Annotated in this window: 56 protein-coding genes (1 of these 56 only partly in view); 26 read left to right on the top strand and 30 right to left on the bottom strand. The window is 64.6% G+C overall.

Translation table 11 applies throughout. The features are described 5' to 3' along the window. Nucleotides 1-30: 30 nt before the first annotated feature. The 4 genes from holA to D3876_RS05275 all read right to left on the bottom strand — a co-directional run bounded on the left by holA (nt 31) and on the right by D3876_RS05275 (nt 4,719). Complete coding sequence (holA, locus tag D3876_RS05290; protein ID WP_119760111.1) at nt 31-1,065, bottom strand: DNA polymerase III subunit delta; 1,035 nt, start codon at nt 1,063-1,065, stop codon at nt 31-33. After that, complete coding sequence (lptE, locus tag D3876_RS05285) at nt 1,062-1,601, bottom strand: LPS assembly lipoprotein LptE (RefSeq protein WP_238475250.1); 540 nt, start codon at nt 1,599-1,601, stop codon at nt 1,062-1,064. Before lptE ends, holA begins: the two co-directional genes overlap by 4 nt. A gap of 119 nt (nt 1,602-1,720) precedes the next feature. Further along, the gene (gene leuS / locus D3876_RS05280; protein WP_119760107.1) at nt 1,721-4,228 is read right to left on the bottom strand and encodes a leucine--tRNA ligase; all 2,508 of its coding nucleotides are present in this window, start codon (nt 4,226-4,228) and stop codon (nt 1,721-1,723) included. Nucleotides 4,229-4,242: 14 nt separating this feature from the next. Continuing rightward, nucleotides 4,243-4,719, bottom strand: a complete 477-nt coding sequence (locus D3876_RS05275; protein WP_182911881.1) for a DUF3576 domain-containing protein — start codon at nt 4,717-4,719, stop codon at nt 4,243-4,245. A gap of 200 nt (nt 4,720-4,919) precedes the next feature. Here D3876_RS05275 and D3876_RS05270 point away from each other — a divergent pair, with 200 nt between their 5' ends. Continuing rightward, the gene (locus tag D3876_RS05270; RefSeq protein ID WP_119760106.1) at nt 4,920-5,648 is read left to right on the top strand and encodes a porin; all 729 of its coding nucleotides are present in this window, start codon (nt 4,920-4,922) and stop codon (nt 5,646-5,648) included. Between the two features lie 73 nt (nt 5,649-5,721). On the opposite strand, the gene D3876_RS05265 is transcribed toward D3876_RS05270, so the two are convergent. Then, nucleotides 5,722-6,225 (bottom strand): thiamine phosphate synthase, encoded by a 504-nt coding sequence (locus tag D3876_RS05265; protein WP_238475249.1) that lies wholly within the window; start codon nt 6,223-6,225, stop codon nt 5,722-5,724. A gap of 52 nt (nt 6,226-6,277) precedes the next feature. Between D3876_RS05265 and D3876_RS05260 the strand changes: the two genes are divergently transcribed. After that, on the top strand, nt 6,278-6,955 hold the full coding sequence (locus tag D3876_RS05260; RefSeq protein ID WP_119760104.1) for a YggS family pyridoxal phosphate-dependent enzyme: 678 nt from the start codon (nt 6,278-6,280) through the stop codon (nt 6,953-6,955). Between the two features lie 47 nt (nt 6,956-7,002). Continuing rightward, nucleotides 7,003-7,659: an HAD family hydrolase gene (locus tag D3876_RS05255; protein ID WP_119761069.1), complete on the top strand. Its 657-nt coding sequence runs from the start codon at nt 7,003-7,005 to the stop codon at nt 7,657-7,659. 124 nt (nt 7,660-7,783) lie between these two features. Here the strand turns inward: D3876_RS05255 and ribA are convergent, their stop codons facing one another. The 6 genes from ribA to D3876_RS05225 all read right to left on the bottom strand — a co-directional run bounded on the left by ribA (nt 7,784) and on the right by D3876_RS05225 (nt 13,747). Further along, on the bottom strand, nt 7,784-8,845 hold the full coding sequence (ribA, locus tag D3876_RS05250) for a GTP cyclohydrolase II (RefSeq protein WP_119760103.1): 1,062 nt from the start codon (nt 8,843-8,845) through the stop codon (nt 7,784-7,786). Then, nucleotides 8,842-9,636, bottom strand: coding sequence for an exodeoxyribonuclease III (locus tag D3876_RS05245; RefSeq protein WP_119760101.1), 795 nt, complete (start codon nt 9,634-9,636; stop codon nt 8,842-8,844). The genes ribA and D3876_RS05245 overlap by 4 nt, the downstream gene beginning before the upstream one ends. A 317-nt stretch (nt 9,637-9,953) precedes the next feature. Next, nucleotides 9,954-10,580, bottom strand: a complete 627-nt coding sequence (locus D3876_RS05240) for a LolA family protein (protein WP_119760099.1) — start codon at nt 10,578-10,580, stop codon at nt 9,954-9,956. 81 nt (nt 10,581-10,661) lie between these two features. Next, nucleotides 10,662-11,081, bottom strand: coding sequence for a retropepsin-like aspartic protease (locus D3876_RS05235; RefSeq protein WP_119760098.1), 420 nt, complete (start codon nt 11,079-11,081; stop codon nt 10,662-10,664). Next, on the bottom strand, nt 11,068-11,319 hold the full coding sequence (locus D3876_RS05230) for a hypothetical protein (protein ID WP_119760096.1): 252 nt from the start codon (nt 11,317-11,319) through the stop codon (nt 11,068-11,070). The genes D3876_RS05235 and D3876_RS05230 overlap by 14 nt, the downstream gene beginning before the upstream one ends. Nucleotides 11,320-11,419: 100 nt before the next feature. Next, a complete protein-coding gene (locus tag D3876_RS05225; RefSeq protein WP_119760094.1) occupies nt 11,420-13,747 on the bottom strand; it encodes an FtsK/SpoIIIE family DNA translocase in 2,328 nt (775 codons plus the stop codon). A 155-nt stretch (nt 13,748-13,902) separates the two neighbouring features. On the opposite strand from D3876_RS05225, the gene D3876_RS05220 reads away from it, so the two are divergent. The 8 genes from D3876_RS05220 to D3876_RS05185 all read left to right on the top strand — a co-directional run bounded on the left by D3876_RS05220 (nt 13,903) and on the right by D3876_RS05185 (nt 20,150). Continuing rightward, on the top strand, nt 13,903-15,126 hold the full coding sequence (locus D3876_RS05220) for an FAD-dependent monooxygenase (RefSeq protein WP_119760092.1): 1,224 nt from the start codon (nt 13,903-13,905) through the stop codon (nt 15,124-15,126). Nucleotides 15,127-15,201: 75 nt separating this feature from the next. Next, entirely contained in the window at nt 15,202-16,071 is an 870-nt protein-coding gene (locus D3876_RS05215) for a 3-hydroxybutyryl-CoA dehydrogenase (protein ID WP_119760090.1), read from the top strand. 212 nt (nt 16,072-16,283) lie between these two features. Further along, nucleotides 16,284-16,961: a queuosine precursor transporter gene (locus D3876_RS05210; RefSeq protein ID WP_119760089.1), complete on the top strand. Its 678-nt coding sequence runs from the start codon at nt 16,284-16,286 to the stop codon at nt 16,959-16,961. A 3-nt stretch (nt 16,962-16,964) separates the two neighbouring features. After that, nucleotides 16,965-17,861: an acetylglutamate kinase gene (gene argB / locus D3876_RS05205; protein ID WP_238475248.1), complete on the top strand. Its 897-nt coding sequence runs from the start codon at nt 16,965-16,967 to the stop codon at nt 17,859-17,861. A gap of 103 nt (nt 17,862-17,964) precedes the next feature. Beyond that, on the top strand, nt 17,965-18,255 hold the full coding sequence (locus D3876_RS05200) for a YggT family protein (RefSeq protein WP_119760087.1): 291 nt from the start codon (nt 17,965-17,967) through the stop codon (nt 18,253-18,255). Beyond that, nucleotides 18,256-18,558 carry a DUF167 domain-containing protein gene (locus D3876_RS05195; protein ID WP_119760086.1) on the top strand — a complete coding sequence of 101 codons (303 nt, stop codon included), beginning with the start codon at nt 18,256-18,258 and terminating at the stop codon, nt 18,556-18,558. Next, nucleotides 18,555-19,445 carry a bifunctional methylenetetrahydrofolate dehydrogenase/methenyltetrahydrofolate cyclohydrolase FolD gene (gene folD / locus D3876_RS05190; RefSeq protein ID WP_119760084.1) on the top strand — a complete coding sequence of 297 codons (891 nt, stop codon included), beginning with the start codon at nt 18,555-18,557 and terminating at the stop codon, nt 19,443-19,445. Before D3876_RS05195 ends, folD begins: the two co-directional genes overlap by 4 nt. An 84-nt stretch (nt 19,446-19,529) precedes the next feature. Then, on the top strand, nt 19,530-20,150 hold the full coding sequence (locus tag D3876_RS05185) for a MarC family protein (RefSeq protein WP_119760082.1): 621 nt from the start codon (nt 19,530-19,532) through the stop codon (nt 20,148-20,150). A 137-nt stretch (nt 20,151-20,287) separates the two neighbouring features. Here D3876_RS05185 and D3876_RS05180 read toward each other — a convergent pair whose 3' ends face one another. Further along, on the bottom strand, nt 20,288-22,081 hold the full coding sequence (locus tag D3876_RS05180; protein WP_238475247.1) for an AcrB/AcrD/AcrF family protein: 1,794 nt from the start codon (nt 22,079-22,081) through the stop codon (nt 20,288-20,290). 110 nt (nt 22,082-22,191) lie between these two features. Here D3876_RS05180 and D3876_RS05175 point away from each other — a divergent pair, with 110 nt between their 5' ends. The 4 genes from D3876_RS05175 to D3876_RS05160 all read left to right on the top strand — a co-directional run bounded on the left by D3876_RS05175 (nt 22,192) and on the right by D3876_RS05160 (nt 25,370). Then, nucleotides 22,192-22,890 (top strand): class I SAM-dependent methyltransferase, encoded by a 699-nt coding sequence (locus tag D3876_RS05175; RefSeq protein ID WP_119761065.1) that lies wholly within the window; start codon nt 22,192-22,194, stop codon nt 22,888-22,890. Nucleotides 22,891-22,893: 3 nt separating this feature from the next. Further along, complete coding sequence (locus D3876_RS05170) at nt 22,894-24,111, top strand: glycosyltransferase family 87 protein (protein ID WP_119760080.1); 1,218 nt, start codon at nt 22,894-22,896, stop codon at nt 24,109-24,111. Next, complete coding sequence (locus D3876_RS05165; protein ID WP_119760079.1) at nt 24,108-24,509, top strand: GtrA family protein; 402 nt, start codon at nt 24,108-24,110, stop codon at nt 24,507-24,509. Before D3876_RS05170 ends, D3876_RS05165 begins: the two co-directional genes overlap by 4 nt. A 123-nt stretch (nt 24,510-24,632) precedes the next feature. Then, nucleotides 24,633-25,370, top strand: coding sequence for a class I SAM-dependent methyltransferase (locus D3876_RS05160; protein WP_119760077.1), 738 nt, complete (start codon nt 24,633-24,635; stop codon nt 25,368-25,370). On the opposite strand, the gene D3876_RS05155 is transcribed toward D3876_RS05160, so the two are convergent. From D3876_RS05155 to D3876_RS05145, 3 genes are all read right to left on the bottom strand, one after another. Further along, the gene (locus D3876_RS05155) at nt 25,295-26,326 is read right to left on the bottom strand and encodes a glycosyltransferase family 2 protein (protein WP_119760075.1); all 1,032 of its coding nucleotides are present in this window, start codon (nt 26,324-26,326) and stop codon (nt 25,295-25,297) included. The two genes, D3876_RS05160 and D3876_RS05155, sit on opposite strands and share 76 nt — an antisense overlap. Then, nucleotides 26,323-27,795, bottom strand: a complete 1,473-nt coding sequence (locus tag D3876_RS05150) for a hypothetical protein (protein WP_182911880.1) — start codon at nt 27,793-27,795, stop codon at nt 26,323-26,325. The genes D3876_RS05155 and D3876_RS05150 overlap by 4 nt, the downstream gene beginning before the upstream one ends. Nucleotides 27,796-27,898: 103 nt before the next feature. Beyond that, nucleotides 27,899-29,116, bottom strand: a complete 1,218-nt coding sequence (locus D3876_RS05145; protein WP_119760072.1) for an argininosuccinate synthase — start codon at nt 29,114-29,116, stop codon at nt 27,899-27,901. Nucleotides 29,117-29,226: 110 nt separating this feature from the next. On the opposite strand from D3876_RS05145, the gene D3876_RS05140 reads away from it, so the two are divergent. Then, nucleotides 29,227-29,646, top strand: coding sequence for a DUF1801 domain-containing protein (locus tag D3876_RS05140; protein ID WP_119760071.1), 420 nt, complete (start codon nt 29,227-29,229; stop codon nt 29,644-29,646). A 107-nt stretch (nt 29,647-29,753) separates the two neighbouring features. Next, nucleotides 29,754-30,116: an EF-hand domain-containing protein gene (locus tag D3876_RS05135; protein WP_119760069.1), complete on the top strand. Its 363-nt coding sequence runs from the start codon at nt 29,754-29,756 to the stop codon at nt 30,114-30,116. Nucleotides 30,117-30,160: 44 nt separating this feature from the next. Here the strand turns inward: D3876_RS05135 and D3876_RS05130 are convergent, their stop codons facing one another. Beyond that, nucleotides 30,161-30,760: a TetR/AcrR family transcriptional regulator gene (locus D3876_RS05130; RefSeq protein ID WP_119760067.1), complete on the bottom strand. Its 600-nt coding sequence runs from the start codon at nt 30,758-30,760 to the stop codon at nt 30,161-30,163. 71 nt (nt 30,761-30,831) lie between these two features. Here D3876_RS05130 and bdcA point away from each other — a divergent pair, with 71 nt between their 5' ends. Then, nucleotides 30,832-31,545, top strand: a complete 714-nt coding sequence (bdcA, locus tag D3876_RS05125) for an SDR family oxidoreductase (protein WP_119760066.1) — start codon at nt 30,832-30,834, stop codon at nt 31,543-31,545. A gap of 6 nt (nt 31,546-31,551) precedes the next feature. Here the strand turns inward: bdcA and D3876_RS05120 are convergent, their stop codons facing one another. From D3876_RS05120 to D3876_RS05085, 8 genes are all read right to left on the bottom strand, one after another. Beyond that, complete coding sequence (locus D3876_RS05120; protein ID WP_119760064.1) at nt 31,552-32,784, bottom strand: SAM-dependent methyltransferase; 1,233 nt, start codon at nt 32,782-32,784, stop codon at nt 31,552-31,554. 63 nt (nt 32,785-32,847) lie between these two features. Next, a complete protein-coding gene (locus D3876_RS05115) occupies nt 32,848-33,612 on the bottom strand; it encodes a molybdopterin-dependent oxidoreductase (RefSeq protein WP_119760062.1) in 765 nt (254 codons plus the stop codon). Beyond that, complete coding sequence (locus tag D3876_RS05110) at nt 33,609-34,424, bottom strand: cytochrome b/b6 domain-containing protein (RefSeq protein WP_119761063.1); 816 nt, start codon at nt 34,422-34,424, stop codon at nt 33,609-33,611. Before D3876_RS05110 ends, D3876_RS05115 begins: the two co-directional genes overlap by 4 nt. A 118-nt stretch (nt 34,425-34,542) precedes the next feature. After that, complete coding sequence (locus D3876_RS05105; RefSeq protein ID WP_119760061.1) at nt 34,543-34,995, bottom strand: hypothetical protein; 453 nt, start codon at nt 34,993-34,995, stop codon at nt 34,543-34,545. A 194-nt stretch (nt 34,996-35,189) separates the two neighbouring features. After that, nucleotides 35,190-35,957: a sulfite exporter TauE/SafE family protein gene (locus tag D3876_RS05100; RefSeq protein WP_238475246.1), complete on the bottom strand. Its 768-nt coding sequence runs from the start codon at nt 35,955-35,957 to the stop codon at nt 35,190-35,192. Next, nucleotides 35,950-37,134, bottom strand: coding sequence for a dual-specificity RNA methyltransferase RlmN (gene rlmN, locus D3876_RS05095; RefSeq protein ID WP_238475245.1), 1,185 nt, complete (start codon nt 37,132-37,134; stop codon nt 35,950-35,952). Before rlmN ends, D3876_RS05100 begins: the two co-directional genes overlap by 8 nt. A gap of 57 nt (nt 37,135-37,191) precedes the next feature. Continuing rightward, the gene (locus D3876_RS05090; RefSeq protein ID WP_119760057.1) at nt 37,192-37,680 is read right to left on the bottom strand and encodes an invasion associated locus B family protein; all 489 of its coding nucleotides are present in this window, start codon (nt 37,678-37,680) and stop codon (nt 37,192-37,194) included. Further along, nucleotides 37,677-38,312, bottom strand: coding sequence for a histidine phosphatase family protein (locus tag D3876_RS05085; protein ID WP_119760056.1), 636 nt, complete (start codon nt 38,310-38,312; stop codon nt 37,677-37,679). The genes D3876_RS05090 and D3876_RS05085 overlap by 4 nt, the downstream gene beginning before the upstream one ends. A gap of 137 nt (nt 38,313-38,449) precedes the next feature. Here D3876_RS05085 and D3876_RS05080 point away from each other — a divergent pair, with 137 nt between their 5' ends. Both D3876_RS05080 and dnaN read left to right on the top strand, forming a co-directional pair. After that, nucleotides 38,450-39,019 carry a porin family protein gene (locus D3876_RS05080; RefSeq protein ID WP_119760054.1) on the top strand — a complete coding sequence of 190 codons (570 nt, stop codon included), beginning with the start codon at nt 38,450-38,452 and terminating at the stop codon, nt 39,017-39,019. Nucleotides 39,020-39,265: 246 nt separating this feature from the next. Continuing rightward, complete coding sequence (gene dnaN, locus D3876_RS05075; RefSeq protein ID WP_119760053.1) at nt 39,266-40,378, top strand: DNA polymerase III subunit beta; 1,113 nt, start codon at nt 39,266-39,268, stop codon at nt 40,376-40,378. Between the two features lie 19 nt (nt 40,379-40,397). Here the strand turns inward: dnaN and D3876_RS05070 are convergent, their stop codons facing one another. Further along, nucleotides 40,398-40,925, bottom strand: coding sequence for a hypothetical protein (locus D3876_RS05070; protein WP_119760051.1), 528 nt, complete (start codon nt 40,923-40,925; stop codon nt 40,398-40,400). 117 nt (nt 40,926-41,042) lie between these two features. On the opposite strand from D3876_RS05070, the gene recF reads away from it, so the two are divergent. The 6 genes from recF (at nt 41,043) to groL (ending at nt 49,130) form a co-directional block, all read left to right on the top strand. Continuing rightward, nucleotides 41,043-42,110: a DNA replication/repair protein RecF gene (gene recF / locus D3876_RS05065; protein ID WP_119760050.1), complete on the top strand. Its 1,068-nt coding sequence runs from the start codon at nt 41,043-41,045 to the stop codon at nt 42,108-42,110. A gap of 70 nt (nt 42,111-42,180) precedes the next feature. Continuing rightward, a complete protein-coding gene (gene gyrB, locus D3876_RS05060; RefSeq protein ID WP_119760048.1) occupies nt 42,181-44,676 on the top strand; it encodes a DNA topoisomerase (ATP-hydrolyzing) subunit B in 2,496 nt (831 codons plus the stop codon). 192 nt (nt 44,677-44,868) lie between these two features. Beyond that, complete coding sequence (locus tag D3876_RS05055; RefSeq protein WP_119760047.1) at nt 44,869-46,239, top strand: APC family permease; 1,371 nt, start codon at nt 44,869-44,871, stop codon at nt 46,237-46,239. Then, nucleotides 46,236-46,985 carry a protein-L-isoaspartate(D-aspartate) O-methyltransferase gene (locus D3876_RS05050; RefSeq protein WP_119760045.1) on the top strand — a complete coding sequence of 250 codons (750 nt, stop codon included), beginning with the start codon at nt 46,236-46,238 and terminating at the stop codon, nt 46,983-46,985. The genes D3876_RS05055 and D3876_RS05050 overlap by 4 nt, the downstream gene beginning before the upstream one ends. A gap of 138 nt (nt 46,986-47,123) precedes the next feature. Beyond that, a complete protein-coding gene (locus D3876_RS05045; protein WP_119760043.1) occupies nt 47,124-47,411 on the top strand; it encodes a co-chaperone GroES in 288 nt (95 codons plus the stop codon). A 75-nt stretch (nt 47,412-47,486) separates the two neighbouring features. Continuing rightward, nucleotides 47,487-49,130, top strand: coding sequence for a chaperonin GroEL (gene groL / locus D3876_RS05040; RefSeq protein ID WP_119760042.1), 1,644 nt, complete (start codon nt 47,487-47,489; stop codon nt 49,128-49,130). A gap of 41 nt (nt 49,131-49,171) precedes the next feature. Here groL and D3876_RS05035 read toward each other — a convergent pair whose 3' ends face one another. The 5 genes from D3876_RS05035 to D3876_RS05015 form a co-directional block, all read right to left on the bottom strand. Further along, nucleotides 49,172-50,248, bottom strand: a complete 1,077-nt coding sequence (locus D3876_RS05035; protein WP_119760040.1) for a lipocalin-like domain-containing protein — start codon at nt 50,246-50,248, stop codon at nt 49,172-49,174. After that, a complete protein-coding gene (locus tag D3876_RS05030) occupies nt 50,248-52,806 on the bottom strand; it encodes an FtsX-like permease family protein (RefSeq protein WP_119760039.1) in 2,559 nt (852 codons plus the stop codon). Before D3876_RS05030 ends, D3876_RS05035 begins: the two co-directional genes overlap by 1 nt. Continuing rightward, nucleotides 52,799-53,476, bottom strand: coding sequence for an ABC transporter ATP-binding protein (locus tag D3876_RS05025; RefSeq protein WP_119760037.1), 678 nt, complete (start codon nt 53,474-53,476; stop codon nt 52,799-52,801). The genes D3876_RS05030 and D3876_RS05025 overlap by 8 nt, the downstream gene beginning before the upstream one ends. Nucleotides 53,477-53,616: 140 nt before the next feature. Then, nucleotides 53,617-54,657 carry a DUF2332 domain-containing protein gene (locus D3876_RS05020; RefSeq protein ID WP_119760035.1) on the bottom strand — a complete coding sequence of 347 codons (1,041 nt, stop codon included), beginning with the start codon at nt 54,655-54,657 and terminating at the stop codon, nt 53,617-53,619. Between the two features lie 74 nt (nt 54,658-54,731). Beyond that, nucleotides 54,732-55,470: the 3' portion of a methyl-accepting chemotaxis protein gene (locus D3876_RS05015; RefSeq protein WP_119760033.1), read on the bottom strand. 1,112 nt of this gene lie beyond the right edge of the window; the window shows 739 of its 1,851 coding nt (coding positions 1,113-1,851); its start codon lies off the right edge, out of view — the gene reads right to left on this strand; its stop codon occupies nt 54,732-54,734.

Below are 55,470 nucleotides of genomic sequence, written 5' to 3'. Positions count from 1 at the left end.
GAGATAAGGCGATAGCGGACCTTGGAGCTCTCACCGGGCGCGCGCCGCGGCCCTGCTGATCGCGATGAACTCCGCCTCCACCGCCACCGGACCAACCGTCCCCGACGCCTTTACCGCGCGTTCGGCGTCGAGCAGCCGGGTGATGGCGGTGGAGAGGCGGTCGCCGCGCCACAGGCCGATCTGGCGCTGCACCGTCGCTTTTTCCTTCCAGAACACCGCCTTACCCGCGCCTGACGCCATGACGGCGTCGATGCTGCTGCCCTGATCTACGTCGCTGCGGAGTTGGGCGAGGAGGAGGGCGCGCTTGAGCACCGCGCGGATTAGCGGGATGCCTTCGATGCCAACCGCGGCGAGGCGGGCGAGCTCGCCGCCGACGCGATCGGGGCTGCCGCCCATCACCGCGTCCACGAGCCGGCCCATATCGCCTTCATCGGCATCGGCGCCGAGCGCGTCGATCGCGGCATGGTCGAGTTCGGCGGGACGATCGGGCGCGGCGTCGAGATAGAGCGCGAACTTCCGGATTTCCTGCGCCAGGATCGCGCGATCGCCGGCTGCGGCGGCCGCCAGGCGCCTGGCGACGTCGTTGGAGGCGAGGCGCAGCCCCGCATCGCGCGCCATTGCGGCGGCAAGCCGATCGGCGTCCTGGCCCTCGGGCGCATAGCTCGCAAAGGCGAGGATCGCCTGCTGGTCTAGCGCATATTTGAGGAACGCGCCCGTCGCGCGCAGCGTGCCTGCGACCGCGACGACGGGATTGCCCGCCCGTGCTGCCTCGACCAGCGCCTGGACCGCAGGCAGCGCATCATCGGCATTGGCGAGAGTCAGCCGGATATAGCGCGCCCCGCCGAACAGCGAAATCGACGCGGCTTCGTCGGCAAGTCGCGCGGGATCGCCTTTGAGTGTGGCGGAATCGAGCTCGATCCGCTCGGCATCGGGGCCCATGGCGCGCTCGAGACGTTCGGCGAGCGCGCGCGAGCCCGATTCGTCGGGGCCGTGGAGCAGATAGAGACGAACATCGGGGGAGGGCGCGTCGAGCGCACGCTCGATCTGGCCCTTATTGGCCTTCACGGCGTTCCCGCGGGCGGCGAATCCCCGGAATTCTGCGCATAGAGCGCGAGCCGCGTGACGATCTGGTCGGCGATAACCTGCGACAGATTCTCGAGCGCGGTATTCTCGGCGGCGATCGTCGCATATTCGGAACTGACGATGTCGATGCCCGCATCCGAACCCGCGGTCGCGTCGAGCACCACGGTGCCCTTGCCGGCTTCGACCAGGCGGTAACGCGCGCGCAAGGTGCGGCGCTCGCGCGTCACGGTATCGTCGCGGCGAACGCCGAAGCCTGTGATCTGGTCGTCGAGCTCGATCTCGAGACGGTAGGTGGCGGCTCCTTGCGGCATCGCGCCGAGCCGGTCGGTCACGGCGTTGCGCACCAGCCAGCCGGCCTTGCCCGGAATCGCCGCAACTTCGATCTGGCCGAGTGATTGCGCCACCGCACCCTTTGACCCGCCGCCATAGAGCGGGCGCAGGCCGCATCCCGAAAGGGCGAGCGAGGCCGTGACGACGGTGAGGAGCGTGGTCGTTCTATGCGAGGCTCTCGCCCGCACCGTTTGCCCTGAGCTTGTCGAAGGGCCTTCCTTCCTTCCCGCAATTCGACAGAAGGAAAGGGCTTCGACAAGCTCAGCCCAAACGGGCTTTAAGAAACGAGACAGGGCGGTGGCGCGCTTCATGCCACCAGATTGACCAGACGGTCGGGAACCACAATCACTTTCTTGGGGGCGGCCCCGTCGAGCTGGCGCAGGACATTGGGCGCGGCCAGGGCCAGCTTTTCGAGCTCCTCGCGCGGCGTGCCTTTGGCGACCATCAGCGTGTCGCGCAGCTTGCCGTTGATCTGCACCGCGATCGTCACCTCGTCATCGACGAGCAATGCGGGATCGACGTCGGGCCAGGCGGCGTCGGCGACGAGTCCGTCCTCGCCCAGCCTCGCCCAGCCTTCCTCGGCGAGGTGCGGCACCATCGGCGCGACAAGCCGGAGGACCGTGCGGATCGCGGTCGCGCGCGATGCGGAGGGCTTCGCCTTCTCGATCGCGTTGGCCAATTCGTAGAGCTTGGCGACGGCCTTGTTGAAGCCGAGATCCTCGATGTCCTCGGCAACGCCTGCGATGGTCTTGTGGAGCTTGCGGTCCAGATCCTTGTCTTCGCCTTGAGCATCTTCGAGCCCGTCGATCAGGCGCCACAGCCGGTTGACGAAGCGCCAAGCGCCCTCGATCCCCGCTTCGGACCAGGGCAGGTCGCGCTCGGGCGGGCTGTCCGACAGCATGAACCAGCGCACCGCGTCGGCGCCGTACTGGTCGACGATCGGGCCCGGATCCACGGTGTTCTTCTTGGACTTGGACATTTTCTCGACGCGTCCGCGCTGGACGGGCTCTCCGCTCGCGATCGCGACGATCTGGCCGTCGCGCGCTTCGACCTCCTGCGGCGACAGCCAGTTGCCGTCGGGCGCCTTGTAGGTTTCGTGAGTCACCATGCCTTGGGTGAACAGCCCGGTGAAGGGTTCGGCCACGTCGATCTTGCCGATCTTCTTCAGCGCCCGCGTCCAGAAGCGCGCATAGAGCAGGTGCAGGATCGCGTGCTCTACGCCGCCGATATACTGGCCTACGGGCAGCCAGCTCTCGGCGACCGCTCTGTCGAAGGGCTTGTCGTCGGGCTGGCTCGCGAAGCGGATGAAATACCAGCTTGAATCGACGAAGGTGTCGAGCGTGTCAGTTTCGCGCCGCGACGCTTTTGCGCATTTGGGGCAGTCGACATGCTTCCATGTCGGGTGCCGGTCGAGCGGATTGCCGGGAATGTCGAAGCTCACGTCCTCGGGCAGCTTCACGGGAAGCTGGCTCTTGGGGACGGGCACGACGCCGCAATCGTCGCAGTGGATGAAGGGGATCGGCGTGCCCCAGTAACGCTGGCGCGAAACGCCCCAGTCGCGCAGCCGCCAGACGGTCGTGCCCTTGCCCCAGCCTTCGTGCTGCGCGCGCGCGATCACCGCCTGCTTGGCGGCCTCGATCTCCATTCCGTTGAGGAAATGCGAATGGACGAGCCTGCCCGGCCCGACATAGGCTTCGCCGCCCACGGGCTCGTTCTCATGACCCTCGGGTGCGACGACGCGATTGACGGGAAGCCCATATTTGCGCGCGAAGTCGAGGTCGCGCTGGTCGTGCGCGGGGCAGCCAAAGATCGCGCCCGTGCCGTAGTCCATGAGCACGAAATTGGCGACGTAGAGCGGCAGGTGCCAGTTGGGATCGAAGGGATGCTGGACGCGCAGGCCGGTGTCGAAGCCCTTCTTTTCCGCGGTCTCGATATCGGCCGCGGCGGTGCCGCTCTGCTGGCATTCGGCAATGAATGCCTGCAGATCGGGGCTGTTCTTCGCCAGCTCCTGTGCGATCGGGTGATCGGCGGCGATTGCGGTGAAGCTTGCCCCGTAAAGCGTGTCGGGGCGTGTCGTGAACACCTCGAACCCGCCGGGGCGGCCGGCGAAGTGGAAGGTGCAGCGCATGCCGACGCTCTTGCCGATCCAGTTTTCCTGCATCAGCCGGACCTTTTCGGGCCACTGGTCGAGCGCGCCGAGACCGTTCAGCAGATCATCGGCGAAATCGGTGATCTTGAGGAACCACTGGCTGAGCTTGCGCTTTTCGACCACCGCGCCCGAGCGCCAGCCCTTGCCGTCGATCACCTGCTCGTTGGCGAGCACCGTCATGTCGACGGGGTCCCAGTTGACCGCCGATTCCTTGCGGTAGACGAGGCCGGCTTCGTACAGGTCGAGGAACAGCGCCTGTTCCTGCCCGTAATATTCGGGCTCGCAGGTCGCGATCTCGCGGCTCCAGTCGAGCGCGAAGCCGAGGCGCTTCAACTGCGCCTTCATCGCCGCGATATTGGCGCGCGTCCATGTCCCCGGATGGACGTTCTTCTCCATCGCGGCATTTTCGGCGGGCATGCCGAAGGCGTCCCAGCCCATCGGATGCAGCACCTCATGCCCCGTCATCCGCCTGAAGCGCGCGAGGACGTCGCCCATCGTATAGTTGCGCACGTGCCCCATATGGATGCGCCCCGAAGGGTAGGGGAACATCTCGAGCACATAGGATTTGGGCTTGGCGCTGGCGTCGGACGCGCGGAAGGTTTCGCGCTCGTCCCAGATTTTCTGCCAGCGCGCGTCAGCCGAGAGCGGATTGAAGCGCGACGCCATATGTCAGGCCTGGATCAACCGTAGAGGGCGCTGCGGCGAAGGTCGCGCGCCTTGGTCAGGATGATTTCCTCAAGCTTCTGCACCGTTGCGGCCTGGACGGGGGTGTCGACCCACTGACCGTTCTGGTTGACCTGGCGAAGTGCGGCAACCTTGAGCGCGTCGGCGCGCAGATCCTGGTCGAGGATGGTGACGGTCACCTTCATCCGCTCGCCCGGCGACGACGGATTGGCATACCAGTCGGTCACGATCACGCCGCCGTTGGAATCGGTCTGGACAAGCGGCATGAACGACAGCGTGTCGAGGCTCGCGCGCCAGAGATAGCTGTTGACGCCGATCGTCGTGACCTTGGATGCGGCGAGATCGGCGGCCTTGGGGTCGTTCGTGCGCGGGGTAATGCCGAGATCCTGCTTCACCCAGTCCATCGTGCCGGCGCAGGCGCCAAGCACGGATAGAAGGGCGATCGCCGCGACGGCGCTGGTCTTGCGAGCCATGAAGAAATCCTTGGAAATATGCTCTGTCGGGGCCGTTATAGAAGCTCGCGCGCACTTGCCAAGCGCCCGTTTTTCGCGGGTATCATGTTACCCCTGTGTGTAATGTGCAACATATCGCGGAAATTTCGGGTAGTTCGCTGGAAATCCTCGACGGGATCATGATATGGGCGGAACGAAGGTAGAGGACTGACAAGGGTATCATGACGGCGATTCGGGCAGGTTGGGCAATTGGTGGCGTGGCGCTTGCCGCGACCGGCCTGTTGCTATCGCCCGCGATCTTGGCGGCGCGCGAAGCGAGCCCGACGGTACAAAAACCGCGGGTTTCCTTGAGCGCGCGCGGGGGGATCGGCTCGTTCACGCCCGCCGCTGCCGATCCAAGACTTGCCGCGATCCTTGCCAAAAGCGAACTCGCCAGCACCGGGTTTCGATTCACGCCGACGAGCGACTCGGCCAAGAATCGCCAGGTCACCGTCGCGGTCCGTGCGCGCTCGAGCGAGCAGGGCCAGTCGACCGCGCTTCGTGGCGAAACGCCGACGATCGCATCGCTCGGCATTCAGCCCTCGGCCTATAATCTCGGCGCCTCGATCGGCTGGAAACGTTTCGCGCTTTCGGGTGACGTTGCGCGGATCGACACTGGCCTCGCGCCCGGTAGCCGCGAGACGATCACCGCGGGCGCCAGCTACAACGCGCCGCGCTGGAGCGGACGCGTCCAGGTCGGCGCCGATCGCGGCATTGGCCATCAGCCGCGCCTGATCGTACCTGAGGCTACGTATTCGCTCGACGTCGGGGGCAGCTACAGGCTGACGCGCAACCTCGATGTCACGGCGGGCGTGCGCTATCGCATGGAAGAGCGCGATCGCCTCGGCACGATCGATGACAACCGCCGCGACAGCCAGGCGGTTTATGTCGGGACTGCCTTCAAGTTCTGATTCCAGACCTTGATCGTTTCCGGATGAAGCAGCCTGAAACGTGAATCAAGGTCTCAACCCTGTGAATCAGGCTCTAGCGGGGCGTGAGTCCGTCGATTGCTCCCCAGCCATAAGCCCCAAGCCTTTTCGTGGCGCGCGCGCGACGTGGATCCATTCCGCCCAGCGCTATGACGGGACGCGCGGCGCGGCGTAGCAGCGCGGCAAAGCGCGCAGGACCAAGCGCCGCAGCACCGGGGTGCGAGCGTGTCGCATGGACGGGCGAGACGAAGATCAGGTCGGCGCCGTTGCGTGCGGCGCGCGCCAGCTCGGCGGCATTATGCGCCGGCGCGGTATGGATCAGATTCCCGCCGCCCCGCTCGCGACCATGAAAGCCGTCTGCCCGCCAGGCGCGCGCGAGGCTTGGGGGCCCGGCGAGCACGAGCACCAGCCCCTTGCGCCGCGCGATGCGCCTGACGCGCTCGAACAGCGCACGGCGTTCTCCTGCGGCCAGCGTATAGTGGCGAAAGACGATCCCCGCGCCGCGCGGCAGCGCCGTGATCGCGGGGAAGAGCGCGTCGCCCAGCCTTTCATCGGTCATCAGCCATAAGCAGGGGTGGCGGCGCGTCATCGCGCTGCCTATAGCAGCGGCCATGTCGGAACAGGAAATTCTCGATGCGGCCGTACGCCGCGAAGCCGTGCTGACGGCCATGAGCAAGGCCGCTAAGCTCGCTGGCCGCAAACCCGAAGGCGTGACGTTGATTGCGGTTTCCAAGACGCACGATGCTGACGCCATTTGTCCGCTGATCGATGCCGGCCAGCGCGTGTTCGGCGAAAATCGCGTGCAGGAGGCGCAGGAAAAATGGGCAGCGCTGCGCGCGACGATACCTGATATAGCGCTTCATCTCGTCGGGCAGCTTCAGTCGAACAAGGCCGAGGATGCGGTCGCTCTGTTCGACGCGATCCATTCGGTCGATCGACCGTCGCTCGTCACCGCGCTGGCGAAGGCGATGGACAAGGCCGACCGCCGGCCCGACTGCTTCATACAGGTCAACATTGGCGACGAGCCACAAAAGGGCGGTTGCGCGATTGCCGAGCTGCCGGCGCTTCTCGCGCAGTCGGCCGCTGCGGCGCTCCCGGTCAGCGGGCTGATGTGCGTGCCGCCTGTTGATGTCGAACCCGCACCCTATTTCGCGCTGCTCGCCAAGATCGCGCGCGACCACGGGCTTGTCCGCCTCAGCATGGGCATGTCGGGGGATTTCGAGACTGCGATTATGACCGGGGCGACGCATGTGCGCATCGGCACCGCGTTGTTCGGCGGGCGCGGGTGAGGTTCGACGATGGTATCGACCGTCATCGATCCCCCAGACCGATGACCATGAGGTTCGACGCCATCATCTTCGATTGCGATGGCGTACTTATCGACAGCGAGGTTGCGGTCAACAGGGCCATTGCCGAGACGCTGACCGCGCTGGGACTGCCGACGACGCTCGATCAGGCGATCGCGGATTTCACGGGCCACAGCAGCGAGGAGACCGATCGGCTGATCGCGGCGCGATGGGGCCGGCCAATCCCCGACCGCTTTCGTACGATGGTTCGCGACGCCGTGATGGGCGGTCATGACGCGATTCCGATGGTGCATGGCGCCGACGTTTTTATCGCGGCGCTGCCTCCCTCGCCCCGCGCGGTGGCCTCATCCAGCTCGACGCAGTGGATCAAGGGACATCTCGACCGGCTCGGCCTCGCGCCGTACTTCAATGGGCATCTCTATAGTGGTCGCGAGCATGTTTCGCGGACCAAGCCTGCGCCCGACATCTATCTTCACGCTGCGGCGGCCATCGGCGCCGATCCCGGCAAGACCGTCGTGATCGAGGATTCGCCCACGGGCGTTATCGCGGCGGTCGCCGCGGGCATGACGGTGATCGGACTCTGCGCGGGCAGGCATTGCCGTCCGGGCCTGGACGCACGATTGCGTGAAGCGGGAGCGCACCATGTGGCGGCGAGTTATGCCGAGGTGTCCGCATTCCTGGCATGAGTGCGGGGACCCATCCGTCGTCATGCTGAACTTGATTCAGTATCCATGAACACGGCGATCGACGAAAATTCTCCGACGTCCGTGTTCATGGATCCCGGAGCAGGTCCGGGATGACCAAACCCCGCTAAAGCTGATGCCCGGTGCGGTCGCGCTTGGTATCGAGATAGCCCTGATTGTGCGGATTGGGCGCCATCTGGTGCGGCACGCGCTCCAGGACGTCGATGCCCTCGGCCTGCAGCCGCTCGACCTTGTTCGGGTTGTTGGTCAGCAGCCGGATGCGCTCCTGTCCGATCAGCCGCAGCATCCGTGCCGCCACGCCGAAATCGCGCGCGTCGATCGCAAAGCCCAGACGCAGATTGGCATCGACGGTGTCGAACCCCTGATCCTGCAGGCTGTAGGCCCTGAGCTTGTTGATCAGCCCGATGCCGCGGCCTTCCTGCCGCAGATAGAGCAGGATTCCCCACTGCGCCGCGATCTCATCAAGCGCGCCGTGGAGCTGCGGTCCGCAATCGCACTTCAGCGATCCGAGCACATCGCCGGTCAGGCATTCGCTGTGGAGCCGCACCAGCGGCGGGGTGCCGTCGGGCGTTCCGATGATCAGCGCGACATGCTCGCCGGCCTGGTCGAGGCTGCGGAAGGCGACGATTTCGGAATGTTCGGCTACCTCGACGGGCAGCCGCGCGCGCGCCGCGATGACCAGCGCGCGCGAATCGTCATAGACTGCGATGTCGTCGGGGGTGATCGTGACCTCGATCCCGGGCGCGGCCCCGGCAACGAAGAAGGCGGGAAGAAGCCCCGCCAGTCGTGCAAGCTCGAGCGCAGCGCCCGCGGCGTCCGAACCACGACAGGGTAGTGTCCGGTAGGGACCCTTTAGCGGCGTCGCGAGGTCGAGCGCCGGGTCCGCGAGCGCGACGGCGCCCGCAAGGTCGATCCACGGCGCGCGTGCGACGATGACGGGCTTTTCGGGCGCTGCAGCGTCGATCTGGTTGGCGAGCTTGAGCGTGGCCGCGCGCGCGGCGGAGATCAATATGTTCGCCTCGCCGGTGACGTCGAATGCCTTGAGCCGTGCATCGTCGGCGGTCTCTACCGCGAGCAGCGCAACTGTTTCATGCGCGTCCCGAAGCGCGATCGGCCAGCCGCGCCGCAGCGCATCTATGGCGCGGGCAACGGCACGCGAGTCGCTCAAAAGCGGAACTCCGTGACGATCGGGATATGGTCAGAGGGCTTGAGCCAGCTCCGGCACGGCTCGTGGACGCGGTGCGCAACCGCCTGTTCGGCCACATCCTTCGATGCCCACATATGGTCGAGCCGCCGGCCGCGATCGGATGCCGCCCAGTCCTTGGCGCGATAGCTCCACCAGGTATAGAGCCGTTCGGGCGCGGGCACGAATTGGCGTCCGAGATCGATCCAGTCATGCGCAGCCTGCAGCCGGCCGAGCGTGTCGACCTCCACCGGCGTATGGCTGACGACGTCGAGCAACTGCTTGTGACTCCACACATCGGATTCGAGCGGTGCGATGTTGAAATCGCCGACGAGCAGCGTGGGTACCGAGAGTTTTTCCGACCAGCCGATCATCCGTTCGAGGAAATCTAGCTTCTGTCCGAATTTGGGATTGAGAGTGCGATCGGGCACGTCGCCGCCCGCGGGTACATAGACATTCTCCAGCCGCAGCCCGTTGTCGAGGCGCACGCCGACATGCCGCGCCTCTCCATTGGCTTGCCAGTCGAGCCGGTCATCCTCGCGAATCGGAATCTTCGAGACGATCGCAACGCCGTGGTGCATCGGCTGGCCATGCAGGATTTGATGGGTGTAACCGAGTTTGTGAAATGCGGCGGCGGGAAAGGTATCGTCGACCGTCTTGGTCTCCTGAAGGCACAAAATGTCGGGTGTTTCCTCGCGCAGGAAGCGTTCGACGATTTCCATGCGAAAACGCACGGAATTGATGTTCCAGGAAGCGATCTTGAGCGTGTCGGACATGGAGCAACGCTCTAGCGGCGCCTCGATCCGATGGCTAGTCACTGCTAATCCCGGGCCGAACGGCCCGCAAGGCCGAGTGGCCGCCCGAGCTTATGTGAGGAGGTCAATCGCGCGGATGCGCGCGCCCGGCGCCTGAGGGCAACCAAAAAACGAAAAGGCCCCCGCTCCGGGGGCTTGGAGCGAGGGCCAACCTGCGTTCGTCACGCGAGGCGGGACGTGGGGTCACTCCGGCAACAGGGGGAAATCCGGAAAGCGACCCCACGGCCGCACTGTTGATATCTAATGGCCCCAACCTGTCGCCAATATGAATGACCGCGTCAGCCGCGCGGTCCCTTGGGGCGCGGATCGTTCCAGCGGAACGCGTTATCGGCGACCGCGACGTTGAATTTCTGGCTGCTGAGCCGGATCGTCGTACGGTTGTTCTGCGAATCGAGCGCCACCCAGCCCTGAAGCATCAGGCCGCCGGGCGCAGAGGCATTGCGGACAAAGGCCAGCGTCAGCGTGCCATATTCGGGGCGCTTCGGATCGCGCGCCTCGACCACGACGATGCGCTCATCAGCGGTCGGAACGATCTTTGCGACGCGTGAAAGATCGGGATCGGGATCGAGCAGCACCGCCAGCGGCGATTTGCCGATCGGCCAGCGCTGCACCTGCTTGACCTGATAATCGATCATGGTCAGCGCCTTGCCATCGCCCACGATCAGCAGCGGCACGCCCTTTTGATACTGGAAGCGAATCTTGCCCGGGCGTTTCATCGTCAGCGTGCCCGTTACCGTCTTGCCCGCGCGATCGGTCTGGCTGAACCCCGCGGTCATGCTGGAAACGCTACGCAGATGCGCCGAAACCTTGTCGAGATCCCCCGGCGCCGCGACAACCGCGGGCGCCGCGAGCACGCCAAGGCCCAGGGGAACTGCGGCGAGCGCGAGCGCGAAACGACGAAACATGCGAAAACTCCTGCGTTCTTGTACCGCGGCTATGCGGGGCCGGGATTGAATGCCAACTGAACCCGGTTGTTCCGGCTTAGCTTAAAAGCGAAATGTGCATAGCCCATCGGGGCGCAGCTCAAGATAGTTTCGGCCGATGACATCCATCCCAATGATGACGTCGAAACTGTTCACATCTGCCAAGCCGATCCCGAATATGGTCCCGTCCAGCATGTGCGGAAAGGCTGGGACGGAACCCGGTTCTGCCATGTAGAATCCCGCGCGAAAGGCAAAGCGGTCGGTCTGGATCATTCCTCCCGCGGTCTGGACCGGCTTCTTGCCAAGGCTTGTCAGCCCAAGTGCTTTGGCGATGCGAGCTGTCAATCCGCTCGCAGTGGCCCCGGTGTCGAGCAGGGCTTGGACCTCAATGAGCGTCGTCTCATTCGGCGCACCAGCAGGCGGCATCACTGCGGCTCGAAGTATTAGTTTCGAACGGTCGTGATGCCAGTTAATTTCCGGCATGCGAGAAGATGCCGAGATCCACCGGTTCGTCGGTCACTTCTTGAATCGAAAAGATACCATCGGCAAAACGCTTTAATCCCGCGCGATAAGCGTCACCAACATCGTCGAAATAGTCGATTAGCCGTTGATTGCGTATCAAGACATATTGATGTCTGTGATTGCGCAGGATCGAGGCGAGATGCCTTTGGAAAAAGTCGTAGTTGGCATCAACTTCGCGCGCTTGAGCCTGTCGGTCCATCGCTTTTCTCCCTTGACCGACGATAACATATTCCAGCGCGAATTCAGAGGCAGGGCGTTCCGAATCGTCGACGAGCCGACTCGAAAACGAGTCGAAGCGTTCAGAGCGGCCGGCCGTCGGTGTCCATCAGCACCTCGCGCCGGCCGACATGGTCTGGGCGCGAGACAAGGCCTTCCTTCTCCATGCGCTCGATCAGCCGCGCGGCGCTGTTGTAGCCGATGCGCAATTGACGCTGCAGCCAGCTCGTCGAGGCCTTCTGGCTTTCGGCGACGAGCTGCGCGGCCTTACGGAAGAGCTGGTCCTCGGGACTGTCGTCGCCGGTCGGCGCGCCGTCGATCGCATAGCCGCCATCCTCGGGCTCTTCGGTGACTGCCTGGATATATTCGGGGGTGCCCTGGCCGCGCCAGTGATCGGCGACGCGGATCACCTCCTCGTCCGAGACGAAGGGGCCGTGGACGCGCACGATCTGCTTGCCGCCGGGCATGTAGAGCATGTCGCCCTTGCCCAGAAGCTGTTCTGCGCCCTGCTCGCCGAGAATCGTGCGCGAATCGATCTTGCTGGTCACCGCGAAGCTGATCCGCGTCGGCAGGTTGGCCTTGATCACACCCGTGATGACGTCGACCGAGGGGCGCTGCGTCGCCATGATCAGGTGAATGCCCGCGGCGCGCGCCTTTTGCGCGAGCCGCTGGATCAGGAACTCGACTTCCTTGCCCGCGGTCATCATCAGGTCGGCAAGCTCGTCGACCACGATCACGATCTGGGGCAGCGGCTGATAGTCGAGCTCTTCCTCCTCATAGATCGGCTGGCCTGTATCGGCGTCATAGCCTGTCTGGACGCGGCGGCCGAGCTTCTGCCCCTTGGCGCGCGCAGTCCTCACCTTCTCGTTGAAGCCCGCGAGGCTGCGGACCGCGAGCGATGCCATCATCCGATAGCGCTCCTCCATCTGCTCGACCGCCCATTTGAGCGCGCGCACCGCCTTGGCGGGGTCGGTGACGACCGGGGAAAGCAGATGCGGGATCCCGTCATAGGTGGAGAGTTCGAGCTGTTTGGGATCGATCATGATCAGCCGGCACTGATCCGGGCTCAGCCGATAGAGCAGCGACAGGATCATCGCGTTGAGGCCGACCGACTTGCCCGAACCGGTGGTGCCCGCGACGAGCAGGTGCGGCATCGGCGCAAGATCGGCGATCACGGGATCGCCCGCGATATTCTTGCCGAGGATCAGCGGCAGCGCGCCGCCCTGGTCGGCAAAGCCATGCGACGTCACCAGCTCGTGGAACGAGACCGCCTCACGGATCTTGTTGGGCAGCTCGATACCGATCACGCTGCGCCCGGGAATGGTCGCGACGCGCGCCGACAGCGCCGACATGTTGCGCGCAATGTCGTCGGCGAGCTGGATGACGCGGCTCGCCTTGATGCCCGCCGCGGGCTCGAGTTCGTACATTGTGACCACGGGACCGGGACGGACCTCGACGATCTGCCCCTTCACATGGAAATCGTCGAGCACTGTCTCGAGCAGCCGCGCATTGCGCTCGAGCGCGGCCTTGTCGAGCTTCTGGCCGGAGGGCGGCGGCGCTGGCTTGAGCAGCTCGGCCGAGGGGAGCGTGTAGCGGTCCTTGAGGTCGAAAGACGTCTGCACCGCGCCCTGGGGCTTCTTTTCGGGCGCTGGGTCCCTGCGGCCGGGCAACGAGATGATCGGCGCGCGACGTTCCTCGGCCTCGGCCGCCTTGCGCGGCTCGGCACGGCGCGGCGCGGGCTCGGCGATCGCAATGCCGCTGTCCTCGTCTGCATAGTCCTCGTCGAAATCGCCGTCAGCGCGTTCGCGGCGGCGGAAAAGCCAGGCGCGCTCCTCGTCGTCGAGCCCGAGGCTCTTCGCCCACAGCACGATGCCAGCGCCGGCGAACCCGACCAGCAGCGCCGCGCGGATCCAACCACGCGCGGGCACCTCGCCCAGGAAACCCAGTCCCCAATCGACGATTCCCGCAAGCGCCAGACCAAGCGCACCGCCGAAACCGCCGGGCAGCCAGGGCAGCGCATTGGCCCGGAACAGCGCGAGTGCGCCGCCGACGAGCGTGATGCCGATGAGCGCGCCGAGCAGCATCCGCCGCCAATGGCCGACCGGAACCCCGCGCAGCAGTCTTATGCCGAATACCAGCAGCAGCGGCGTGACCAGCGCGATCGCGGGACCGAAGACCGAGAGCAGCAAATCTGCGGTCCACGCGCCGACGCCACCCACCAGATTGCGCGCGGGCCCCTCGGCCGCGGTCATCATCGCCGGATCGCCGGGTTTGTAGCTTGCGAGCGCAAGCACGAGCAGCAGCGTGGCGAGCAGCACCGCAGCACCGCCGATCACCGCGCTGGTGCGAACCGCGCCGCGCTTCATCGACTCGCGCCAAACCGGCACGCCCTTGCTCATGCGGCTTGCCATGCCACCCCCGAAAATGCGCGGAAATCCTGTTGTTCCGCATATGTACAATGCGCTCCGGGGCGACTCCGCGTCAAGAGTCCCCGGCAAATCGCTGCATTTACGCGACGAGCCGTTACGGGCTTTTGTGGGCGTCGTGGGTGCGATAAGGACAGGATATGACTGCGGAAACCATCGAGCACAGCGACGTCATCATCCTCGGGGGCGGGCTTGTCGGGCTCACGCTCGCGATTGCGCTAGGTAGCCAGGGCGTGACCTCGATCGTGATCGACCCCGCCGATCCCGACGCGCAGCTCGCCCCCGGGTTCGACGGCCGCGCCTCAGCGGTGGCGAGCGCGAGCTGGCGGATGCTCGAGGCGATCGGCGTCGGCGGGTATCTGGAGGGCAAGGGTTGCCCGATCCGCCGAATTCATGTGAGCGACGGGCTCGCCCCCGGCGTGCTCGACTTCACCCCGGGGGACGAGGAAGGTCCGCTCGGCATCATGTTCGAGAACCGGCTGCTCCGCGCGGCGCTGCGCGACGCCGCGCTCGCACAGCCCAATATCCGCCTGACGATGCCCTCGCGCGCGGCCGAGGTGGTGCGCGACGCGACGGGCGTGCATGTCACGCTCGAGGACGGGCGCAGGCTCAGGGCGTCGCTGCTCGCGGCGTGCGAAGGTCGCAACTCGCCGACGCGCAGCGCAGCCGGGATCAACGTCGCGCGCTGGCAATATGATCACGCCGCGATCATCTCGGCCTTCGAACATGAACTGCCGCACGACAATGTCGCTTACGAGATCTTCTATCCCGCGGGTCCTTTCGCGCTGTTGCCGCTGCTTCCCGGAAACCGATCCGCGATCGTCTGGACGGTGAAGGCGGAGGATGCACCCGCGATGCTCAAGCTCTCCGACCGCGCCTTCTGGGCCGAGGCCGAAAAGCGCATGGGTGGCTTTCTGGGCAAATTGAGCGCCGCCGCGCCGCGCCAGAGCTATCCGCTCGGCTTCCACCACGCCGCGCACATCACCGGCGAGCGGCTCGCGTTGGTCGGCGATGCGGCGCACGGCATCCATCCGATCGCCGGGCAAGGGCTCAATCTCGGCTTCCGCGACGTCGCGGCGCTCACCGAAGTGCTCGCCGAAGGCGTACGCATCGGGCTCGATCCGGGCGATGCCCAACTGCTCGCGCGTTATGACCGCTGGCGCGGCCTCGACACCTTCATGGTGGCGGCGTCGACCGACAGCCTCACGCGTCTGTTCGGCCTGCCGGGCCGCAGCGCTTCGGCTATCCGCCGCTTCGGCCTCGGCGCGGTCCAGCGAATCCCGCCGCTCAAGCGCCGCTTCATGGACGAGGCGCGCGGCGAATCGGGCACGCTACCGCGGCTGCTCCAGGGATTGCCCGTTTGACCTGAACTCGCGACCTAGCGAACCTCGCGCAGAGTCGATAGGAGCGCCCCCGACAGCTTTCGAGGAGAAAACGCAATGCAGGCGGTTGGCGTGATCGGCGCGGGACAGATGGGGGCGGGCATTGCCCAGGTTTCGGCGCAGGCGGGTTACCGCGTGCTGCTCGCCGATGCACGGCTGGAGATCGCCGAGCGCGCCAAGGAAGGCATCGCGCGTCAGCTCGGCCGACTCGTCGAAAAGGAGAAGATCGCCGCGGAGGCGCGCGATCAGGCGCTCGAACGGATCGAGCCGATCGCCGATTTTGCAGCGATGGCGACGGCCGGCCTCGTCATCGAGGCGGCGACCGAGCGCGAAGAGGTAAAGCGGGCGATCTTCGAGGATGTCGGCAAGGTGCTCGGCCATCAGGCGGTGCTGGCCTCCAACACTTCGTCGATCCCGATCACGCGGCTGGCGCAGGCGACACCCGACCCGAAGCGCTTCGTCGGTGTGCACTTCTTTAATCCCGTGCCCGTCATGGGGCTGATCGAACTGATCCGCGGCCTTGCCACCGCCGACGAGACCGTGAAGACCGTCGAGACCTATGCCGCCGCCATCGGCAAGAAGGTGGTTCATGCCAATGATGCGCCGGGATTCATCGTCAACCGCATCCTGCTGCCCATGCTCAACGAGGCGTGCTTCGCGCTGGGCGAGGGCGTGGCGACGATCCGCGACATCGACACCGCCATCACCATGGGCCTCAACCACCCAATGGGTCCGCTCACGCTTGCCGACTTCATCGGGCTCGATACCTGCCTCGAGATTTGCAAGGTGCTCTATTCGGGCACGGGAGACCCCAAGTTCCGCCCCGCGCCGCTGCTCGTGAAATATGTCGAGGCGGGCTGGTACGGCCGCAAGACCGGCCGCGGCTTCTACGACTATTCGGGGGACGAGCCCGTCCCGACGCGGTGAGCGCACGTGCCCCTCCCTGCAAGGGAGGGGTTAGGGGTGGGTGTCGCCGTCAGGCGATCAAAACTCCGTGGATGAAGGGCTCGCTTCGCTCGCGACCCACCCCCTGCCCCTCCCTTGCAGGGAGGGGAGCGACGGGCGATCACGCGTTTTTCCATTTTGCCCGCGTCCCCTTCGCGCTATGCGGGCCAATCGTCACCGGGCCGGGGAAAGCCATGACCGTTTCAATGCCGCGATCGCTGTTCGCCTTCTCGATCTTCTATGGCGGGATGGTCTGCATCGCGGGCGTGCTGGGCAACAAGCAGGTGGCGCTGGGACCACTTTCGGGCATAGGGCCCCTGGTAGGGCTTGGGCCGCTGGCGGTGGAAGCGGGCATCTTCGCATTCCTCCTCCTCGTCGTGGTGTCGAGCGCGGTTGCCGAGCTTCATGGACGCGCCATCGCCAACCGGCTGGTGCAGATCGGCTTCGTGCCGCTGATCGCCTCGATCCTGCTATCGATCATCGTGCTCGCTGCACCCGCCGCAACCGAAATGGACCCGGCGCGCGCTGAGGCTTTCGCGATGATGATGGGCGGAACGCCGCGCATCTGGCTCGGTGGCATCATCGCCTATGGCATTTCGCAGACCTTGAATGTCACGATCTTCGCGGCATTGAAGGGTCAGGAGGGCGAAAGGCTGCTTTGGCTGCGCGCGGGCATCGCGAGCGTGCTCAGCCAGATCGTCGACACCTTGCTGTTCATCACGATCGCCTTTGCAGGCGTGTTCCCGATCGGCGAGCTGCTCATGGGGCAGATGATCTCTAAGATCCTGCTGTCCGCGATCCTGGTCCCGCCGCTCATCTACCTCTTCGTCGCGCTCGGGCGAAAGCTCGACGCCAAGCCACTGGAAGCCTGAACCGTGTCCCACGCCCCTGATCCCGCACTGCTCGCGAAAGCCGAAACGCTCACCGAGGCGCTGCCCTATATGCAGCGTTATGCGGGCAAGACCTTCGTCGTGAAATATGGCGGCCATGCGATGGGCGATCCCGAACTGGCGCGCGACTTCGCCGAGGACGTCGTGCTGATGAAGATGGTCGGGATCAACCCCGTCGTCGTCCATGGCGGCGGGCCGCAGATCGGCGCGATGCTCAAGCAATTGGGCGTTGAATCGCAGTTCGTCGATGGCTTGCGCGTCACCGATGCCGAAACCGCGAAGGTCGCCGAAATGGTGCTTTCGGGCGCGATCAACAAGGAAATCGTCGCCTGGATCGCGCAGGCGGGTGGCCGCGCCGTCGGGATCTCGGGCAAGGATGGCGGTTTCGTCACCGCCGAGAAGGTCAACCGCACGCGGCGCGATCCCGACAGCAATATCGAGCAGGTGATCGACCTGGGCTTTGTCGGTGAACCCGCCTCGGTCGACCGCACCGTTCTCGATACGATCTCGTCCGCAGGCATGATCCCCGTCGTTGCGCCGATCGGCGTAGGGGCGGACGGCCATACCTATAACATCAATGCCGACACGATGGCGGGTGCAGTGGCGGCCGCGATGGGGGCGTCGCGGCTTTTCCTGCTGACCGATGTGCCGGGCGTGCTCGGCAAGCAGAAGCAATTGCTCACCGATCTCGATCCGCACGCGATCGCACGCCTGCAACAGGACGGGACGATCTCGGGAGGCATGATCCCCAAGCTCGAAACCTGCGTCAGGGCGGTCAATGCCGGCGTCGACGCCGCGGTCATCCTCGACGGGCGCGTGCCGCATGCGATGCTGCTCGAAATCTTCACCCGGCGCGGCGCGGGTACGCTCGTGCATCGTTGAAGCGGTTGCCGCCGGGGTTCGATTTCGGCGGAAGCGCTTTGCACTTCCACCTCAATCGATCAGGCGCTAGGGGGCTGAACTATAATCTTTGCCGGGGACGCACATGCAAATCCTGTTGGAAATCGTCTATTATCTGGCCACCGTGCTCACCTGGATCATCGTCATCCAGGCGGTGCTGTCCTGGCTCGTCGCCTTCAACATCATCAACACCACCAACGAGTTCATGCGCTCGGTGCTCTATGCGCTCGATCGCATCACAGCGCCGATCTATGCGCCCATACGCCGGATCATGCCCGATCTCGGCGCGCTCGACCTGTCGCCGCTCGTCGTGCTGCTGATCCTCTACATCATACGCAACATCATCATTCCAAATCTTATGATGTCGCTGGCCTGATTGGCGGTCTGGCGCGCCGACGCGAAGGGAATCACCGTCTCGGTGCGCGTCACCCCCCGCGCGTCGCGCGACGCGGTGCTCGAGCCCAAAGGAGGCTGGCTGCCCGTCCGATTGCGCGCGCCGCCGGTGGAGGGCGCGGCCAATGGCGCGCTTGTTCGTTTCCTCGCCAGTGCGCTCGACCTGCCGCGGCGCGACGTGATGATCCGGAGCGGAGAGGCCGCGCGGCTCAAGCATGTCCGGCTCGAGGGCGATCCCGAGCGTCTGGCGGAAGCCCTTGAGAGACTGTACAGAGCATCGCCATGACAGCGGAAATCATTAACGGAAAAGCCTTTGCGGAGGGCCTGCGCGAACGTGTCGCGGCGGCGGTGCCCGAGTTTCACAGCGCCTCCGGGCGTGCGCCCGGCCTCGCGGTCGTGCTGGTGGGCGAAGACCCCGCAAGCCAGGTCTATGTTCGCTCCAAGGGCAAGGCGACGGTCGCCGCGGGCATGCAGAGCATCGAGCACAGGCTACCCCCGAGCGTCAGCCAGGACGAACTGATTGCGCTGGTAGCGGCGCTCAACGCCGACGACATGGTCGACGGAATCCTCGTCCAGTTGCCCCTGCCGCCGCAGATCGACGAAAAGGCGGTGATCGCCGCGATCGATCCCGCGAAGGACGTCGACGGCTTCCATGTCGTCAATGCGGGAAGGCTCGCGGTGGGCGAGGACGCGCTGGTGCCGTGCACTCCGCTTGGCTGCCTGATGCTGCTCAAGGACAAGCTCGGCGATCTCTCGGGGCTGGACGCGGTGGTGATCGGCCGCTCGAACATCGTCGGCAAGCCCATGGCGCAACTGCTCATCAAGGAAAGCTGCACCGTCACCGTCGCGCACAGCCGCACAAAAGACCTGTCCGATGTCGTCCGCCGCGCCGATATCGTCGTCGCCGCGGTGGGGCGACCCGAGATGGTGAGGGGTGGCTGGATCAAGCCGGGCGCAACGGTCATCGATGTTGGCATCAACCGCGTTCCCTCGACCGAACCGGGCAAGACGCGGCTGGTGGGCGATGTCGCCTATGCCGAGGCGGCTGAGGTCGCGGGCGCAATAACGCCCGTGCCCGGCGGCGTCGGGCCGATGACGATCGCGGTGTTGCTGCGCAACACGCTGGTCGCGGCGCATGCGCGTCTCGGCCTCGCCGCGCCCGAAGGACTCTGAATCCGCTTTTCAACCGCGCGGCCTTGATTCGCGCGATCACCTGATCCAGCGTGCGGCTATCGGGACAGGGGGCATGTGCGCGCAATGATTGAACTCTTCATCTCGGCGTTCGTCACCTTCCTCGTCGTGATCGATCCTCCCGGTTGCGCGCCCATCTATGCCAGCCTGACCACGGGGGCGGCTGTGCAGGCGCGCCGCGCCATGGCGATCCGCGCGGTCTTTGTCGCCTCGCTGATCCTGCTCGTTTTCGCGCTGTTTGGCGAAAAGCTGCTCGGCGCGCTTGGCATCAATCTCGACAGCTTCCGCATCGCTGGCGGGATCATGCTCTTCCTGATCGCGCTCGAAATGGTCTTCGAAAAGCGCACCCAGCGTCGCGAGGAACGCGCAAAGGAAGTACAGGCGAGCCCCGAGCACGAGGATGTCTCGATCTTCCCGATGGCGATCCCGATGATCGCCGGACCCGGCTCGATCGCGTCGGTCATGCTGATGATGGCGCGAAGCAAGGGGATCGAGGAAACCTTTGTCGTGCTCGCCGCGATGGCGCTGGTGCTCGTCATCACGCTTGCCTGCCTCATCGCGGCGGGGCCACTGATGCGCATGGTCGGCCCCAAGGTGGAAGCGGTCATCACGCGCCTGCTCGGCGTGCTGCTCGCCGCGCTTGCCGCGCAGTTCGTGATCGACGGGATCAAGGGCAATCTCGCCTGACCCTGCCGTCGGGCTGTCCTACATGATCGCCCCGGCCTATGCTTGCGTGCGGCCGCCACTCAGCCCACGCGTCGGTGCGGGCGAATCAAGATGGCTGTTTGTGAGAAACTTGCGAAGTTAAGTGAAACTAAGCGCGCTCAGTCCTCGATCCGCCACAGCTTGAAGGGCGACGTCTTGGGCAGCGGCAGCGGGGTCAGCCAGACGGGCACCTTGCCCGCCTCGAGCTGCGCGTAGAAGCCCTTGGGGCTGCGCGCCTTGTAGACCGTGCCTTCCGCAAATCCGGGACAGATCATAAGCAGAGTCGCGCCATGCTTCTTCGCGATCGCGCGCGCCTTTTCGGGTGTGCCATCAAAGGCATGGTGCAGGTCCAGGATCGCCTCGCCGTTGCGGTGATAGGGACCCGAGATCGCGTCGTGATGCGTCAGCGTGATCAGCCGCGGACCGAGGTCGTTCATCGTCATGATCACGGTGCGCGGGAATTTGTCGAGTGGCGCCATCGCGGGGATCGTGCCGCACGCGGCGCCGGCCTTGCGCACGACGGTGTTGTGCCTGGTCTCGGCTTCCTTCGGCACCATCTTGACGACCCAGGGCACCGCAAAGCCCGATCCGATTAGGACGACCATCGCGGCGCCGAGTATGCGCACGAGCATATGGCGGCTGGCGCGGAGCCGCGGGAAGAGCAGCCAGATCAGCGAGACGCCTCCGGGCACTGCGAGGAGCTGCGCCGCCGGCGCCGCGCGGCTCTGGAAGAAGAGCAGGGCGAAGCCGCAGGCCGACAGCAACGTCGCCGCGCCCCAGGCCGCGAGCCTGGCGGGATCGCGTCGGTTGAACCAGAGCGTCAGCATGCTCCCGATCAGTCCGGCGACGGGCAACCCGAGCATCGTCGCCATGACGCGCCAGTCCTGCCGATAGACGGGGCGTACCTCGCGGATATTGTTGAGCCAGCTCCGTTGAAGCTCGTCCGACACCCCCTCGGGCCGCCCGACGCACTGCGGCCAGGACGCGGCGAAGAAGCCCCCGAGGATCGCGGCGGCGACGGCCGCGGCGCCGATACGCTGCCAGCGCGCCGCCAGTGGAAGCCGGGCGATGACGAGCAACAGCCCGCCGGCGAGGACCATCGACGACATCCATACTGGCGAAAGCACGTCGCAGCGCGGCAGCCGGTTGTCATAGGAGGCGAACAGCGCATAGCCGAGTGCGGATCCCGCCGCGAGCGCGACCGCATAGGTCTGGAGCCGCGCCGATTCGGCCTGATCCCAGATCCAGCGCAGTGTGACTGCGGCCCCGGCAAGTCCCAGATAGGGCATCATCTCGAAGCCGATGACGAGCGAGAGCGCACTGGCGCCGCCCACCGTCAGCCCGCCGCGACGGCGTTCGGGATCGACCAGTCCCGCCACGATCAAGGCGAGCAGCGCCAGTTGCCAGTTGTGATGATCGATCCGCGTTGGCGAGAACATGCTCATCGTCGACGATGCGCCGATCAGCAGCAGCGCGGCGAGCGCGAAGCTCCACGGCGCGATCAGGCGCCGTACTGCGAGGCCGAGCGCGAAGATCGCGACGCCGAGCGGAAGCAGCGGTGCGATTGTGACCGCAATGCGCTCGGCGATCGCGGTACCGAAAAAGGGCTTTGTCGCGAGGATGAGCCCGGCGATCGGAAGATCGACGAGACGTGACCAGTGGACATTGAAGCCCTGCGGCGGATTGAGCCGATATTGGCGCAGATCGAACCACCCCTGGCCATCGAGCCAGGCGCGAACCTGCATCATCCGCAGATTGTCGTCGGTGTCTCCCAGCGCGAACCAGTGGATCGCGCCCCAGCGGCTTGCGATCAGGAACGCGGCGAAGGCGACCCAGATCAAAAGCGTCCAGAACCGCCACCGATCCTCGCGCAGCCAGGCCATGGTCCGCGCGCTGTCCCCCGAAAACGCCATTGTGCTCACCGCTTGAATGAATGTGCGAATGCTTTAAGGCGTCGGCCCGAAAGGGCAAGCGCCGGCTGGGGCAAGGCGGACGCGGCCCGAAGGGAAAATCGGCAGACACCATGAAGCGCGAAACAGTCAACGCGATCCGCACTGTGCTCGAAGAGGTGATACCGCCCTTCCTTCGCGATTCGGGCGCGATGCGCTGGCTCTTTCGTCGCCATTGGGGCCCGCTCGTCGACGATATCGAGCGTTTCCGAGAGCGCATCCCGTTCGTGACCGCCGAGGAATATCGCTCGATCTACGAGCGTATGCCACGCGTGCAGGACGAAACCGACAATTCGGAAGCGTGCCTCAAGCGGATCGTCGACGCGATCGAGGGCGAGACCGTGCTCGATGTCGGCTGCGGAACGGGCTATCTGCTCGACTGGCTCAAGCAGCGCCGGCCCGCACTTAAACTTACGGGCACCGATTTCATCATCGAGGAGGGCACACGCAGCCGTCATCCCGAGATCCGTTTTGTCGAGGGGCATGTCGAGCGGCTGCCTTTCGATGACAATGCGTTCGATACGGTGATCTGCACGCACGTTCTCGAGCACATCCTCGAATTCCGCACCGCGCTTGCCGAGCTGCGTCGTGTGGCTGCGAAGCGGCTGATCATCGTCGTGCCGCAGGAACGCGAGTACCGCTTCACCTTCAACCCGCACCTCCATTTCTTCCCCTATCCGCACAGCTTCCTGCGCTACGTGACCCCGATCCCGGAGGGTCACGTGATCGAGAGTGTGGGGCGGGATATCTTCTACTTCGAGGATGTTGGCTGAGGCATGATCGCCGATCGGCTGAGGCCCGCCTGGAAGGGGCTGACGCGCCTTCTGGGTGCCTTCGGTATCTATGGACTGATCATGTGGCCCTTAGCGGGGTGGCTCGCTTATGATCTGATTGCGGCCGAACTTGCCAATCTCGACGGGATACGGATCAATGCGTCGACAGTGATCGGCCGCGATTTCGTCAATATCTGGCATGGCGGTGCTGAGGTGCTCAGATCGGGCGCAGCGGGGATCTACGACCGCCCCGAATACCGGCGCACGCTTGAGGCGGCGATTGGCGCGCGCGGCATCTATGCCTATTCCTATCCGCCGCACATGCTGCTCTTTTCCGTGCCATTCGGACTGCTGGGCTATGTGCCGGCGCTCATTCTCTGGCAGCTTGGCGGACTGATATTGCTCTGGCACGCAGCCCGACCCTGGTTGAGAGATGTCGAGCTGCCGGGTGTGGCCGTGCTGTTGCTATCGGGTACGATCGTCAATCTGTGGGCCGCGCATTTCGGGTTCCTGACCAGCGCGCTAGCGCTCTACGGGTGGCGCGCAGCGGGATCGAATGCGAGGATAGCCGGATTGAGTTTCGCGCTGATGAGCGTCAAGCCTCATATGGGCATCCTGGTGCCGGTCATTCTCGCCATGAAGCGTGATGTCGCGACGATGTTCTGGGCCACGCTTGGTGTCCTGGCGCTCGCCCTGCTTTCCGTCTGCGCCTTCGGGATTTCTGCCTGGCAGACATGGCTCGGCTCGACGCTCGCCTTCCAGGCGAGCCTGATGGCCGACGCGCCCGGCCGCGAGTTCATCTTCATGATGCCGACCGTCGGTCGCGCGCTGCAGGCGTTGACCGGTGATGCCGCATTGATTGCGCTCGGCCAGTTGATCTCCGCACTCTTTGCGATCGGCGTGGTGGTCTGGGCGTGGCGGCGCAACGTCGGCATACGCGATCTCGGGCTCCTATCCTTCGCCGCGACCGCGCTGATCCTCCCTTATTTCTTCAATTACGACCTGATTGCCTTCTCACTCGTCGCACTGATATGCGCGGTGCGCTGGAGGCTTGGCTGGTATGCGCCCGAGCGGCTCGTATATGGCGCCGCTTTTCTTGTTCCTCTGGCCCAGGCGCCGCTGGCGCATATGGGGATATGGCTGTCACCGCTCGCGATCGCAGCGCTTCTGGCCAGTGCAGGCTGGCGGATGGGGCGCGACGCGGATAGGGAGGCGACATGATCCGTGTGCCCAAGACCATGATCGGCCAGATCGCCGCCTATGCCGTAGGCGGCGGGGCGATGACGGCCTTCCATTCAGTCCTTTACTGGGTGATGGCGGAGCTGGCCGCGATCGATCCCTATCTTGCCAATACGTTGTCGACGGTCGTTGTCGGAGCAACGGGCTACGCGCTTCACAGTCGCTGGACCTTCGGCCACACCAATCAGAGCGGGGGCGGGCTCAAAGTGCAGGGGCGTTACGTGATCGTCTCGTTGCTCTGCTTTCTGCTCAACAGCTTCTGGGTCTGGCTGTTCGTCGGCCGGCTCGACTTGTCGGTCACGCTCTCGATCGTGCCGATGGTGCTCATCACGCCGTGGCTCGCATTTGTCCTCAACCGCTTCTGGACATTTGCGCGCTGATAGTGACCACGAGGCAAGTCGCGGCGGCGATCCAGCTAGGACTAGCATTTTAGGCGCGCATTAAGGGCACCTGTGTCACACGTCGCAAGCCGCTTATCTGAACCAGAAACGGGTTTTGGGTTTATGGAACGCATCATCTACGACCGCATGGCCGAGCACGACAGCTGCCATTGGTGGTATCTGGCGCGACGGCGCATTCTTGCCAAGCTAATAGCGTCTCGTATTTCGCTGCCGTCCGATGCTCGCATTCTCGAAATTGGCTGCGGCACAGGACACAATCTCGCGATGCTCGGCCAGTTCGGGCGCGTGGACGCGATCGAGATTGATCCTGCTGCCCGCGCCGTTGCTGCGCAGCGTCTGGGTCGGCCGGTAGCCGATGCCTGCCTGCCTGCACTCGACGGCATCGCGGCCGAGAGCTACGATCTGATCGCCATCCTCGACGTTCTCGAGCATGTCGAGAAGGATCGCGAGGCGCTAAGCGCGATTGCGGCGCGACTGCGGCCGGGAGGCCGGATTTTGATCACCGTGCCCGCATTTCCCTCGATGTGGAGCGGCCATGACACAGCAAACCACCATTTTCGACGCTATACGCGGCGAACGCTCAGCTTAGTGGTCGCAGACGCGGGGCTCAGCCTCGATATGCTAAGTTGGTTCAATAGCCTGTTGTTCCCGCTGGCGGTCGGGGCACGGCTTTTTGCCAAGGCGATCGGCCGCGAGGGAAGTGACGACGTACTGCCGCCGGCGCCCGTCAATCGGCTCTTCGAGGCGATCTTCGGGCTGGAGCGTCACCTCATTGCGCGGATGCCCCTGCCGCCGGGGCTTTCGTTGGTAGCCGTCGTGTCGGTCAGAGGAGCGATATGACCGAGGGCAGCGCGCCCACTCGCCCGGCCGACGATATCGGCAACGATGTACAGCGGACGGCGCTTCGATTCGACATACAGTCGTCCGATGTATTCGCCGATCATCCCAAGCACGAACATCTGTACAGAACCTAGCGTGACGACGACCAGCATCAGTGATGTCCAGCCTTCAATTGCTCTGCCCGAAAGCCAACCGTAGGCGACATAGAGTATGATCAGCAGTGATGCGGCAGCGAGCCCCAGCCCCACATAGCTGGCGAAGCGGAGCGGCGCGGTCGAGAATCCCGTTATCGCGTCGAGCGCGAAGCGCATCATTTTGGCCAAGGGATATTTGGTTTCACCCGCTAGGCGTTCGGCGCGGTCATAGCAAAACGGCACCTGTCGAAATCCGATCCACGCCACCATTCCGCGAACGAAACGTGCCTGTTCGGGAAGCGCCAGCAGCGCATCGAGCGCCCTCCGGCTCATCAGGCGAAAATCGCCAGCGTCGAGCGGAATCGGCGTGTCCGTTACGCGGGAAAGTGCCCGGTAGAACAGCGCAGCCGTCGCCTTTTTAAAGAAGGTTTCGCCGGCCCGTTTTCGGCGTACGGCGTAGACGATATCGGCCTGCTCCGCACGCATTGTTTCGAGCATTTCGCCGATCAATTCGGGAGGGTCTTGCAGGTCAGCATCGATGATCAGGATGCGCGCTCCGGAGCACAGGTCGAGCCCGGCCGTCAACGCGAGCTGGTGACCGTGATTGCGCGAAAGATTGATGGCGAGCACTTTTGGATCCTGGGCTGCGAGCTTTTCCATCACTTTCCAGCTCTCGTCGCGGGACCCGTCGTTGACGAGCACGATCTCGTAATTCTCGCCCGCCACCGCGCTAGCCGCGGCAGACACGCGACGATGCAGCTCGCCCAGACAACCCTCCTCGTTGTAGCAGGGGATGACAATCGACAGATACGGCTTGCTCATGGCTGGTCGTCCTTGGCTCCGTTGGCGAAAGCGGTGTTGGCCCTCTGAGGAATGCGAAACAGGGCTGAGTTTCCATCTCGCCAAATCATCTCAAGACCGTCGAGCTTGGTTCGGTCGAATGGCGGCGGATTGATCAACCAGAGATAGTCGAATGCGCTTCTGGGAAGCCTGTCCAGCGCATCGTTCAATGTGAGCCAGGCCTCGTGCTTGCAGGCTTCGCGCGACGTCAGTTGGGATGGATCGCGCGAGAACCATCCGGCCTCTTGGTGTCGAGTGCCCAGAAGCTGTGCGCCGGGCATAATCCATTGATCGTTCGCGTACGCACCCCGCCGCACAAGTGCAAGGGAAGGCAGGTGCTCCATTTTGGTCAGCCCCCAATAAGGGAAATTGCATGTGGTGCCGACGAAGGAAACGAGCCGGGCATGTTCCGGGATATGCGGCACGGCGGCCAGCTCGCGGTCATAGTCTCTGTCGTAGAGCCAGAAGCTGATCGTTGTTGCGGTCGTCCGCACCAGGAAAAAGGCAAGTGCGCCGACAGCAACCAGCTGCAAGTGTCTCTGCTGGCAGGCCGGCGCGAAACGAATCGCAAGCAACGCGACCGCCATCACAAACGGCGCCAGCCGCATATCGGCATAGGCCGAGCCGATCAGAACACGCGGAAGGAATACATAGGCAGCGAGAAGAAGCAGCGCGCCGATACCGATCGTGCGGGAAAATCCGGTTTCGCGGTCGCGCGCCGCAGCATAAACGGTAACTGCAAGAACAGCGACCGAAAACAGGTCAAGGATACGCCACCGATCAAGCAGCATCATGGCGAAATAACCGATTTTTGCCGGCCAGTTGAACCAGTCTCCCGTACTGCCCGTCACTTCCCCTGAGCGCCACATGAGCATCAGCAGGAGTGGCGGCGCCAAAGGAAGGCAATTGAGGCTGCCGTGGAATGCGGCGTCAGTCCATCTCTTGCCTTCGCCGCGAAGGCGCGTGAGTTCAGCGGCGAATACGAGCAGGCCCAGCACGCCCCAGCCAAAGACATGCGTTGTCCAGATGATCACCGAGAGGGGCACGAAAATGCAGTTGCGGACCGCCAGGCGGCGTGCACGCGTCAGCTTCAGCCACAGCGCGAAGGCCAGAAATGTGAGGGCCATCGACAGAGCGAAGTTGATGAAGCCGAACTGGAAAGGATAGCCGTACGCGAGCGGCAGCGCGAGCGCGGCGGTTGGCGGCAATCGGCCATGCACCTCCTGCGCGATCAGCAGGAAGCCCGTCACGGTTAATGGCGGGATGGCCATCACGATCAGTTTTACAGCCAGCTCAAGTCCGAAGAGCTTGGCGAGCGGAATAACCAGCAGATCGACGCCGAGATTGCCGATCAATCGCCATTGGAAGTCGTAAAATTGCTGGAGCCCGGGCGAGGAAGCAAGGTCGAGTTCAACCCGGTAGCGACCCATATGGCCGGGAAGGTCCGCCAATGGCGGGATATCGGGCCAAAGCAAGGGGACGGCGGACAGCAGGATGAGCGCGACCGCGTATGATCGCGCTTCCCACCACGGCTCTGCCCCCCCCGAACGTTCATCAGCCCTCGCGCCGTCCTAACAGTCTAAGCCGTAGCGCGTTAAGCTTAATAAACCCTTCAGCATCGCGCTGGTCGTAGGCGCCCTGATCGTCCTCGAAGGTCACGACCTTCTCCGAATAGAGCGAATAGGGCGATTTGCGGCCGATGATGTGCGCCGCGCCCTTGTAGAGCTTCATGCGGACGGTGCCCGTCACCTTGTCCTGGCTGTGGTCGATCGCGGCCTGGAGCATCTCGCGCTCGGGGCTGAACCAGAAGCCGTTGTAGATGAGCTCGGCGTAGCGCGGCATGAGCTCGTCCTTGAGGTGCGCGGCGCCGCGGTCGAGCGTGATTTGCTCGATGCCGCGGTGCGCGACATGCAGGATCGTGCCGCCGGGGGTTTCGTACATGCCGCGGCTCTTCATGCCAACGAAACGGTTCTCGAGCAGGTCGAGCCGGCCGATGCCGTGCGTGCGGCCGAGCTCGTTGAGCTTTGCAAGCAGGCTTGCGGGGCTCAGCCCCTCGCCATTGACCGCGACCGCATCGCCGCGCTCGAAATCGATGGTGATGATCTCGGGGCTGTCGGGCGCGTCCTCGGGATTGACGGTGCGCGAGAAGACATAGTCGGGCACCTCCTCCCACGGATCCTCGAGCACCTTGCCCTCGGACGAGGTGTGGAGAAGGTTGGCGTCGGTCGAGAAGGGGCTTTCGCCGCGCTTGTCCTTGGGCACCGGGATCTGGTGCTTCTCAGCGAACTCGATCAGCGCGGTGCGGCTGGTGAGGTCCCACTCGCGCCAGGGCGCTATCACCTTGATGTCGGGGTTCAGCGCGTAATAGCCGAGCTCGAAGCGGACCTGGTCGTTGCCCTTGCCCGTCGCGCCATGGCTGACCGCATCGGCGCCGACCTGTCTGGCGATCTCGATCTGGCGCTTGGCGATCAGCGGACGCGCGATCGAGGTGCCGAGCAGGTAGCAGCCCTCATAAAGCGCGTTGGCGCGCATCATTGGGAAGACATAGTCCTTGACGAATTCCTCGCGCAGATCGTCGATAAAGATGTGTTCGGGCTTGATACCCATGAGCTGCGCCTTGGCGCGCGCGGGCTCGAGCTCCTCGCCCTGGCCGAGATCGGCGGTGAAGGTGACCACCTCGCAACTATAGGTCTGCTGCAGCCATTTCAGGATCACGCTGGTGTCGAGCCCGCCCGAATAGGCGAGCACAACGCGGTTGATCTTGTCGCTCATCTCATGATCCTTGAAATTGCTTGCGCGTTGGGGAGTCGCGTGCGCGGTTATGCGCTATCGCCCCAAGGTGCAACATCTGTGATGGCGTCGCCGTGACAGGAGGACCCCGTATGGCCGAGATCAAGACGAAAGCGACCATAGCGAGCGTCGCGCAGTTCCTCGGTCGCGTCGAGCCCGAAACGAAGCGCGAAGATGCGAAGCAGATCGCGGCGATGATGCAAAGGCTTTCAGGCTATGAGCCCGTCATGTGGGGTCCGAGCATAGTTGGCTTCGGCAGCTATCACTACCGCTATGACAGTGGGCATGAGGGCGACATGGCCCGCATCGGCTTCTCCCCGCGCAAGGACGCGCTGACTCTGTACGTCGTGGATAGCTTCGATCAGTACGCCGACCTCATGGCGCGGCTGGGCAAGTACAAGACCGGCAAGTGCTGCCTGTATGTGAAGAAGCTCGCCGACATCGATCTTGCCGTGCTTGAGGAGCTGATCATCGCCTCGCTCGCCTGTATGGATCGCAAATATCCGCGCTGAGACGTTGGCTTCGCGCGACGGGCTGCGGAACCCGTGGATATGCGGCACAAGCCAGACGTTCTTTGGGCAGGTGGCGCACCTGATGCGCGCCAACTCAGGAGGAAGTCATGAAACGCTCCCTGTTTGCCGCGTTCGCCATTCTTGCGATCGGCGGCACTGCCCATGCGGGCGATATGTGGAAGACCGCCGACACCGACGCCGACGGCCGGATCACGCGCGCCGAATATGACGCGTCGGTCACCGCGGGCTGGACAAAGAAGGATGCCAATGCCGATGGCCAGCTCAGCGCGAGCGAAGCCATGGCCAAGGCCGGCGATGCGAAATGGAAAGCCGCCGACGCCGACGGCAACGGATCGCTGTCCCAGACCGAATATATGGCGATGAAGAGCGGATGGTTCGCCAAGGCCGACGCCAACAAGGACGGATCGCTCAGCAAGGCTGAGGGCGATCTGGCGATGGCCAGCAAATAGGCAAAGGCACCAGGGCCTGCCGGCATGCCGGCGGGCCGCCAGTTTCACGTCGCTTCGACCTCGCGGCGAAAGGCGCGGATGATATTGGCGGCAAAGGCGCGCAGCGTGGCCTCGTCGGCCCCGTCGCGTGCCGCCGCTGACATGCCCGCCATCGCAATCGCGACGAACTGCGACAGCTCTTCGGCGCGATCGCGGTACTCGGTCGCGATGAACGCGCGAATCGCGTCGCGACCGGCCTGTTTCGCGGCGGCGGTCAGCGCGCGCGCCTCGGGATCGGTCGTGTTGCGCGTGCCATCAAGCACAAGGCAGCCTGCTACACCGTCATGCTCGGGGTAGGTTTGCGCCGCGAGCATCAGTGTTCGCTCAATCACCTCGATCACGCTGCCCTTCGGTTCGCTCGCAATCGAGAAAATATTGGCGTCGCTGTTGTAATAACGCTCCAGCGCCTCGGCGAAGAGGCCGGCCTTGTTGCCAAATGCCGCATAAAAGCTGGGTGGCCTGATGCCAAGTTCGGTGCCCAGCTCAGCCACCCCAACGGCATCATAACCACGCGCATGGAACAGCCGCATTGCCGTCTCGACCGCATTTTCCTTGTCAAATGCGCGCGGTCGGCCACGCGCGCGCGTCTGTTGTGTAGTGGGCACTAAAAAACTCCTTGACGCTCATTCGTGATTAAATATATAGCACTCACTACATTAACTCAAGGGAGTTCCCCATGACCGATTTCACAGGCAAGAATATCCTCGTTCTGGGCGGTAGTCGGGGCATCGGCGCGGCGATTGTTCGCCGGCTCGCGGAGCAAGGCGGCAAGGTCGCCTTCACCTATGCAGGATCGAAGGAAGCCGCCGAAGCGCTCGCCACCGAAACGGGCGCCGAGGCGATCCGCACCGACAGCGCTGATCGTGATGCGCTCATCGCCACGGTGGCGAGCCGGGGCGCGCTCGACGTGCTCGTCGTAAATGCCGGCACCGCGGTGCTCGGCGACCCGCTCGTACTTGAAGCCGACGTTATTGACGCAATGATCGACGTCAATGTCCGCGCGCCCTATCACGCAGCAGTCGAAGCCGCGCGCAAGATGAACGACAATGGCCGCATCATCGTGATCGGTTCGGTGAACGGGGATGTCATGCCGTTTCCCGGGGGCGCGGCCTACGCACTCACCAAATCGGCGGTGCAGGGCATGGTGCGTGGACTGGCGCGCGACTTCGGAGCGCGCGGCATCACCGTCAACAGCATCCAGCCGGGCCCGGTCGATACCGACATGAATCCCGCCAATGGTCCCCTGGCCGAAACCATGCACAGCTTCATGGCGATCAAGCGTCACATCCACGCGGACGAGATCGCCGAGCTTACAGCCTATGTCGCGGGCCCGCACGGCGCGATGATGACCGGGGCCATGCACACCATCGATGGCGGCTTTGGCGCCTGACCACGCTCATATCTTACGCGCGACTCGTTGTTCGTCCTTCGCGATATAGTCGCGGGTGATGGACAGCGTGTCGCGGCGTTTGGCGTACTGGATCTGGTAATTGCCCATGCCGCCATATTCGAATGTCGAGATCGCGCCCGCCAGATAGAATTGCCACATGCGAAAAAAGCGCTCGTCATAGAGCGCTACAATCTTTTCGCGGTTCTCGGTCGTGCGCCTGTACCAGTGATGGATGGTCAGTGCGTAGTGGAGGCGCAGCGTCTCGACATCGGTCGCGATCAGGCGGTTCTTCTCGCTCGCCGCGATGACTTCGCTGAGTGCCGGGATATATCCTCCGGGAAAGATATATTTGCGCGTGAAGGCGTCCGTGGTGCCCGGGCCGCCGAAGCGTCCGATCGTATGGAGCAGCATCACCCCGTCATCGGTCATCAGGTTGCGGCACTGGCGGAAGAATTCGCGGTAGTGCGGGGGGCCGACATGTTCGAACATGCCGACCGAGACGATTCGGTCGAACTGCCCCTCCAGATTGCGATAGTCGATCAGCTCGAACTTCACGCGATCCGATACACCCGCGGTGGTGGCGCGATCGCGCGCGGTCTTGAGCTGCTCTTCGGAGAGCGTGATGCCGAGCACATCGACGTCGAAATGCCGGTTGAGATAGAGAGCCATCCCACCCCAGCCACAGCCGATGTCGAGCACGCGCTGCCCGGGCTTCAGATGAAGCTTGGCCGCGATATGCGCCTTCTTGTCCTCCTGCGCCTGTTCGAGGCTGTTGGCGGGATCGGTGAAATAGGCGCAGCTATACTGCATGTCCTCATCGAGAAAGAGTTCGTAGAGCGCGTTGCCGAGATCATAGTGATGCGCGACGTTGCGCTTCGAGCGGCCTTCCCAGTTGAGCCGGGAGAGGCGGCTCTGGGTTTTGCTGAATGCGCGCCGCACGGGGTTCTTGATCGACAGCTTGCCGCCGCGCTCCCACGGGCTGTTGCTACGGATCAGCGTGATCAGGTCGAAAATATCGCCCTTCTCGACGATCAGCCGGCCGTCCATGAAGGTTTCAGCGGCGCCCAGTCGGGGGTGTCGGACGATATAGCTGGCGACGCCGCTATCCGCGAAGCGGATCGCGACATCAGCAAACCCGATATCGGGCACGCCGAAGGTCTTCTGGTTTCCGAGATGGTCGGTGAGCGTCAGCGTGCCGCGTTTCACGAGCCGCTGTAGAAAGCTGTCGATCAGAGCCATGGCGTCTCCCTACGCTTTGCTCCCCCTTTTCAAGGGGTAAGGCGAGGGACGCTCAGGTCAAGTCTATATGCCTGCATACCATTCGTAATCGACGCGATCCTCCCAGTAACCACCCTTGCCGAGCCCAATACCGTCGAGGGTCGCCACCGCCTCGATCGCCTGGACATATTTGGCGTGCTTGTAGCCGAGCTGGCGCTCGACGCGCAGCCTGAGCGGCGCGCCGTTGCGTATGGGGAGCAGCGCGTCGTTCAATGCCCAGGCCATGATCGTCTGCGGATGGAGCGCGTCGATCAGGTCGATCGATTCATAATAGGGAGCGCCGCCGATCTGGTCGGCGCAGCGAAATACAACGAAGCGCGCGCGATCGCTCAGTCCCGCCTGGTCGAGCAGCAGCGATAGCGGCACACCCGTCCATTTGCCGATCGCGCTCCAGCCCTCGACACAGTCGTGCCGCGTGATCTGGCTGCGCTTCGGCATCGAGCGGATCTGCGCCATCGAAAGCGTCAGCGGACGCGCAACGAGGCCCGAGACGCGCACGCGCCAGTTGGCGAAGCCCGCCGCGGCGTGTTCGGGATAGCCGCCCGTGCCCGGGTTCTGCGAACCATTGCCGCGGAAGAATGGCGAAATGTCGGAAGCGGAAAATTCGCGCGCCAAGGCGTTGCGGTCGGTGAGCAGGCGCTGCGCATGCCGGTTCATCGCCTCGCCGCAGGAGAGGATCTTGCGAAAGGCGGGACTCTCGCCGAGCCTGTCGCAACCGCTGAGCAATCCGCCCGCTCCTATGGCGAGCCCGCCCCCGATCAGGCCGCGGCGCGTGAGGAGCCGGCTCATCGGCGAAGCTCCCGTCCGGTGATCATGGCGCCGATTCCGCGGATCGGCCCGGCGAGCAGCACCAGCAGCAGGTGCACGGCGATGAAGCCTGCAATCATTGCGGCGATGATGAAATGGATCGAGCGCGCGGACTGGCGCCCGCCGAAAATATCGATCAGCCAGGGCCAGGCGGCGTTCATGCCCGGCGACATGGCAAGCCCGGTGAAGATCAGCAGCGGCAGCAGCGCGAAGATGACGAGGATATAGCTCGCCTTTTGCAGCAGGTTGTACCGCGGTCCGTGGTCGAAGCGGAGCCGCAGATGGTTGGCAGTGTCGCGCCACAATGCGCGTGGGCTGAGTTCGTCGCGCGTGAAGCTGAGATCGCGCGCCACATGCCGGTTCCAGAAGGCGCGGACCATGAAGCACAGCAGTCCGAACGCGAACAGCCAGGCGAAGGTCAGGTGCCAGCGTCGCGCAAGCGCGAGATTGTATGTCGACGGGATCGTCGCCCAGTGCGGAAAGGCGCGGCGTTGCGCGACGCCATTGGCATCGTTCCAGCGCCCGAGCACGCCCGTCGTGTCCCATCGCCGGTTGCCGATCTTGAGATAACCCTGCGTCTCGTCGGATCCTATCTGGAGCCACGCGCGATCGAAGTTCGCGCCAGACTGCCCCCAATAGAGCCGCGGATGCGCATTGAAGATCATCAACCCGCTCATCAGCAGCACGAAGACTGCCAATGCATTGGACCAGTGCCAGATGCGCGTCGAGAGGCGATGCCGGAGCGCGAGCGGACGCCCGGGACCCGTTCCGATTTTGTCAACCGCACTCGCCATCATCGCCTCCGGCAAGAAGCGTCACACCGAGCCGGTTGGATGTAAAGGGGTGAGCGGCGGCACGAAAAAGGGCGACCCCGACGGGGCCGCCCTTCGCTTGCCTTGTTGATCCGCTGGATCAGAAAGCCGCGCCGAGGCCGATCCCGGCGAAGTTGACGTTCGAGCCTTCGTTGAGCGTCATGCGATACTCGATCTTGCCATAAAAGCTCTTGCCGAACTTGTGCTGATAGCCGGCGCCGATGAACGCGGCGTCGCTGTCGTCGGTGAAGCCATAGCCGCCGAGCGCATAGAGCTTGCCAGCGTCGCCGATCTTCGCACCTGCGCGCACGCCGAGGCCGAAAAGCACGTCTGCGCCGTCGACCAGAACCTTGTCGGCCGAGGCTTCGAGGCCGATAAACGCCTTCTCGCCAAGATCGAAATCATAGCCGCCTGCAACGCCGGCAAATGCCTCGGAATCGCCGCCGGCCCAGGCAATGCCGCCGCGGGCTTCAACGCGTGCTTCACCCTGGGCGAGAGCGGGCGTGGCAACGGTGGCCGCTGCAACGGCAGCGACGATGGCAATCTTACGCATATTATTGTTTTCCCTGAATATCCGTACGAACTGTACTTTGTTTTCACGCAACTGATGTTGCGACGCAGCACGTATTTTCGTGTACGATTTGTTTCAAGTTTTATGATGCTATTGTAGCGGCGGAAGTTTGTTCGCTGTTACATATGCGCAACAGTTTGGGCCGTTGCGGAACGGCTGCCTGCTTTGCTTCTTCGTCAGCTATAGGCGCGCCAGAAGAAGACGATCGTGATCGCGGCGGTGGCGAGGATCGTGACTGCGCGGATCGCGGAGGGTGGCAGGATCCGGCCGAGCAAGGCGCCGAGATAGCCGCCGACAATCGCACCGATCAGCATCGGTACCGCGAAGCGCCATGTGACCATTGCGCAGGCAATGAAGATGATCGTGGCGGCGGTGTTGGCAATCGCGAGCATCAGCGTGCGGGGGGCGGCGAGCCGATGCGGCTCGGCCCTGGAAAGCAGTCCCCAGGCGGCCATCATCATCAGGCCGACGCCGCCCCCGAAATAACCGCCATAAATGCCCAGCGCGAACTGAACGGTGACAAGCGCCGCGGGCGCGATGGTGACGTGGCGATGCAGCACCTCCGACGCTCGCTTGCCAAAGGCGAGCACGATCGTTGCGAGCAGCAGCAGCCATGGAATGAGGATGTCGAAGGTGCGCGTCGGCGTGGCCACGAGCAGCAGGCTGCCAATCAGCCCGCCGATGAAGGTGATGACGACGAGAGCGCGTACCGAGAGCCCGCTCAACGGGGCGAGCCCGTCGCGATAGGCCCAGGCGCTCACCATCGCGCCGGGCTGGAGCGATACGTTGCTGGTCGCGTTGGCGATCGGCGAGGGCAGGCCCAGCGCGATCAGCGCCGGCATGGTCGCGAAGGTGCCGCCTCCGGCGAGCGCGTTCATGGCGCCGCCCAGAAGCCCCGCACCCGCCGCCAGTGCCAGCCCCGCCGGGCCGGCGATATCAGCCAAGCGCCGCCTGCTTTTCCTCAGCGAGCTGGTCGAGCTCCGCGCGACTCTTCTTTTCCGACGCGGTCTTGAGCTGACCGCAGGCGGCGTCGATGTCGCGGCCGCGCGGGGTACGCACGGGCGCCGAAATACCCGCCTCGAACACGATATTGCTGAATGCCCGGATCCGTTCGGGCGTGGAGCATTCATAAGTGGCACCGGGCCAAGGATTGAAGGGAATCAGGTTGACCTTGGCGGGCAGCTTGAACTTCCTGATCAGCCGCACAAGTTCGCGCGCATCCTCGTCGCTGTCGTTCTTGTCCCTGAGCATGACGTACTCGAAGGTGATGCGCCGTGCATTGTTGGCGCCCGGATAGTCGGCGCAGGCCTGTAGCAGTTCCTCGATGCCGTATTTGCGGTTGAGGGGAACGATCTCGTCACGCACCTCCTTGGTCACCGCATGGAGCGAGACCGCGAGGTTGACCCCGATCTCCTCGCCCGCGCGCGCCATCATCGGCACGACGCCCGAGGTGGAGAGCGTGATGCGGCGCTTGGACAGCGCAAGCCCGTCGCCGTCCATCACGAGCTTGAGCGCGTCGCGGACATTCTCGAAATTGTAGAGCGGCTCGCCCATCCCCATCATCACGATGTTGGTGAGCAGGCGCCCATCGGGCTGGCTCGGCCATTCGCCCAGCGAATCGCGCGCGAGCATCACCTGTCCGACAATCTCGCCCGCGGTCAGGTTACGCACCAGCCGCATCGTGCCCGTGTGGCAGAAACGGCAGTTGAGCGTGCAGCCGACCTGCGACGAGACGCAGAGCGTTCCCCGATCCGCGTCGGGGATGAAGACCATCTCATAATCCTGACCGTCGTCCGAACGCAGCAGCCATTTGCGCGTACCGTCGGTCGAGACCTGCGCCTCCACCACCTGCGGCCGCCCGATCACGAAGCGCTCGGCGAGCCAGGGGTGCATGGTCTTGGCGATATCGGTCATCCGCGCGAAATCGGTCGCGCCGCGATTATAGATCCAGTGCCAGAGCTGCTTGGCGCGGAGCTTGGCCTGTTTGGGCTCCATGCCTTTCTCGATCAGATAGCCGCGGATCTCGTCCTTGGGTAGGCCGATCAGATCGATGCGTCCGTCCTTGCGCGGCGTGATGGCGCGCGGCACGGGCACAGGGTCTATGTGGCCGGGAATCGGCATTGTTATGGTCTGTGGGGCGTTCATACCGCGCCACATAGTGCAAAAGTGGCGATTTTGCTAGCGCCGCGCGCAACCCAGAGCCGCGGCGTCGATCGCGGTGGCCGCGCCGCGCAGCCGATATGTGTCGCGAAAGCTGCGACCTTGCGAGTCGCGGCTCTCAACCGCCATGTCCTGCGCGCTGCGCATAGCGGCGACGATGGCGGCGTCGGCGCGCGCGTCGGTCGCCCAGGCATCGGCCCCGCCTGACGCCAGCGCAAAGCGCCGTTCGCCTACGCGCAACGTAGCAGTCGCCTCAGTCGCGCGCTCGCGGCTCATGCGGATATGGATCTGGCCGCGGACGCCCTGTCCCGGCCAGTGCGATACGCTGGCAAAGGCGCGCCAGTTCTGGTTCGAGGATTTGCGTACGGGCTCGGCGATTGCATAGCAGCGCTGGGGCTGGTCGTCGCGAAACGCGCCCCAGCTTTCGAAGGTGCCGAGCGAGATGCGCGCGGCGATCGCTGGCGTCGCCAGCAGCGCGAGTCCAAGCAGCGCCGCGACTGCCCTCATACGGGAGCGTGTCCCGTGCCCGAGCGGATCACGGTCTCGCGCCCGTTCTCGATCATCACCATAGATCCTTGGGGCAGTCCCTCGGCCACGGGCGCGCGATGGTCGGGGCGGGTCGTGCCGCCGGTCAGCATACCGCGCAGAACGCGGCTCGAAATCCCGTGCATCAGGATCAGCCGGTCGCCCGGCTCGCCGCTCGTATCGTCGAGCCAGTCCTGCAGCCGCGCGGCGATATCGTCATACCACTCTCCGCCGGGAGCACGCTGGCTGAAAAGCCCTGTGTGCATATCGAGGATCGGCCCCACGTCCTTCATGACGTCATGATAATAGCGCCCGCCCCAATCGCCCATGCCGATTTCGGCGAGCCGCGTATCGGTGCGCGCGGCGTGCCAGTCGAGATCGAGGTGTTCGGTGATGACCGCCAATGTCTGGAGTGCGCGGCCGGTGTCCGATGCCCACAATGTCAACGCCGGCCTGAGGCCGAGATAGTCGCGCAGCGTCACGCCCATCGCATCTGCCTGCGCGAAGCCCGCACGGGTCAGTGGCGTGTGCGCGTGCGCGCCCTGCAGCCGACCCGCGGCGTTGAAAACCGTCTCCCCATGTCGCGCGATGAAGTAGCGCCCCGATCCGTTCATCCCGTGTCCATTCCCCGATTGTTGCAGAGTTGCAACACAATTTGCCTTTTTCCCATGGTTTATGTGAGGTTCAGGCAGCGACTGCCATTTGCACGCCGTCCCCCGTTTCCGGGGATACGCAGTAAATGGAGTTTTGTATGCGTACTCTCGTTCTGGCCACGCTGCTCGCCACCGTCGCCGCCACCCCCGCCATCGCCCAGGATGCCGCGCCCTTCACCGGCCCGCGCGTCGAAGCATTGGTCGGCTGGGATCGCGTCCAGGCCGACGGGCACGACGACGATATCGGCTATGGTATCGCCGCTGGCTATGACGCACAGATCGGCCGCGCCGTCATTGGCGGCGAAGTCGAATATTCGGATTCCAGCAACAAGACCTGCGCCGGCGCGGAGACCGTCGCTGACCCGCGTCTTTGCCTGAAGGCCGGCCGCGATCTCTATGTCGGCGGCCGCGTCGGCACCACGGTCGGCGCCAACACGCTGCTTTATGCCAAGGCCGGCTATACCAACGCCGATGCCAAGTTCACTTCGGACGACGGCACCGACGAGGTCACGCTTGCCAAGCAGCATCTCGACGGTGTTCGCGTGGGCGCGGGCGTCGAGCAGAAGCTCGGCGGCAAGGCCTATGTGAAGGGCGAGTATCGCTACTCGAACTATGAGCAGGGCGTCGAGCGCCACCAGGTGCTTGGCGGTGTCGGTATCCGCTTCTGACGAAGTGCCGATAATACGGTGCCGGGTCCGATATCCCTTATATCGGTCCGGCCTCGCTTCGCCGCTCTGCACGTTTTCGGGTCACCGAATAGGACAGCATGATTCCGGGCCGTGCCGGGACGACGAAAAAGAACGGGTCGGAGCCGCTTGCTCCGGCCCTTTTTCTTGTTAAGGATGCAGGGTGAACCAATGGGGGTGCGGCCGTGCCCCGTTCAACCAGATCCAAGAGTCCCCGGGGGTTAGGACATGAAGGCGACGATCGAACGCGCAACGCTCTTGAAGAGCCTCAGCCACGTGCAATCGGTGGTCGAGCGGCGCAACACCATCCCCATCCTCTCCAACGTTCTGCTCGAGGCGAGCGCCGACGGCGCGATTCGGCTGATGGCAACCGATCTTGATCTCCAGATCGTCGAGAGCGTTTCGGCCGCGGTGGATCAGGCGGGCGCGACCACCGTCTCGGCGCACACGCTGTTCGACATCGCACGCAAGCTGCCCGAGGGAAGCCAGGTCGAGCTCGCGGCGTCCGAAGGCAAGATGCAGATCAATGCCGGCCGCGCACGCTTCAACCTCGCGACACTGCCGCGCGATGACTTCCCCGTGATCGCCGAAGGTGAGCTGCCGACGCGCTTCGAATTGCCCGCGCAGACGCTCCGCCAGATCATCGACAAGACGCGGTTTGCGATCTCGACCGAAGAGACGCGCTATTATCTGAACGGCATCTTCTGGCACGTTTCGGACGAGGCGCAGCCCGTGCTCAAGGCTGCGGCGACCGATGGCCACCGTCTCGCGCGCGTCACCGTGCCGCGCCCAGACGGCGCCGAGGGCATGCCCGATGTGATCATTCCGCGCAAATGCGTTGCCGAACTGCGCAAGCTGCTCGACGAAGTCGACGGCTCGGTCGAGGTTTCGCTGTCGCCGACCAAGATCCGTTTCGGGTTGGGCACCGCAGTGCTTACGTCCAAGCTGATCGACGGCACCTTCCCCGACTACAGCCGCGTGATCCCGACGGGCAACGACAAGATGCTCAAGATCGACCCGCGCAGCTTCGAGGAAGGCGTCGACCGCGTTGCCACGATCGCCACCGAAAAGACGCGTGCTGTGAAGATGGCGCTGGAGCGCGACAAAATCACGCTTTCGGTCACAAGTCCCGAGAACGGCACCGCGGCTGAGGAAGTGCCCGGAGAGTACGTCTCCGAGGGCTTCGAAATCGGCTTCAACGCGCGCTATCTGCTCGACATCCTCGGCCAGATCGAGGGCGATGCGGTCGAGGTCCATCTCGCCGACGCTGCCGCCCCCACGCTGATTCGCGAGAACGACAAGGCGCCGGCGCTCTACGTGCTGATGCCGATGCGCGTCTGAAGGCTCAACCGATCAGACCCTAGCTCCGTGGCGCGGCCGGCGCCTTGCAGCCGCGCTGCGCGCCCATGCCTTTCAGGAACGCGCGCCGCGCAAGCCCTGCATAGACCGCGTGATTGTAGCGTTGCTCGGCCTTGTTGGCGCCGGAGACTTCACGGATCAGCCCGCGTCCCGGTATGAAGCCGAAGGCGACGTCCTTGGCGGTGCTGATCGCCTTGGCGTCCGTGCTGGGACCTGACGCAGGGGGCTCGTCGAAGTCGGGGCCCAATGCGCCGTCGAGTTCGGTCACCGCGCTCGCGATCGCCTGACAGCTTTGCGTGCCGCTGCGCGAATAGGGATTGTCGCCGATCCGCGAGAGTGCTGCCGGGATCTTCTTGCCCTGGATATTGGTGTCCTCGAGCGGATCGGTGACGATCGACTTTGCCGCGTCTTCCGCAGTCTGGGGCTTGCTAGGCGGTGTTTGCGCAGCCGCAGGCAACGCGAGCGCGGCTATGCCGAGCGGCAGAAGGAGCGGACAAAGGAACCGGAGGGACGAAGGATCGTGCGGCATGGCTTGTCCTTTCGATGGGGAGGAACATAATGCCACGGCTTTTGCCACAATCGCAATGATCTGCAGCGGATTTCGCCGGCATTTGAGCCGCGCCATGCCTTGTTCTAGAAGGCCCGCGTGCCACTGAACCGCCTCGCCCTGACCGATTTCCGCTCATATGCTGACGTGTTGCTCGCGCCGGGGCCGGGTTTCGTCGTGCTCACCGGAGAAAATGGTGCGGGAAAGACCAACATATTGGAGGCCGTATCGCTCCTCGCCCCCGGGCGCGGGCTGCGACGTGCGGTGCTGTCCGAAATGGCGCGAGACGGCGGCGCGGGCGGCTTTGCGGTCGCGGCGCGCCTCGGCGACGTCGATCTCGGCACGGGCACGGTGTCCGAGGCGCCCGAGCGACGGCTGGTGCGCGTGAACGGCGCGCAGGCGGCCGCGAGCGCGCTCGCCGAGTGGCTCTCGATCCTCTGGCTCACACCAGCGATGGACCGGCTGTTCACCGAGGGAGCTGGCGGAAGGCGGCGTTTCCTCGATCGGCTGGTTCTGGCGCTCCATCCCGGCCATGCGGTCCACACCACGCGCTACGACGCCGCGATGCGCGCGCGTAACAAGCTTCTGGCCGAAGCCACCCGGCCCGATGCCGACTGGCTGGCCGCACTCGAGGCGCAGATGGCCGAGCATGGCATCGCGGTTGCCGAGGCGCGCAGCGATACGGTGGCCGCGCTTGCCGCATCGATCGCCGATGCGCCCGAAAGCGTCTTCGCCCGGGCGGGCCTCGCGCTCGAAGGCTGGCAGCCGCAGGATCGTGAGGCCTTCGCGCGCGAGCTGGCGGAAGGGCGCGCGCGCGACGCGGCGGTGACACGCACGCTTGCCGGACCGCACCGCAGCGATCTTCAGGTCATGCATCTTGGTAAGGCGCAGGCTGCGGAGCGCTGCTCCACCGGCGAGCAGAAGGCTCTGCTGCTCGGCATCGTGCTCGCGCATGCCGATCTTGTCGCGGGGCGGATGATGCGGCGCCCGATCCTGTTGCTCGACGAGGTGGCGGCGCATCTCGACCCCTCGCGACGCGCGGCGCTTTTCGAGCGCCTGGCGCTTGCGGGTGGACAAGTCTGGATGACGGGAACCGAGGACGCGCTTTTCGACGCGATTCCAGAGAGTTCAAGCCGCTTCAAAATCATGGCGGGACGCATTATATGAGCGTCATTCCCCGGTAACCGGAACGCCACTTTTGCTTGGGTTTTGCCCGGCGCTTCGCTATGGACCAACGATGAGTAACGATCCCGCACAGAACCCCAATTCCAACGAATATGGCGCCGATTCGATCAAGGTCCTCAAGGGCCTCGACGCCGTGCGCAAGCGGCCGGGCATGTATATCGGCGACACCGACGACGGTTCGGGCCTCCACCACATGGTGTTTGAGGTTTCGGACAACGCGATCGACGAAGCGCTGGCGGGGCATTGCGACCTCATCCTGATCACGCTCAACCCCGATGGATCTGTTTCGGTCGAAGATAATGGCCGCGGTATTCCTACGGGAATCCACGCCGAGGAAGGCGTTTCCGCGGCAGAGGTCATCATGACCCAGCTCCATGCCGGCGGGAAGTTCGAGAACACGTCGGACGACAACGCCTACAAGGTCTCAGGCGGCCTCCACGGTGTCGGCGTTTCGGTGGTGAACGCGCTTTCGGAATGGCTCGATCTTACGATCTGGCGCGACGGCGAGGAGCATTACATGCGCTTCGCTTTCGGCGACGCGGTCGCGCCCTTGAAGGTGGTCGGGCCGGCCAATGGCAAGAAGGGAACCAGGGTCACCTTCTTTCCTTCGCCCGCAACGTTCAAGATCACCGAGTTCGATTTCGAGAAGCTCGAGCACCGCTACCGCGAACTCGCCTTCCTCAATTCGGGCGTGCGCCTGCTGCTGACCGATGCACGGCACGAGGACAAGGTCGAGCACGAGCTCTATTATGAGGGCGGCATCGCCGCGTTCGTGAAGTATCTCGACCGCGCGAAGACCCCGCTTTTCCCCGAGCCGATCGCGATCACCGGACAGCGCGACGATATCGGCATCGATGTCGCGCTCGAATGGAATGACAGCTATTACGAAAACGTCCTCTGCTTCACCAACAACATTCCACAGCGCGACGGCGGTACCCACCTCGCGGCCTTCCGCGCTGCGCTGACGCGGACGCTCAACAACTATGCCGAGAAATCGGGGTTGCTGAAGAAGGAAAAGGTCTCGCTCACCGGCGATGACATGCGCGAGGGGCTCACCGCAATCGTCTCGGTCAAGCTGCCCGATCCCAAGTTCAGCTCGCAGACCAAGGACAAGCTCGTCTCGTCTGAGGTGCGCCAGCCTCTTGAAAGCCTGCTCGCCGACAAGATGGCCGAATGGCTCGAGGAAAATCCGGCAAATGCGCGGTCGATCGTCGCCAAGATCATCGACGCCGCCGCCGCCCGCGAGGCAGCCAAGCGTGCGCGCGAGCTGACGCGCCGCAAGGGCGTGATGGATATCGCCTCGCTCCCCGGCAAGCTGGCGGATTGCCAGGAACGCGATCCCAGCAAGTGCGAACTCTTTCTAGTCGAGGGTGATTCGGCAGGCGGTTCCGCCAAGCAGGGACGCGATCGCAACATTCAGGCGATCCTGCCGCTCAAGGGCAAGATCCTGAACGTGGAGCGCGCGCGCTTCGACCGCATGCTTTCGTCCAAGGAAATCGGCACACTCATCCAGGCGATGGGCACGGGCATCGGCCGCGACGACTTCAATCTGGAAAAGCTGCGCTACCACAAGATCGTCATCATGACCGACGCGGACGTCGACGGCGCGCATATCCGCACGCTGCTGCTGACCTTCTTCTACCGGCAGATGCCCCAGATCATCGAGGCGGGGCACCTCTATATCGCGCAGCCGCCGCTTTACAAGGTCGCGCGCGGCCGCAGCGAGGTTTACGTCAAGGACGACGCCGCGCTCGACGATTATCTGGTCGATGCGGGCATCGGCGCGATGGTGCTTGAGGCATCGGGCGGCGCACGCGCGGGTGAGGATCTGCGCGGGCTCGTCGAGCATGCGCGCCGCATGCGCACGCTGATGCGCTACGTCCCGCGCCGCTACGACTCCGCGATAATCGAAGCACTTGCGCTCGCGGGCGCGCTTGCACCCGATCTGCCCGAACAGAGCCGCGAACAGGCGATCACCAAGGTCGCGAAATGGCTCGAAGCGTCGGACAAGGAGGCGCGCTGGAGCGCGCGGCTGAGCCGCGGCGGCTATGATCTCGAGCGGTTGTGGCGTGGCGTGACCGATCACCACCATATCGAGGCCGCGTTCCTCGGCAGTGCCGAGGCGCGCAAGCTCCATGCGCTCGCAAGCGAGCAGATCGAAGCCTATGCCGGCGTTTCGCGGCTGGTCGCGCAGTCGAAGACCACTCAGCCCGTTCCGGAGACCGTCGAAGGGGAGGACGATCTGCCCGCGCCGATCGCCGACGCCAAGGGCACGCAGGTCAGCCGCCCTTCCGAACTGCTCGACGCGATTCTCGCCTCGGGCCGCAAGGGCTTGTCCATCCAGCGTTACAAGGGTCTCGGCGAGATGAATGCCGAACAGCTCTGGGAAACGACACTCGATCCGCAGAACCGATCGTTGCTGAGGGTCGAGGTGGCGCAGGCCGACGTCGCCGACGAGATCTTCACGCGCCTGATGGGCGACGTCGTCGAACCCCGCCGCGAATTCATCCAGGAGAACGCGCTCAGCGTCGCGAACCTCGACGTGTAGCGCCTGGTCTGTAGAGAACCATCCTACAGTTAGAAGGCGAGCCCATGCCTGATTGGATATGTCATCCATATCCAGCCTATAAGACTATGATGTAAGGCCGTGGATCAGATCCGACCTCGCTCGGAGCGGCTGCGCCGGTTACAACCGGGCGTTCCGAGTGAGTTCGACCGCAGTCTCAGGGAAGCACCGCGCATGGCTGCGAAGCAGGGCTTCGGCAGAAAGCGGCCAGGGCGATCCGACCGCACCGCGTCTCCCCGACCCAGCTTCGGGGTCCGCGAAGCCGTGGCCCTGACGGTCGGCGTCGTGGTCGGCGCGGGGATCTACCGGACGCCACCACTTGTTGCCGCACAATCGCCGGATGGCGAGGCGATGATGCTCACCTGGCTGCTCGGCGGCGTGATCTCGATGATTGGCGCATTGTGCTACGCGGAGCTGGCTTCGACCTTTCCGCATGCCGGGGGTGAATATCATTTTCTCCGCCGCGCCTTCGGGCGCCGATTCGCCTTCCTCTACGGCTGGTCGAGGCTGACGATCATCCAGACCGGGTCACTGGCGTTGCTCGCCTATGTCTACGGCGATTACGCCTCCGAGATCCTCCCGCTTGGGCGTCATTCGGCTTCGATCCATGCCGCAGCAGCGGTTGCCGCGATCACCGCGATCAACTGGGCCGGCGTGACACATGGATGCCGCACCCAACTCTGGTTGACAGCGCTCGAACTGCTCGGGCTGGGGCTGGTGATCGTCGCGGGGCTATTGATTGCCCCGAAGGCCGTGGCGGCAGCACCGCCCCCGGGCGAGACCTCGCTCGGACTCGTGCTGGTGTTCGTTCTCCTGACCTATGGGGGCTGGAGCGAGTCCGCCTATCTCTCGGCCGAGCTGCGCGAAGCGCGGCGGCGCATCATGCCCGTGCTTATCGGCAGCCTTGCCCTGATCATGGCGATCTACCTGCTGGTAAACCTCGCCTATCTGCGTGCGCTGGGGCTCGCCGGCACCGCCGGATCACACGCGGTGGCGGCCGATCTGTTGCGACGGGCCTGGGGTCCTGACGCAGCGGCGGCCATCAGCGTCGCCGTCGCCGTAGCCGCGCTCACATCGGCGAACGCGACAGCATTCACCGGCGCACGTTCGGCCTTTGCACTTGGCCGGGACTTTCCGCGCCTTGCCTTTCTCGGTCGCTGGCGGTCGGAAAAAGGCACGCCAGCCAACGCACTGCTCGTTCAGGGCGGCGCTGCGCTGCTGTTGGTCGGGTTCGGGGCTTTCGCGCGAGACGGCTTCCGGCTGGCGGTCGAATATACGGCGCCGGCCTTCTGGCTCTTCTTTCTGGCGGTTGGGCTGGCCCTGTTCGTGCTCAGGCGACGCGAACCCGAGATCGAGCGGCCATTCCGGGTTCCGCTCTACCCCGCCATACCCGCACTTTTCTGCCTCACAAGCGCTTATCTCCTATATTCAAGCCTTGCCTATACGGGCGTCGGCGCCCTTGTCGGTGCGGTCGTCGTGGCTGCTGGTGCGCTGATGCTTCTGTTCATCGATCGTCGATCAGTCCCGCTGGAGAACGCATCATGAAACGGCTCGAGGCGCTGTTCGCCATCCTTTTTCTCGCCGTCACACCGCTATCCCCGACTAAGGCTCCTGCCGCCGGAGAGCCGGAGCAGGAACGGCGCTTCGCCGCAGAACGCGCGCGGCTCGTGGACTCGATCAGCAACTATGGGCGTCCGATTGGCGAAAGCGCCAACCCCGCAGTGCTCGCCGCTATGCGCGCGGTACCACGGCACCTGTTCGTTCCGCCTGACCGGCGGGCTGAAGCCTATCGGAACTATCCGCTGCCGATCGGCGAGGGTCAGACGATCTCGCAGCCGTCTCTGATCGCGCTGATGACCCACCTGCTCCGCCCGAAAAAGGGAGAGGTCGTGCTGGAGGTCGGAACTGGCTCGGGCTATCAGGCGGCAATACTCTCGCGTCTTGTCGGCCGGGTGTATTCGATCGAGATCGTCGAGCCTCTGGCGCGACAGGCGGCGGCGACGCTCACCCGCCTGGGCTATGCCAATGTCGCCGTCAGGCATGGCGACGGCTATGCCGGATGGCCCGGGCATGCACCGTTCGACGGTATCATCGTCACCGCCGGCGCACCGCATATTCCCAAACCGCTTGTGGATCAGTTGAAGCCGGGCGGGCGAATGGTGATTCCTGTTGGACCATCGCATTCCACCCAGCGGCTGATGCTGATCACCAAGGACGCACGCGGCAAGGTGGTCGAGCGATTCATCATCGCGGTGCGCTTTGTGCCGCTCACGCGCAAGATACGGGGTTGAAACTGAGACACGCCAAGGCCTGGTGCGCGGTTCATTGGCACTCTCGCCCAGAGAGTGCTAAACAACCTTTTCAGCAGCACCGGCTATCCTTTGCGAAAACGACGGATCGGAGCAGCCCAGCGAGAGGACAGCTTCACCATGACCTTCCGCCCATTGCATGATCGCCTGCTCGTCCGCCGGATCGAAGCCGAGGACAAGACGGCGGGCGGGATCATCATTCCCGATACCGCCAAGGAAAAACCGCAGGAAGGCGAAGTCATCGCCGCCGGTGCCGGCCTCAAGGCCGAGGACGGCACGGTGACCCCGCTCGACGTCAAGGCGGGCGACAGGATCCTGTTCGGTAAATGGTCGGGAACAGAGGTCAAGATCGACGGCGAAGATCTGATCATCATGAAGGAAAGCGACGTTTTCGGAATTATCGGCTGATTCCGGTGGCGTGCTCGGCCGTTTTTCAGCCGATACCCGCGCCGGGAACGAACTCGAAAAACAGGGATCAGGATCATGGCAGCGAAAGACGTCAAATTCTCGCGCGAAGCCCGCGAAGGCATTACGCGCGGCGTCGACATCCTCGCCAATGCGGTGCGAGTGACGCTCGGGCCCAAGGGTCGCAACGTCGTCATCGACAAGAGCTTCGCCGCGCCGCGCATCACCAAGGATGGGGTTGCGGTCGCCAGGGAAATCGAGCTCAAGGACAAGTTCGAGAACATGGGCGCGCAAATGCTCCGCGCGGTGGCTTCGAAGACCCATGATCACGCGGGCGATGGCACCACGACAGCAACCGTGCTTGCCCAGGCGATCGTGCGTGAGGGCATGAAATCGGTTTCTGCCGGCATGAACCCGATGGACCTGAAGCGCGGCATTGATCTCGCCGTTGGGAAGGTCGTCGAGGATCTGAAGCGTCGCTCGAAGACGGTCTCCGGCAACAACGAGATCGCTCAGGTCGGCATCGTCTCGGCCAATGGCGATGAAATCGTCGGCAAGAAGATCGCGGAAGCCATGGAGAAGGTTGGCAAGGAAGGCGTGATCACCGTCGAGGAAGCGAAGGGCCTCGATTTCGAGCTCGATGTCGTCGAGGGCATGCAGTTCGACCGCGGCTATCTGAGCCCTTACTTCATCACCAACGCCGAGAAGATGGAGGTCGAGCTTGTCGACCCGTACATCCTCATCCACGAGAAGAAGCTCTCCAACCTGCAGGCGCTCCTGCCGATCCTCGAAGCGGTCGTCCAGGCGGGCCGTCCGCTGCTGATCATCGCAGAGGACATCGAGGGCGAGGCGCTTGCAACGCTCGTCGTCAACAAGCTGCGGGGCGGCCTGAAGGTCGCTGCCGTCAAGGCTCCCGGCTTCGGCGATCGTCGCAAGGCGATGCTCGAAGACATCGCGATCCTGACTGCGGGTCAGATTGTCTCCGAGGATCTCGGCATCAAGCTCGAGAATGTGAGCCTCGACATGCTTGGGTCTGCCAAGCGCGTCGCAATCGACAAGGACAATACCACCATCGTCGATGGCGCCGGTGATGCCGATGCGATCAAGGGTCGCGTGGAAGCCATCCGCCAGCAGATCGAGACCACCACCAGCGATTATGACAAGGAAAAGCTCCAGGAGCGTCTTGCCAAGCTCGCCGGCGGCGTTGCCATCATAAAGGTTGGCGGCGCGTCGGAGGTCGAGGTGAAGGAGCGCAAGGACCGCGTCGACGACGCACTCCATGCCACCCGCGCCGCGGTCGAAGAGGGCATCGTTCCTGGCGGCGGCACCGCTCTCCTCTACGCCATCAAGGCGCTTGAAGGGCTGAAGGGCATCAACGACGACCAGACGCGCGGCATCGACATCATCCGCAAGGCGATCCAGACGCCGCTGCGTCAGATCGCGCAGAATGCGGGTTATGACGGTGCGGTGGTTGCGGGCAACCTGCTGCGCGAGAATGACGAGAGCAAAGGCTTCAACGCCCAGACCGACCAATATGAGAATCTCGTCCAGTCCGGCGTGATCGACCCGACCAAGGTTGTCCGCTCGGCTCTCCAGGACGCAGCTTCGGTCGCAGGCCTCCTCATCACCACCGAAGCGGCGGTGTCCGAAGCGCCCGAGGATTCGTCAGCGATGCCGGCGATGCCCGGCGGCATGGGTGACATGGGTGGGATGAACTTCTGAGTCGACGCCCGCCGGCTGGTCGAGCACGAAGCGGATATTCGCTATAGCCGGAGAGCGTCGGCATATCCCGTCAACTCCAGATAGCCACGCCCGCCCGGCGTCGAAACGGCCCCTTCCCAATAAACGGGCATGCCGCTCGCACGCCCGTCGAGTTCCTGGGCGTCGAACAGCGGTTTCAGCGGAAAGCGACGTACCCCTTCGGGCAACCGCACAATAAAATCGGCCTCGACCGGATAAACGGCACCGGTCTGCGGCGATCGCCAGCGCCTCCGCGGCACGAAGCGGACGTCTTCCGGCGCGAGAATGATCTTGTTCCCGTCCGCCCGCCGCAGCGTGCCGCCCGCATGGACCGCGCGCCCGTCACGCCCGCGTATCTGAAAGGCCATCAGCGCGCCGCCATCGTCGAGGTTGAGACCAGCCCAATCCCAGCCCACCGCTACGGGATCGAGCAGTGTGGAAGACCATTCCCGATCGAGCCAGGCGCGCCCGGTCACCGCAATTCGCCTTCCATCCTTTATGACCGTGCCCGACACCGCCAGTTGCGGCACGGAATAGTAATAGCTCGCCTGCTCCGGTCGCGGTCCCTTGCGGCTATAGCCTCTGTCGCCGTTGGCCATCACCGGCTGCGTCGGCGCCAGCGCGAGGTCGAGCGAGAAATCCCGCGCCGGCGTGCGCGCGCGAAACACGCCGTCTGCTGTCCGCACAAGGTTCCAGTCGAGAAGCACCACGTTCGCATCGGCCTCTGCAGCCCCGGCGATCCCGAAGCCCGCCCGCGCCGTTCGCTGGTCGTGGATCAGCTTGCGCTTGATGGGATCCGAGAGCGCCGCGTGCGCGAAGACGACCTGCTTCGGTGCGAACGCGCTTGGATTTGCCGGGTCGGTAGAGGGTCGCGAGCGGAAGAATGTGATCTGGAAGCCCAGCGGCTTGCCATCCGCGCCCTCCAGCCAGCCGGTGAAATACCACCATTCGGTGCGGTATGCGGGATGCGCGCCGTGATCCCGCGGGAAACGGAACTCGACCCCGCGCACGACCGTCGGATAATCTACGTTCCTCTCAGCCAGCGCCGCCCCCCACGCTGCTCCAAGTGCCAGCAGGACCAGCGTGACGACCCACCGCATTACCAGTCCTCGCTCACGGCGCGCACCGCGTCTCGAGACACGGCCCTCCGCCCGGCAAGGACCGCCGTTCCCGCCGAGGTGATGATCAAAGCTGCCGCGACGCTCAGCATCAGCGTCCAGGGAATACGCGTCTCCATCGTCCAGTTGAACGATTGCGGATTGATCACATGGATGAGGATCTGGCTCAGCGCGAGCCCGACGGCACACCCCGCAGCAATGCCGATGAGCCCGAGCAGCGCGCCTTCGGTGGCCAGCATCGCCACGATCTGCCACCATGTCATGCCGATGTGGCGGAGCATCCCGAACTCGCGGATCCGCGCGATCGTCTGCGCAGAGATCGTGGCGGCGACGCCGGCGAGCCCGATCAGGATCGCGATCGCCTCGAGCACATAGGTGATCGCGAAGCTGCGGTCGAACAGCGCCAGCGCGCGCACACGCAGCACGCCCGGCTCGACAAAGTCGACTCTGCCGGCAAGCCCCGGCGGCAGTCTGTCCTCGATGGCTGTCCGGACGGCCGCCACGGACGCGCCCGGGGCAAGCTCGATCGCGGCTTCGCTGCGCACCGCGTCGCCGGTCAGCGCCACATAGTCGCGTGTGTCGATCACGATTGCGCCTTGCTGGCGCGCATAGTCCCGCCAGATGCCGGCGACATAGCCTTTTGCCCGCTCCGCTCCGACCGGAAGTTCGAAACCGTCGCCGGCACGTACTCCATAGAGTCGCGCTGCGGGTTCGGACAGCCACAGTCGAATGCCGGCGCGGCGGCCTTGTGCTTCCTCGATCAGCGGCAGCGCGTAGCCGGGCCCACCGACGGGCCGCACGACCAGGAGCACTGACGGAAGCTCCGGGTTCAGCGTCACCGGCACGCTTTTGCTGAACGCGATTCCCGCCACCCCCGGCGCACCCGCCAGCCGCTTCTGGGTCTCCGCGTCAAACAGAGCCTCATTGGAAGCAGCGGCGACATAGAGGTCTGCGCTGAGGAAGCTTTCGAGCCAGTCATCGACCGAGCCGCGGAAGCTTGTCACCATCACCGCCATCGCGATCATCAGGCCGGTGCTGGCGACTATCCCGCCCAAAGCCGTGGCCGCCTGTGACGGTGAACCAAGCAGCCGCTGGAGCGCGAGTTCGACGGAGGGCAGGCGCGTGTCGATCCGCGCCAGCGGCTTGAGCAGCGTCCGCGCGAGCCACGGCATCGCGGCGACACCTCCAGACAGCACCAGCGCGACAGCGAGATAGCCGAACAGAGGCAGCCGATTGACTGCTGGCAGAAACGCGAAAGCGCCGCCAGCGACGACAAGCACGAAGGCGGGCAGCCACCTCGGCGATACGCGCGGGTCGATCGGATCCCCCGCGGTCTTCAGCGCCTCTGCGGGCGCGATTCCCGCCGCCTGCCGGGCGGGTGCATAGCTGCCGGCGACGGCGGTCGCGATGCCGAAGGCGAGGAACAGCATCGCAGCGGTCGGCGCGAACTGCAGTTCGGGCGACGCATCACCGAAATAGCCTCCGCCAAGGTCGCCGCCGACGAACTTCAGTGCCGCCCCGGCGATGAGATAGCCAAGCGCGAGTCCTGCAATCGAGCCAATGATACCCAGCACGGCACCTTCACCCAGAAGCTGCGCCGTCAGCGCGCTCTTCTGCATGCCCAGCGTGCGCAGCAGCGCGAACTGTTGCATGCGCCGGGTCACCGACAGCGACTGGGCCGAATAGACAAGGAATCCACCGGTCAGCAACGCGACGAGCGCGAGCATGTCGAGATTGACCCGGTATGCCCGCGACAGGCTGTCGCCGCGCCGGCTCTCGCCCTCCGCGTCGGTCAGTCTTGCGCTTGCCGGCAGCACCGCCTCGACAGCCTGGCGGACGGCGCCGGGCGACGATCCTTTCGCAAGTTTCAGATCCACCCGGTCGAGCTTGCCCAGCCTGTCGAACCGCCACTGCGCCGCCGATATGTCGATCATGCCGACCGCCTGTCCGTCGCCGACGCCCGGCAGGTCGCCAGCGACGGTGAAGATATGCGCCCGGGCACCGACGCGAACCTGCACCCGCTGTCCAAAGCGCAGCCCATTCCGGGACATCGCGGTTCGCGACAGGTACAGCGCGTCGAGATCCAGCGCGGCGTCCACGCCGGTGGGCCGCGTCGAAGTCCGCCCTTCCGCAGACGCGTCCTGACGCCGACCGAGCAGGCTTGGCGAAACAGCAAGCACCCTGAATATGTCGAGCCCGAGCAGCGTGATCGGCGCGCCTTTCTCCCCGAGCGAGGCCCTGAACTGCACAACCGGACTCGCATCGGCTACCCCGTCGAGTGCGATCAGCTTCGGGTAAAGCCCTTCGTCAAACCCGAGCGTGCTCGCACCCCGGATCTGCAAATCGGCCTCGCCCGAGACGCTTCGCACCGCCTCGCCGAATGCATCCGCCGCCGAACGGTTGATCACATGCACCGCGAAGGCGAGCGCCACACCGATCGCAATCGCGAGCCCCGCCACCAGGAACCGCACCGGAAAGGCGCGCCACTCTCCCGCGATCAGCCAGCGCCACGCGCCGCCGCTTGCCGCCGTTTCAGCCATCGGCGGAAACCAGCCCCTTCGGCGTCAGCAATAGCTGTCGGTCCGCCGTCGCGGCTGCCATGGGGGAATGCGTGACCAGCAGCATCGCCGCGCCGCGCTCCTTCACCGCGCGGCCCAGAAGGGCGATGATCTGCCGCGCGGTTTCGGGATCGAGATTGCCGGTCGGCTCGTCGGCCAGGATCAACGCCGGCTCGTGGACGAGCGCCCGCGCGATCGCGACCCGCTGCAGTTCACCGCCCGAAAGCTCCTTCGGATAGCTCCGCCGACGATCACCCAGCCCGACCGCGTCAAGCATCTCCCCCGCACGTGCGAGCGCTGCCGCCCGGGGCGCGTTCTGGAGAACCAGCGGAAACGCCACATTCCGGGCGAGGTCTAGATGGGGAAGGATGTGAAACGCCTGGAAGACGAACCCGATTGCGTCGCGGCGAAGCGCCGTCCGCGCCGCCTCATCGAGTCCGGCAAAGGCGCGCCCTGCCACCACCACCTCGCCCTTGTCGGCCGTGTCGAGCCCGGCGACGATGTTGAGCAAGGTCGATTTGCCAACCCCGGATTCGCCCCTGATCGCTACATGCTCGCCCGCACCGAGTGCGAGGTCCAGACCGTCGAACAGCCTCCGGCCCCCGGGCAGGGACTTTGAAAGAGCCGTCAGTCGCAGGACCTGATCGCGCATTGCCCGAGCGTAGATGCTGTCGCCCGCCCGATAAAGGTCGCTCTCTTCACGTTCACCTGGACGGCAGGGATCCAACAAACGTCAATTCTTGGCCGAAAGCAGATAGTCCCCACGGCCGGATGACAATAGCGGGCGGCGCGCTATGCCCGCCACTCGATCCAATCGCCATAGGGATGTGAAACCGCCAGGAGGCGCGTGGCAGCGCCCGGCCAGGAGGTAAGCGTCAATTGCACTTCGCTGCGCGAGGCGGTCCACTCGAAGCTGATCCAGGCAAGCGGGCGCGCGCGGGTTGCACGTGCTCCTGCACGATGAAGCAAATCGATGAAGGTGCGGCGAGCCTCACTGTTCAGATATTGCAGTACCATGGAGTGGAAGACGACGCGGCAGGTGCCCGGGATTTGGGGCTCCGCGAGCCGCTCTTCAAGCCAGGTCAGTGCGTCCGCGCGATCGACGCGGGGCGGAAAACGTCGTGCAAGCTCGAGCGCGCTCTCAAGCCGGCGGGCACGCGCGGGCTGGTCCGCCCATATATAGGCGAACAGCCGCTCGCGCGTCGCCGCATCCTGCGGGTCGAGCGGCTTAAGGTCCACGCCGCGCGCGGACATGATATCGAGCGGCGCAGCTTCGGGCGCCGGACCACGCCACGCAGGTGTGATCCGGACCTGAGAGGACGGATCGCCTGCGCGAATTCCACCGAGGTCATAGTCGTAGCGCGCGAGGTTTAGGTTCAGGCCACAGCTCGAACCGATTTCCAGCAGCTCGGCGGGCATGCCCGTCGCGCGCCGCAGCCCCATCAACGCAGCGCTGATCGCCGCTGCCCGGGCGACTTCGTTGGTCTGGGTCGGGCCGCGCATCCATTCCGCAATGAACCGGTCCTCGGCCCGGAACGCCGCGGCCATGGCCGCGTCGAAATCCTCATGTTGCCGCTGGAATAGCGCCGCGAGCGACGGCGGCGATCCACGTCTGGCCAGTGCGTGCATCGCAGAATTGAGCCGCAATCCAAGCGCCGCCGCGGCGGGGTCGTCCGGCCAGCCCGCGATAAGCGCCGCGGTGCGCGGTCCCAACGCAAGCTGCCGATCCGCGGCTTCCAGAATCTCGGCGACGAACGGAGAACCAAGCGTGCGGGCCACCAGTGACTGCCGCCGGAGTTCCGAACGTCCTCCGGCAGCGATCATCATGTTCATCAAGTTTCCCCTACGGCGCGGTTTGACGACCTTGCTTCTCAGTCAGGGCTCAAATCGTCCCGCGCACGCTTCCCTCAGAATGGCTGCCACTCATCCGGCGATGCCGCTGGACGAACGAGCGCCGGTATCGCTGCCGGGGGGAGCGACCGTACGGGGCCCGCGAAACGATCGCCATGCGCAGGCGCCGCCATGCGTTTCGCCACATGTCCCACATTAAAGCGTTTTGCCTGCTCAGCGAGACCGGTGACCTCGCTGGCCAGGTTGCGCGCGGCGGCGGAAGTCTGCTCCACCATCGCGGCGTTCTGCTGCGTCGCGTGATCCATGGTTCCGATCGCCGTGCTGACTTCGCCGATCGTGCTCGACTGCGCCCGGTTGTCTTCGGCGATCCGGCCGAGGAGCGCGTGGACTTCACCGACGTCGCCCGAGATGTTGGCGAGCGCGGCATCGACCTTTTGCACCATGGTTACCGCATCGACGATGTCGGTCTGGGTCGCGGTGAGTTGCTCGCGGGCTTGACCGGCTTGCTCCTCAGCACGCATCGCCAACGCCGAGACGAGATCGGCGACGACCGCGAAACCGCGCCCGGCCTCACCCGCACGCCCCGCCTCGACGGCGGCATTCATCGCGAGCACGCGGGTCTGGAAGGCGATCTTGTCGAGGCCTTCGATGACCGAGTCGATGCCCTTGGCGCTCTCGGACACGCGGTTCATGGCCTGGACCGCGCCTTCCGCCACGTCGCGTCCCTTCGAGACCGTTTCGATGGCGCCGTTGGCGCGATCGACGGTCTGGGTCGCCGCGGTCGCGGTCGCCTTC

Origin of the sequence: Sphingomonas cavernae (assembly GCF_003590775.1) — a bacterium.
Lineage (GTDB): Bacteria > Pseudomonadota > Alphaproteobacteria > Sphingomonadales > Sphingomonadaceae > Sphingobium_A > Sphingobium_A cavernae.
The sequence above is the reverse complement of the archived record's forward strand: the minus strand, read 5'-3'. Positions and strand labels throughout refer to the sequence as shown.

What these genes read in the sequence shown, in the direction of transcription:
- D3876_RS05025 (WP_119760037.1), bottom strand. Translation starts at nt 53,476, where the DNA reads ATGCGCGATCAGGTCCTGCGACTGACGGCTCTTTCAAAGTCCCTGCCC.
- D3876_RS05255 (WP_119761069.1), top strand. Translation starts at nt 7,003, where the DNA reads ATGAGGTTCGACGCCATCATCTTCGATTGCGATGGCGTACTTATCGAC.
- D3876_RS05180 (WP_238475247.1), bottom strand. Translation starts at nt 22,081, where the DNA reads ATGGCGTTTTCGGGGGACAGCGCGCGGACCATGGCCTGGCTGCGCGAG.
- D3876_RS05020 (WP_119760035.1), bottom strand. Translation starts at nt 54,657, where the DNA reads ATGAACATGATGATCGCTGCCGGAGGACGTTCGGAACTCCGGCGGCAG.
- D3876_RS05145 (WP_119760072.1), bottom strand. Translation starts at nt 29,116, where the DNA reads ATGAGCGACAAGATCAACCGCGTTGTGCTCGCCTATTCGGGCGGGCTC.
- D3876_RS05225 (WP_119760094.1), bottom strand. Translation starts at nt 13,747, where the DNA reads ATGGCAAGCCGCATGAGCAAGGGCGTGCCGGTTTGGCGCGAGTCGATG.
- D3876_RS05045 (WP_119760043.1), top strand. Translation starts at nt 47,124, where the DNA reads ATGACCTTCCGCCCATTGCATGATCGCCTGCTCGTCCGCCGGATCGAA.
- D3876_RS05260 (WP_119760104.1), top strand. Translation starts at nt 6,278, where the DNA reads ATGTCGGAACAGGAAATTCTCGATGCGGCCGTACGCCGCGAAGCCGTG.
- D3876_RS05105 (WP_119760061.1), bottom strand. Translation starts at nt 34,995, where the DNA reads ATGCGTAAGATTGCCATCGTCGCTGCCGTTGCAGCGGCCACCGTTGCC.
- D3876_RS05185 (WP_119760082.1), top strand. Translation starts at nt 19,530, where the DNA reads ATGATTGAACTCTTCATCTCGGCGTTCGTCACCTTCCTCGTCGTGATC.
- rlmN (WP_238475245.1), bottom strand. Translation starts at nt 37,134, where the DNA reads ATGCCGATTCCCGGCCACATAGACCCTGTGCCCGTGCCGCGCGCCATC.
- D3876_RS05085 (WP_119760056.1), bottom strand. Translation starts at nt 38,312, where the DNA reads ATGAACGGATCGGGGCGCTACTTCATCGCGCGACATGGGGAGACGGTT.
- D3876_RS05110 (WP_119761063.1), bottom strand. Translation starts at nt 34,424, where the DNA reads ATGGCGAGTGCGGTTGACAAAATCGGAACGGGTCCCGGGCGTCCGCTC.
- bdcA (WP_119760066.1), top strand. Translation starts at nt 30,832, where the DNA reads ATGACCGATTTCACAGGCAAGAATATCCTCGTTCTGGGCGGTAGTCGG.
- D3876_RS05070 (WP_119760051.1), bottom strand. Translation starts at nt 40,925, where the DNA reads ATGCCGCACGATCCTTCGTCCCTCCGGTTCCTTTGTCCGCTCCTTCTG.
- D3876_RS05220 (WP_119760092.1), top strand. Translation starts at nt 13,903, where the DNA reads ATGACTGCGGAAACCATCGAGCACAGCGACGTCATCATCCTCGGGGGC.
- D3876_RS05245 (WP_119760101.1), bottom strand. Translation starts at nt 9,636, where the DNA reads ATGTCCGACACGCTCAAGATCGCTTCCTGGAACATCAATTCCGTGCGT.
- D3876_RS05165 (WP_119760079.1), top strand. Translation starts at nt 24,108, where the DNA reads ATGATCCGTGTGCCCAAGACCATGATCGGCCAGATCGCCGCCTATGCC.
- D3876_RS05230 (WP_119760096.1), bottom strand. Translation starts at nt 11,319, where the DNA reads ATGGACCGACAGGCTCAAGCGCGCGAAGTTGATGCCAACTACGACTTT.
- D3876_RS05210 (WP_119760089.1), top strand. Translation starts at nt 16,284, where the DNA reads ATGACCGTTTCAATGCCGCGATCGCTGTTCGCCTTCTCGATCTTCTAT.
- D3876_RS05080 (WP_119760054.1), top strand. Translation starts at nt 38,450, where the DNA reads ATGCGTACTCTCGTTCTGGCCACGCTGCTCGCCACCGTCGCCGCCACC.
- dnaN (WP_119760053.1), top strand. Translation starts at nt 39,266, where the DNA reads ATGAAGGCGACGATCGAACGCGCAACGCTCTTGAAGAGCCTCAGCCAC.
- D3876_RS05140 (WP_119760071.1), top strand. Translation starts at nt 29,227, where the DNA reads ATGGCCGAGATCAAGACGAAAGCGACCATAGCGAGCGTCGCGCAGTTC.
- D3876_RS05200 (WP_119760087.1), top strand. Translation starts at nt 17,965, where the DNA reads ATGCAAATCCTGTTGGAAATCGTCTATTATCTGGCCACCGTGCTCACC.
- D3876_RS05120 (WP_119760064.1), bottom strand. Translation starts at nt 32,784, where the DNA reads ATGGCTCTGATCGACAGCTTTCTACAGCGGCTCGTGAAACGCGGCACG.
- D3876_RS05030 (WP_119760039.1), bottom strand. Translation starts at nt 52,806, where the DNA reads ATGGCTGAAACGGCGGCAAGCGGCGGCGCGTGGCGCTGGCTGATCGCG.
- gyrB (WP_119760048.1), top strand. Translation starts at nt 42,181, where the DNA reads ATGAGTAACGATCCCGCACAGAACCCCAATTCCAACGAATATGGCGCC.
- D3876_RS05175 (WP_119761065.1), top strand. Translation starts at nt 22,192, where the DNA reads ATGAAGCGCGAAACAGTCAACGCGATCCGCACTGTGCTCGAAGAGGTG.
- groL (WP_119760042.1), top strand. Translation starts at nt 47,487, where the DNA reads ATGGCAGCGAAAGACGTCAAATTCTCGCGCGAAGCCCGCGAAGGCATT.
- D3876_RS05160 (WP_119760077.1), top strand. Translation starts at nt 24,633, where the DNA reads ATGGAACGCATCATCTACGACCGCATGGCCGAGCACGACAGCTGCCAT.
- D3876_RS05035 (WP_119760040.1), bottom strand. Translation starts at nt 50,248, where the DNA reads ATGCGGTGGGTCGTCACGCTGGTCCTGCTGGCACTTGGAGCAGCGTGG.
- D3876_RS05135 (WP_119760069.1), top strand. Translation starts at nt 29,754, where the DNA reads ATGAAACGCTCCCTGTTTGCCGCGTTCGCCATTCTTGCGATCGGCGGC.
- D3876_RS05270 (WP_119760106.1), top strand. Translation starts at nt 4,920, where the DNA reads ATGACGGCGATTCGGGCAGGTTGGGCAATTGGTGGCGTGGCGCTTGCC.
- D3876_RS05240 (WP_119760099.1), bottom strand. Translation starts at nt 10,580, where the DNA reads ATGTTTCGTCGTTTCGCGCTCGCGCTCGCCGCAGTTCCCCTGGGCCTT.
- D3876_RS05115 (WP_119760062.1), bottom strand. Translation starts at nt 33,612, where the DNA reads ATGAGCCGGCTCCTCACGCGCCGCGGCCTGATCGGGGGCGGGCTCGCC.
- D3876_RS05170 (WP_119760080.1), top strand. Translation starts at nt 22,894, where the DNA reads ATGATCGCCGATCGGCTGAGGCCCGCCTGGAAGGGGCTGACGCGCCTT.
- D3876_RS05215 (WP_119760090.1), top strand. Translation starts at nt 15,202, where the DNA reads ATGCAGGCGGTTGGCGTGATCGGCGCGGGACAGATGGGGGCGGGCATT.
- D3876_RS05275 (WP_182911881.1), bottom strand. Translation starts at nt 4,719, where the DNA reads ATGGCTCGCAAGACCAGCGCCGTCGCGGCGATCGCCCTTCTATCCGTG.
- folD (WP_119760084.1), top strand. Translation starts at nt 18,555, where the DNA reads ATGACAGCGGAAATCATTAACGGAAAAGCCTTTGCGGAGGGCCTGCGC.
- D3876_RS05055 (WP_119760047.1), top strand. Translation starts at nt 44,869, where the DNA reads ATGGCTGCGAAGCAGGGCTTCGGCAGAAAGCGGCCAGGGCGATCCGAC.
- D3876_RS05155 (WP_119760075.1), bottom strand. Translation starts at nt 26,326, where the DNA reads ATGAGCAAGCCGTATCTGTCGATTGTCATCCCCTGCTACAACGAGGAG.
- D3876_RS05050 (WP_119760045.1), top strand. Translation starts at nt 46,236, where the DNA reads ATGAAACGGCTCGAGGCGCTGTTCGCCATCCTTTTTCTCGCCGTCACA.
- leuS (WP_119760107.1), bottom strand. Translation starts at nt 4,228, where the DNA reads ATGGCGTCGCGCTTCAATCCGCTCTCGGCTGACGCGCGCTGGCAGAAA.
- D3876_RS05265 (WP_238475249.1), bottom strand. Translation starts at nt 6,225, where the DNA reads ATGACCGATGAAAGGCTGGGCGACGCGCTCTTCCCCGCGATCACGGCG.
- D3876_RS05235 (WP_119760098.1), bottom strand. Translation starts at nt 11,081, where the DNA reads ATGCCGGAAATTAACTGGCATCACGACCGTTCGAAACTAATACTTCGA.
- D3876_RS05090 (WP_119760057.1), bottom strand. Translation starts at nt 37,680, where the DNA reads ATGAGGGCAGTCGCGGCGCTGCTTGGACTCGCGCTGCTGGCGACGCCA.